Below are 57,671 nucleotides of genomic sequence, written 5' to 3' on the forward strand. Positions count from 1 at the left end.
AAGCTGTTCGCGGATCAGGCCACGATGGAACTGGTCCGGCACTCGGTGGCGGAGGAGGCGTACCTCTACCCGGCGGTCCGCGAGCACATCCCGAACGGTGATGCGCTCGCCGACAAGGAGTTGTCGGACCACGCCGCCGCCGAACGCATCATGAAGGACCTGGAAGGGTGCGCGGCGGACGACCCCGACTTCGATCGGCTGATGAGCAAGCTCATGACGGAGATCAGGGAGCACATCACGGACGAGGAGGGCAACCTCTTCCTCCGGCTGCGCGAGTCCTGTTCCGCGGACGTGCTGAACGAGCTGGGTGACAAGGTTCGGCAGGCCAAGAAGACGGCACCGACCCGTCCCCACCCGTCCGCCCCCGACAAGCCCCCCGCCAACAAGCTTCTCGCTCCCGGGGTCGGGCTCGTCGATCGGATGCGCGACGCGCTGTCCGGCCGCGGCAAGGAGAGCTGAGACCGTTCAGACGGCGCCGACCGCCGATTCAGGGGAGCCCCCGGCCTGGCGAAACGGTGGCGCCTCCGTGATCCGCCGGCTCGGTCGGCACCCGCCACTCCACCCGATCAAGGAGCAACACGACAACCCGACGCTGCCTCTTCGCAGCGGAGGCTCTGCTTCTCCCAGCGGCACGAGAGGGGCGCCTGACCTCGGCCACGCAGGTCAGGCGCCCCTTCTCGGTACAGCGGTGCAGGACGCGGTGAGCCGCTCTAGGCCGCGCAGGCCCGGACGAACGCGTCGGCCAGTTCGGCGGGACGGGTGAAGAGGGCCTCGTGGCTGCCCGGGGTCTCGATGACCAGCGGGCTCTTGAGCCGTGGCAGAAAGCGGTCGGCCCAGGCCCACTCCCCGGGAAGGGCGAGGTCCTCGGTGCACAGGATGTAGGCGGTGGGGATGTCGAGCGCGGCGAACGCCGTCGTGTCCGCCTTCTCGGTGAAGGTGCCCAGGGGCTGCGGAACGAGCAGGGAGTGGATCAGGCGCTGCGTCTCCTCACTGGCGTCCTGCATGAACGCCTGCTGGAAGACCTCGAACGGGAACGTCACCGTGTCGTTGCCGGAGGCGGCCGCCACGCCGAGGAACATCTCGCCGTAGTGCGGCGGGCACGCGTCGATCAGGGACTCGCCGTCGTTCGGGACGAACGCGTTCCAGAACACCAGGCGCCGTATCCGGGCTTCGAGCTTCGGCGCCGCGCCGGTCAGGACGAAGCCGCCCCAGCTGTGGCCGAGCAGGGTGATGTCGGTCAGCCCGGCACGCTCGACGTAGTCCACGAGGCTGTTCACACAGTCGGTGAGGGTCACGCCGCGCGGGTCGTCGTCGGCGCCCAGCCCGGCCAGGGTGGGGGTGTGCACCTGGTGCCCGGCGGCTCTCAGCTCCGCCGCGACCGGGCGCCAGGCCCATCCGCCGTGACAGGCTCCGGTCACCAGGACGAAGGTCTCGCTCATGTCGATCTCCTTTGATCGATCAGCCACGCGAAGGCTCCAGCCAGCGTGGAATTTCAGGGAGTTCACCGGTGATGTGCAGTTCACCGGTATCGCTGCGGCCGGTGAGCCAGGCGGCCAGGGCGTACGGCGATCCGGTGACCGTGACGCCGGGGGCGGGCGTGCCCAGGAGGACGGGGTCGTGGCCGTCCGCCGACAGTTCGGCGCCGGCACCCGGGGCGATACGGGCCGACATCCAGCCGGCCACATCGCGTACGAGGGCCCAGGCGAAGTCGGGCGGCAGCGCGTCCATGCCGACGCCCACTCGGAGGTCGACCAGGTGGATCCACACTTCGCGAGCCCGCAGCCACGGCACCTCCGACGCCGGGATCTCGCGGCCCTGCGCGCTGACGACGGTGGCCGACCAGGCCTCGGGTGAGAGTGCCTCGGCGGCTTTCCGGAAGCGGGCGGCGGACTCCACCACGTCGGCCTGCTGTTCGGCCAGGGAACGTCCGGCGCCGGCCTCGATGTCCGTGACGCGCTGGTCCGGCGAGTCGTACATGGGTGTACGGATCCCCGTCCGGGCCCAGGTCAGCAGGTTGACCAGGGCGTCGGCGTTGCGGGCGAGGTGGGTGAGCAGGTGGCCGCGGGTCCAGCCGGGGAGGGCGGACGGCTCGGTCACCGCGTCGGCGGGCAGCGCGTCGGCCGCCTGCCGCAGCGCGAGCTGCCCCTCCTCCACCCAGTCCAGCCGGGTCACGGCTTGTCCTCGACGATGGTGTTCACGCACTCCCCGATCCCCTCGACCACGGTCCGTACGACCTGTCCGGGCTTCAGGAACACCTTGGGATCGCGGGCCGCGCCCACCCCGCCCGGCGTACCGGTGAGAACGAGGTCGCCAGGTTCCAGCGTCGTGAACGTGCTGAGGTACGCGGCGATGTCCGCCGGAGTGAAGAGCAGGTCGGACGTGCGCGAGCGCTGCATGACCTCGCCGTCCACCTCGAGACGGATCTCCAGATCGGCCGCGTCGTCGATCTCGTCGCCCGTGACCAGCCAGGGCCCGGCCGGGGTGCTGGCCTCCCACGCCTTGCCCTGCAGCCACTGCGGGGTACGCCACTGCCAGTCCCGCATGGAGATGTCATTGACGACCGTGTAGCCGGCGATCGCGGCCGCCGCCTCTTCCTTGGTGGCCCGGCGGCGCAGCCGGGAGCCGATGACGAAGCCGAGTTCGGCCTCCCAGTCCAGCTGCTCCGTCTCGCCCGGATGGACTACGTCGTCGCGGGCTCCGAGCAGGACGTTGGCGAACTTGCCGAAGAGAGCGGGGTACGACGGCATCTCGCGGCCCATCTCCGCGATGTGGGCACGGTAGTTGTGGCCCACGCAGAAGATCTTGGCCGGGGTCGTGACGACCGGGGCGAGGTCGAGGGCCGCCACGTCGTGCGTCGGACCGTCGGCGGCGGCCGCGTACGTACGCCAGTCGGGGCGGCGCAGCAGGGCGGCGACGTCGGGGGCACCGACCTCCACTGCCCGGTCGCCGTCGAGGCGGACGGCTGCCGTGCCTCCCCCAGCCTTCGGCCGGGGGGACCCCCAACTCACCTCGTTCGCGGTGCGGATGGTGGCGAGCTTCATGAGGTGGTGCTCCCGGTGTTCTGGGCCGTTTCGGGCTCGGTCGTTTCGGTGCGGGCGAGGTTGAGCGCCTCGTAGAGGGGCGCGTCGTTGAAGGTGAACAGGTCGAGCTGCGTGTGCGCGGCGATGGTCAGCGCGCACCAGGAGGGGACGGCGATCAGGTCACCGTCGGCCACCTCGATCACGCGGTCGTCGAGGGTGACCGCGCCGCTGCCGCGGAAGATCTGCCAGACGGAGGAACCGACCGTGCGTCGGGTGGCGGTCCGCGCGCCCGCCCGCATGCGGTGCATCTCCGTGCGCAGGCTGGCGAGGGCGTCGCGCCCTGTGGCGGGGTTGGTGAAGCGGATCCCGGCGTGGCCGGGCTCGATGACGCCCGGGTGTCCCTCGTCCGCCAGCTCCAGCTGGGCGGTGAGCGCGTTGTCCGTGTCGGCCCACCGGTAGGCCATGAGAGGGGAGTTGGGACTGTCCGGGGCCCCGATCGGCCGTAGCCCCGGGTGTCCCCACAGCCGCTCGTTCCGCGACCGCGACGGGGTCGACCGGTCCGACACCCCGTCCTCGCCGAACTCGAAGAAACCGGCGTCGAGGCGGTGCACGAGCGGGATGTCGAGGCCGTCCAGCCAGACCATCGGCTCGTCGCCGACGTGGTGGTGGCCGTGCCAGTGCATCGACGGGGTGAGCAGCAGGTCGCCGGGGCGCATCTCGACCGCGTCGCCGTTGACGACGGTCCACACGCCTTCGCCCTCCAGGATGAACCGGAACGCGCCCTGCGAGTGGCGGTGCGCGGGCGCCACCTCGCGCGGGCCCAGGTACTGAACCGCCGCCCACAGATTGGGAGTTGCATAGGGGCGGCCGGGTAGACCGGGGTTGGCGAGCGCGATCGCGCGGCGCTCACCGCCGCGCCCCACCGGCACCAGGTCGCCGGCCCGGCGGGCGAGCGGGAGCAGGGTTTCCCACGGCCAGACGTGCGGCACGGCCTCGGGCTGCGGGGTCATCGGCATGAGGTTGCCGATCTCGGTCCACAGCGGGATGAGTCCGGCCGTCGCGAAGCCGTCGTACAGCTTCCGGAGTTCGGGGTCCGTCTCCTCCGGGGCTATGACGGGCGCCCTGACGTCGGTGTCACTGGTCATCGGGGGTTCCTTCGGCGTCGAGTCGGCGCGTGATGTCGGCGCGCAGGGCTTTCTTGTCGATCTTTCCGACCTTGGTGGCGGCGAGTTCGGGTACGGTCACCAGCCGGTCCGGGAACTTGAAGCGGGCGACACCGGCGCGCTCCATGACCTGGTGGACGTCGTCGAGGGCCACCGTGTGCCCCGCTTCCGGTACGACGTAGAGGCAGACCCGCTCGCCGAGTCGGGGGTCGGGCATCGCCACGGCGGCGGCACGGGCGACGCCCGGGGCCTGGTAGGCGAAGTTCTCGATCTCCTCCGCGGAGATGTTCTCCCCGCCCCGGATGATCATGTCCTTGTCGCGGCCCTCGACGACGAGGTTGCCGTCGGGCAGCAGCCGCACGATGTCGCCGGTGCGGTACCAGCCGTCCTCGGTGAACGCGCGGGCGTTCTGTTCCTCGGCGCGGTAGTAGCCGCGGGGGGTGTAGGGGCCGCGGGTGAGCAGCACACCGGGTGTGCCGTCGGGGACCGGGGCGCCCAGCTCGTCGACGACGAGGAGTTCGTCGTCCTCGCACATGGGGCGCCCCTGCGTCGTACAGATGACGTCTTCCGGGTCGTCCAGGCGCGTGTAGTTGAGCAGCCCCTCGGCCATGCCGAACACCTGCTGGAGCGTGCAGCCCAGTTCCGGGCGTACCCGGCGGGCGACGTGGTCGGCCAGCCGGGATCCACCGACCTGGAGGACGCGCAGGGACCCGAGGTCGGTCCCCGGATTTTCCTGGTGGTGGTCCAGCCAGGCCTGGGCGATGGCGGGGACCAGGGCGCTCGCGGTGACGCCCTCGCGCTCGATGACCGGGAACGCCTTCTCCGGGTTGGGGGAGCCGAGGACCACCCGGCCGCCGTTCAGCAGCGTGCCCAGCAGGCCGGGGCAGGCGAGCGGGAAGTTGTGCCCGAGGGGCAGGGCGGCGAAGTACACCGTGTCCGCGCCGAATGCGCAGACCTCGGCGCTGCGGCGGGCGTTGTAGACGTAGTCGTCGTGCGTACGGGCGATGAGCTTCGGCAGTCCGGTGGTGCCGCCGGAGAGCAGGAAGACCGCGATCGAGCTGCTGTCGGGCCGGTACGCGTCCACGGCTGCCCGGTCTGCCGGAGTGCCCGGAGCGGAGCACGACTCCCGCAGATCCACGGCATCCTCACCGACCTTGTCGCCAAGGACCAGAACATGCCGGAGAGTTGGCGAGTCCTCGGCGATGTCGAAAGCCATCGCCTGGTGGTCGTGGCCCTTGAGGAAGTCGGGGACGGCCACGGCGACCGCCTCGCTGTGCTCGACCAGGTAACCGACCTCGTGTCTGCGGTGTCCGGGCAGCGCCATCACCGGGATGACGCCGAGGCGCAGACAGGCGTACGTGAGGATCGCGAACTCGGCGGTGTTGGGCAGCTGCACCACGAGCCGGTCGTCCGGGCGGAGCCCGAGCGCGGCGAGGCGCAGTGCGGTGGCGTCGGCGCGCTCGGCGAGTTGACGGTACGTCAGCCGCCGGTCGCCGTCGACGAGTGCGACCGCGTCGGGAGCGGCGTCAGCGGCGGCGTGCAGCCGGTCACCGATCGCGTGGCCCTCCCAGTAGCCCTTGTCGGCGTAGCGCCTGGCGTACTCCGCGGGCCAGGGCACAGCGCCTTTGCTGCTCGGCCTGGGCATGGTCGTTCTCCTTAGCGGTCCTGTGCGGGTGGAGCGGTGGGGACGATCACGGCGTCCAGTGCGATCAGCCCGTCGGCGGTGAGACGCAGCGGATTGATCTCTATCTCGGCGGTGTCCGGGCTCGCCGCCAGGGCGGCGGCGAGCGCGGCGGCGACCCGTCCGAACTCGGCGCGGTCCAGTACGGGCCCGCCGCGCCAGCCGTCGAGCAGTGCGCGGGCGGCCAGGTCGTCGGGCATCGAGGCGGCCTCGACGGCGGACAGCGGGGCGAGTCGTATCGCCACGTCGGCGAGCGCCTCGGCGGCCGTGCCGCCCAGCCCCGCGAGGACGACCGGCCCGAACACGGGGTCCCGTCGCACGCCGAGCACGAGGTCGACGCCCGCCGGGGCCATGGCCTCCACCAGGTAGCGTTGGTCGGGACCGATGGCGTCCAGCGCCGCGTCGAGTTCGTCGGCGGTGCGCACGCCGAGGTGGACCCCGCCGATCTCCGTCTTGTGCAGGATCGCCGCGTCGAGCACCTTGACCGCGACGGGCCCGCCCAGCAGGCGCAGGGCGTAGTGGGCGTGGCCGCGGGAGTCGCAGGCGACGCGGTCCGGGGTGTCGATGCCCAGCCCGGTGAGGAAGGTCTTGGCGGCGTCCTCGTCCAGCCGGCCGGAAGGCACGGAGGCGGCGGCTGTCTCCGGCGCGGGCGCGTCGGCGCCCACGGCCCGCTGTCGCGCATGCGTCACCAGTGCTCGTACGGCAGCCGCGGCAGAGGCCGGTCCGGTCAGCGCCGGAATTCCCGCCTTGTGCAGCCGCGCCCGCTGCTCGGCGACGTCCTCGGGCAGGCCCCCGACGACCACGACGGCCGGGGAGTCCGCTCCGAGTCCGGCGTCCTGGGCGGCCGAGGCGAGGTCGACGCTGTCGGGCTCGGTCAGGGCGTAGACGGCGAGCAGGTCCACCGCCTCGTCCGCGGCCGTGGCGGCGAGTACGCGGGCGAAGGTCTCGGCGGGCCGGCCGGTGTCGACCGGATTGCGCTGGTAGGTGAGCGGGGGCAGGAGCTCGCTCAGCGTGCCCTGTGTGGCCTCGGTCAGCTCCGGCATCCGGATGCCGTCGGCCCCCGCGCGGTCGGCGAGCAGCAGTCCCGGCCCGGCCTGAGCGGTCACGATGCCGAGGCCCGGGTCCCGGTGGGGGCGCAGCTGGACGCGGGAGAGCGCGGTGAGCGCGTCCACCATCTCCCGTTCGTCGTCCACGACCACCGCTCCGGCCTGCCGCAGCGCGGCCCGCGTGATGCGCCAGGAGGTGGCGAGCGCCCCGGTGTGCGAGCGGGCGAAGTCACCGACGTCACTGCGTCCGACGACCAGCGCGACGACCGGCTTGACAGCGGCCAGCAGGCGTACGGCGTTCACCAGCCGCGGCCCGTCCGGAACCGTCTCCAGATGCAGCGCCACGGCCGTCGTACGACCGTCCCACACGAGGTGTGCCAGAACGTCCGCGGCGGTCACGTCGAGGCCTGCCCCGATGCCGACGCCGAGGCTGATCCCGTTCCCGGCGGCGACCAGGTCGAAGGAGAGCGCGTGATTGACGCCGCCGCTGGCCGCGACCACCGCGATGTCACCGGCCGGAATCTGTCCCGCCGCGGGCACGAAGCTTGCCGTGAGTCCCAGGTGGGGGGCGAAGAAACCGGAGGTGTTGGGGCCGAGGATCCGGATCCCGGTCTCCTGGGCCACGCGGCGAACCGCGTCCGCGTGTTCCTCGCCCTCCGGGCCCGCCTCGCCGAAACCGCCGGCGCAGACCAGCGCGGCACGGCAGCCGGCGGCGGCCGCTTCGGCGAGCGCGTCCGCACTGCCGGCCGCGGGCACGCAGAGGACGGCCAGATCGAGCCGTCCGGCGGTGTGCGCGACCGCTTCGGCGACCGAGGCGTACACGCCCGCGTCGGGGTCGGGACGGCGCGAATTGACCAGGCCACGGGCGCCGGGGAAGGCGGCCAGGGACCGGGCCATGGCGGCGCCGAGCTTTCCGCTCTGCCGCGAGGCGCCGATGACGACCACGCCCTCGGGCGCGAACATCGGCGTCAGGTTCATGGTCGTGCCTGCTTTGGCCTTCATGGTCATGCCTGCTCCTGTCCCACCAGATCGGCGCGCCCGGACAGCAGCAGCGTCTCGGCCCGGTCGTCGTCCATCCCGTCCTCCACGACCAGCACGGGTACGCCGTGCACCAGCCGGGCCTGCTCCGCGAGCAGCGACCGGGTGAACGGGGTTCCGCCCTGCACGGCGACCAGGTCCGGCGGTGCGTCACTGTTCAAGGCGTCGGCCAACTCGTCATAGATGGGAGGTAGTTGGGCCTCCGCATCCGGTGCGGTGAGCCACAGGCACCCCTCGGTACGCAATGCCGCGAGCTCCGCCGCGGTAAGCCGCCGTCCGTCGAACTCCCTGAACGGCGTGTCCAGGGGATCGAGACCCGCGTGCGCCGCCCGCCAGTCCCGTACGACCTGCTCGACGAACTCCGGGTCGCGGCGCGCGATCCGTTCCTTGCCGATGCTGCGGGAGATGAAGTGGAAGGCGAACCGCGTCGGCTCGAACGCGTCGTGATAGCGCCCGAAGTGCTCCCACCAGGACAGGCTCGGCCGGGCGGAGCCCTGGATCTTCTCCACCGAGGGCCGCCGCGCCGCCTCGTACGTCTCCAGGGCGCTCGGCAGGTCGTCACGGTGGGCGAGGAGGCTGTCGGCGAGTGCGACGGCGTCCTCCATCGCCATCTTGGTTCCGGATCCGACGGAGAAGTGGGCGGTGTGCGCCGCGTCGCCGAGCAGCACGACGTTGCCGCTGTGCCAGCGGTGGGTGCGCAGGGTGCGGAAGTTGCCCCAGCGCGAGTTGTTGACCAGCAGTTCGTGGCCGTCGATCTGCTCGGCGAAGAGCTTCTCCAAGTACTGCTTGCTCTTGCCGTCGCTCGGGCCCGGCGGCTGCGCGGTGTCGAACTCGTCGAGGCCGGCCCGCCGCCAGGACTCCTCGTCCGTCTCCACGATGAAGGTGCTGACGCCGTCGCCGATCGGGTAGCCGTGCACGGCGAAGGTGCCGTGCGGGCCGTGCTCGTGGACGAAGGTCAGGCCGTCGAAGAGGTAGTCGGTACCGAACCAGATGAACTTCGCGGTCGCGACCTCCACCTCCGGCACGAGCACGTCGGCGAGCCGGTCACGGATCCGGGAGTTCGCCCCGTCGGCGGCCACGATCAGGTCGTAGTCGGCCAGCTGCGCCGGATCCGCGGGGACCTCGTGGCTGAAGCGGAGCTCGACGCCGACCTCCTCGGCCCGCCGGCGCAGCAACTGGAGGAGGGTCTTGCGGGTGATGGCGGCCATGCCGTTGCCCCCGCACCGGATCCGCTGTCCCTTCAGCCGCACCTCGATGTCGTCCCAGTGCCGGCCGTCCTGGGCGAGAGCCGTGCGCAGCACCGGATCCGCCGCATGGATCGCGGCCAGGGTCGCGTCCGAGAACACCACGCCGAAGCCGAAGGTGTCCTCCGCGCGGTTCCGCTCGAAGACCGTCACATGGACCGACGGATCGGCCTGCTTGATGAGCGCCGCGAAGAACAGCCCACCAGGGCCGCCTCCCACGCAAGCGATCCGAGAAACCATGGTTCCTGCCTCCACGTCGAGTACAGGCCCAGACTCAGCCCGCGAACGTCTTGTGTCAATGGATACACGGACGTCAATAATTTGTTGCGCGTTGATGGGGTCGTTTCTTGTGCAGAGGCACGGGTTTTCCCAACCGCATGACCCGTCTTCTCGACGGCCGTCCGTGTGACATAGTCGGTTTCGTGAAGCCTCGATCGATCGTCTTCGACCTGTTCGGCGACTACGTCCGCTACCGCGGCGGCACCGCCCGGCTGCGCACCCTCAGCACGCTGATGGGCTGCTTCGGGGTCGGCGAGAGCACGGTGCGGGTGGTCCTCGCGCGTCTGCGCAAGGAAGGCTGGTTCGACGTGCGGCGCGAGGGCAGGGAGACGCTCTACGCGCTCAACAAGCGCAGCCTCCAGCTCCTCGACGAGGGCCGCTCACGCATCTTCGACCGGGCGCCGTCCGACTGGGACCGGCACTGGTACATGGTCATCTACTCGGTCCCGGAGACCGAGCGCGGCATCCGCGACCGCATCCGCAAGGAACTGGCCTGGCTCGGCTTCGGCCCGCTCGCTCCGTCCACCTACGTATCCCCGCACGACCGGCTCCAGCAGGTCCGGGAGAAGTTCGCGGACGAGCCGGCCGTACGCCTGGACACCCTGCGCTGCCAGTCCGGCGGGCTGCCCGTCGACCGCGAGATGGCGGCGCGCAGCTGGGACCTAGCCGCCCTCAACGAGGACTACCGCGAGCTGCTGCGCACCTACCGCAGCCGGATGCCGTCCTACCGGAACGGGCATCTGAGCCCCGAGGAGGCGCTGGTCGAACGCATGCGGCTGACGTACGACTACCGCAAGTTCCCCTTCCGGGACCCGGACCTGCCGACCGAACTCCTCCCGGCGGGCTGGGTGGGCCACGAGGCGCACGAGATGTTCCTGGAGGCCCACGAGATCCTCGGCCCTTCGGCAGAGTCCTACTACGACGAGGTGGCCGGTCCGCGTCCCGTCGAGTAGGGCACTTACGACAGGTGCCCCAGCTCCTGCGACGCCGCGGTCACCGTGCTCCGCAGCTCGCCGGTCACCTCGGCGAGGTGCTCCGGCGTGGCGAGGCTTTCGGGCAGTACGACGGAGACGGCCAGCGGCAGCGGGTCGTTAGCCGCGAAGACGGGCGCGGCGACCGAGACGATGCCCGGGATGACCCCGCTGTGCGTCACGACATGCCCCTGTTCACGGACCTGTGCCCGGGTCGCCGCGAGGCGCTCGGCCGGCCACTCGGCCTCCTTGCCGCTCAGTTCCCCGCCCAGCACCTCGCCGGTGAGGCTCTCGGGCAGGTGGGCCAGGAAGACCTGGCCCACGGATGACGTGAGCAGAGGAAGCGTGGCACCGACGCGCACCGTCAGGGGCAGCGGGCGGGTGCCGTATGCCCAGCTCACCACGATGGGCCCGCGGTCCCCCCAGACCGCGAGGTTCACGGAGTGGCCCGTGCGGTCCCGCAACTGCATCGCGTGGCCGCTCGCCACCGCCACCTCGTTGGTGCGGCGCAGCGACTCGGCACCTAGGCGGCGCATCGCGGCCCCGAAGTCGTAGAGACCGGAGGCGGGATCCTGCGAGGTCAGGCCGATGCGGCCGAGGCTGACGAGGTAGCGGTGCACCTTGCTGGGCTGCATCCCGCTGGCCTGCGCGATCGCCGAAAGGCTCAGCGCGCCGCCGCCGGTCTCCAGCGCCAGCAGGACCCGCATCGCCATCTCGACGGACTGGATGCCCTGACGCTCCCCGTTCTCCCTGGGGTCAGTCGTGGTCACAGCGCAGCCTTCTCCCCTGCCGGTGCATGAAGCGTTCAGCCTATCGAGGCGGCCGACCCGGCCTCCTCGCAAACAGATCTTACATTCACTATTGCGGAACGCATTACGTTCTGGTGAACTGCGTCAGCGGTGGCGTTCACCTCCCCACGACCGCCCCGCCGCACCGACGGCCCGTTTCGCAGCCGTCCGAGCCGCCTGTCCGACGGCGCACACACCCGCGCATGTCATCCCCATCGGCCACTCACACCGAGCCGGGCACCGCACCCCGACTGCACACGCCACTTCGATCGCGTACGAGATCCCGAGATCTCGAGAGATCCACCGAGGAGAACTCCGCAATGAAGCTGATCGCCCTCGAAGAACACTTCGTGACCCCCGATCTGGTGGGCCATGGCGCGTCCACCGCGTCCATCGCCCAGCCGAGCGCCTGGGCCGAGGCCTCCCGGCGGCTCCTCGACCTCACCGAGGAACGCCTCGACGGCATGGACGCCGCCGGCCTGGACATGCAGGTGCTCTCCCTCAACTCCCCCGGCATCCAGGCGGAGAAGGACCCGGAGGACGCCGTACGCCAGGCGGTCACGGTCAACGACTTCCTCGCCGGCGTCATCGCCGAGCACCCGGACCGCTTCTCGGGCTTCGGCGCCCTGCCCCTGCAGGACCCCAAGGCCGCGGCCGACGAACTGGAACGCGCGGTCACCCAGCTCGGCCTGCGCGGCGCCCTGGTCAACGCGCACACCAACGGGATGTACCTGGACGATCCCGCCCTGCGCGTCGTCTGGGAGCGCGCCGAACACCTCGGCGTACCGCTCTATCTGCACCCGGCCAACGGCGTCGACACCGCGCACGTCCTCTCGGGCCACCCCGAGCTGGTCGGACCGATGTGGAGCTGGGGAGTCGACACCGCCACCCACGTCCTGCGCCTGATCTTCGGCGGCGTCTTCGACGACTTCCCGAACGCCAAGCTGCTCCTTGGCCACATGGGAGAGGGGCTGCCGTACGTGATGTGGCGCATGGACTCCCGCTGGGAGTTCCACGCCCACCACGGCATCGAGCTCAAGCGCGAGCGCCCCTCGGAGTACATCCGCAACAACCTCTACATCACGACCAGCGGCGTCTGCTCCCCCGCCCCGCTGCTCACCGCCCTGCTGTCGATGGGCGCCGACCACATACTCTTCGGCACCGACTACCCCTTCGAGGACATGGGGACGGCCACGGCGTTCCTGCGGAACGCGCCGATCAGCGACGCCGACCGGCTCAAGATCGGCCACCAGAACGCCGAGAAGCTCCTCGGCCTCGCCCCCGCGGCAGCGTCCGCGTACGCCGGTGTCTGAGCAGAAGGGGCAGAAGGGAACGCACATGTACGACGTCGCCGTCATCGGGTACGGGCCCGTGGGCATGGTCACCGCGGCGCTGCTCGGCGAGGCAGGCCACAGCGTGGTCGTGCTTGAGCGCTACCCCACCCTCTACAACCTGCCGCGCGCCGCCATCTTCGACGACGAGACGATGCGGACGTTCGACCGCCTCGGCATCTCCGGCGGCCTGCTGCCCACGCTGCACGTCCAGCGGAACTACGAGTGGCGCAACGGCGCGGGCGAGCTGCTCATCGAGCACGACTTCGCCGCCGTCGGCGGCCAGGGCTGGGCGGAGTGGTACATGATGTACCAGCCGTACCTGGAGGACGCCCTCGACGGCGTGGTCCGCCGTCTGGAGAACGTCGAGATCCGGATGGACGCCCAGGTCACCGGAGTGCGAAGCACGTACGACGGCGTGGACATCCAGGTCGACGGAGACGGTGGGGGTGCCCCCGCGCGAGCGAAGCCGAGCGTGGGGGAGGTCGTCTCGGCCCGGTACGTCGTGGCCTGCGACGGCGGAAACAGCTTCACCCGGGGCGCGCTCGGCATCGGGCAGGACGACTACGGGTTCTCCGAGCCGTGGATGGTCTGCGACTTCCATCTGACCGGTGCCGCGGACATCCCCAAGGCCCGTCAGGTCTGCGACCCCGGGCAGCCGATCTCGATCATCTCGCTGGGGCCCAGGCACCACCGGTTCAGCTTCATGCTCGACTCCGAGGCGGACTTCCCCGTGGAACGGGAGCCCGACCGGGTGTGGGCGCGGGTCGCCGCCTACGTCGACCGGGGGCAGGCGGAGCTCGTCCGCGTCGCCACGTACACGTTCCGCTCACTCGTCGCGGACCGCTGGCGCAGTGGCCGGATCCTGCTCGCCGGGGACGCGGCCCACCAGATGCCGCCCTTCCTCGGGCAGGGCATGTGCTCGGGCGTCCGCGACGCCCAGAACCTGGCGTTCAAACTCGACGCCGTGCTGCGGGGCGCCGACGACGCGCTGCTCGACACGTACCAGAGCGAACGCGAGCCGCATGTGCGGACCATCATCGCCAAGGGCATCGAGCTCGGCCGCGTACAGACCATGCGCGACCCGGTGGCCGCCGCCGAGCGCGACGCCCGCCTGATCGCCCAGCGCGAGGCGAACGGGCGCCCGGACAAGATGCGCTTCCCGGGCCTCGGCCCAGGGCTGCGCGACGAGTCCCCGCAGGCAGGGCACCTGATGCCGCAGGGCCGGGTCGAGTCGCACGGCTCCGAGGGCCTCTTCGACGAGGTGCTCGGCCGTGGCTTCGTCCTCCTCGTCGACGGCCGCGACGGCGCGTGGCTCGACGCCTCGGCCACCGAGCAGGCCACCGGGCTCGGCGTGGCCGTTCACCACCTCACGGACCGCCGTCTCACCACCGAGGGGATCACCGATGTCGGCGGCGTCTACGGACGCTGGTTCGACGAGACCGGCCGCGCCGCCGTTCTGTGGCGGCCCGACTTCTACATCCTCGGCACCGCGGGCGTCCCGTCCGACGTCCCCGCGCTGTTCAGCACACTTGCCATGGCAGTCGAGCCCGTACAGGCTCCTGCCACCGTCGGAGAAAGGATCCGGCCATGACCGCACCGACCGCGATACGCCCGCGCGTCCGCAGAGTGTCCGCCACCACGTTCATGCTGATCGCCGCCTGGGTCGTCGCGTCCCTGGAGGGCTACGACCTCGCCGTGTACGGCGTCACCGTCCCCGCCATGCTCGGCGACCCCTCGCTCGGGATCGACAAGGCCGAGGCCGGCACCATCGGCTCGCTCGTCGGCATCGGGATGCTGTTCGGCGCGGCCTTCGCCGGCGCCTTCGTCCACCGCACCGGTCCACGCCGGCTGCTGCTCGCCGGGACCGTCGTGTTCTCGCTGGGTATGGCGGTCTGCACGGTCGCCGGCGGTGTCGCGTCCTTCGGCGCCGGACGCCTGGTGGTCGGCCTCGGCCTGGGCGTCGTACTGCCGACGATCAACGCCTTCGTCGCCGACCTCAGCGAGCCGGCCCGCCGCAGCCGCAACGTCACCCTGATCATGAGCGGCTACGCGGCCGGGGCCCTGCTCTCCCCGCTGCTCGGCACCGCGATGCTCCCCGACGTCTCGTACCGCTGGATGTACGTCATCGGCGTAGTCCCGGTGTTCCTGGCCATACCGCTCGTCCTCCGGCTCCCGGAGAGCCCGTTCCATCTCAGCCGTACGGGCCGGACGGCCGAGGCGAGGGTGGTGGAGGAGCGGCTCGGCCTCGCTCCGTCGGACGCCTCCCCGACGTCGGACCCGGGTCGCTGGCTCGGTCTGCGGCCGCTGCTGACGGAGGGGCTCGCGGTGTCGACCGTGCTGTTCTGGGCGATGTCCTTCTGCGGTCTCCTGCTCGTCTTCGGCATCAGCGCCTGGCTGCCCAGCATCATGCAGGCCGCGGGCTTCTCGCTGGGCTCGGCGCTGATGCAGACGGCGGCCATGTGGCTGGGCGTCGGAGTCGGTGCCATCGTCGGCGGCCGCGTCGCCGACGCGCTGGGCGCCAAGCGCGTGGTGGTCGTCGCGTTCCTGGTCGGCACCCTGAGCCTGGTCGCCATGAGCACCCGCCCGCCGACACCCGTCATGTTCGTGCTCATGTTCATCAGCGGATTCGGCTTCATCGGCTCGCAGATCCTGGGCAACGCGTTCATCGTGACGCGCTATCCGGACGCCCTGCGGGGCAACGGCCTCGCGTGGGCCCTGTCGGTGGGGCGGTTCGGGGCGATCGCGGGTCCGTCGCTGGGCGCGTTCGTCCTCAGCTCGGGTGCCGGCGTCGAGTGGGCCTTCTACGCCTTCGCCGTACCGGCGCTCATCGGGGCGTTCGCGGCGGGCGCCGTACCCCGGATGCGAGCGGCGACGGCGTGACGCGAGTCGTCTACGAGTCCTGGGGCCAGCGGGTCGTCTTCGGCTCCGGTACCGCCCGCCAGGACGTGGCGGCCGAGGTCACCGGACTCGGCGCGCGCCGGGTCCTGGTGATCGCGGCCGAGGGGGAACAGGCCCTGGCCGAGGACATCTGCGAGGACGTCCCGGTCGTGGCGGTCTTCGGCGGTGTCAGGCCGCACGTTCCGGTCGACGTGGCACAGGCCGTGCGGGCGGCCGCCCGCGAGCACTCGGCCGACCTGCTGCTGAGCGTCGGCGGGGGGTCGACGACGGGCACCGCGAAGGCGGCGGCGCTCACCACCGGGCTGCCGGTCCTCGCCGTCCCCACGACGTACGCCGGCTCCGAGGCGACCCCCGTCTGGGGCCTCACCGAGGACGGCCACAAACGCACCGGCGTCGACCCGAAGGTGCTCCCCCGCGTCGTGGTCTACGACGCCACGCTGATGCTGTCGCTGCCGACCAGGCTGTCGGTGACGTCGGGGCTCAACGCGCTCGCCCACTGCGTCGACGCGTGGTGGGCGCCGCGGCACAACCCCATCAGCTCCGCGCTGGCCGTCGAGGGTGTCCGGTCGCTGGCGTCGTCGCTGCCGCGCATCGTCGCCGACGGCCAGGACGTCGAGGCGCGCCGCGAGATCCTCTTCGGCACCTACCTCGGGGCGGTCGCCTTCGCCGGGGCCGGTTCCGGACTGCACCACAAGGTGTGCCACGTCCTCGGCGGCGCGTACGACCTCGAACACGCAGCCCTGCATTCCGTGGTCCTGCCGCACGTGGTCGGCCTCAACCTGCCCGCCGCACCCGACGCGGCCCGGCACCTCGGAGCAGCGCTCGACGAACGCACCGACCCCTTCGGTGCGCTGCTCGCCCTCTACGCGCGACTCGAACCCCCGCGCGCCCTGGGCGGGTTGGGACTCGCGGAAGCGGAACTCGACCGGGCCACCGACCTGGTCATGGCTCAGGTGCCGGACTCCAACCCGCGCCAGGTGACCCGCGACGAGATGCGCGGGCTGCTGGGGCGCGCATGCCGCGGCGACACACCGGTGAGGGTCCCTCTGACCGCCCTTCGCACGGAGGAGCACCCCCAATGACCGAACTGACCGCATCGACCGCATCGACTGAACAGGAGGTGACCGACAAGGTCGTCGCGAGCTTCGACACCGCGAAGGACCAACGGTTCCGGGAGGTGATGCAATCGCTCGTGAGGCACGCGCACGCGTTCGTGCGCGAGACCAGGCTCACCGACGCCGAATGGGGCGCGGCGATCGAGTTCCTCACCGCGGCCGGTCACATCACGACCGACACCCGCCAGGAGTTCGTCCTGCTCTCGGACGTCCTCGGCGTCTCCATGCTGACCGTCGCCATCAACGAACCGGACCTCAACAAGTCGACGGAGTCCACGGTCCTCGGCCCGTTCTTCGTCCAGGACTCGCCCGAGATCGAGCTCGGCGGGGACATCTCGGGCGGCGCGAGCGGTGAGCCGTCGTGGGTCAGCGGCCGGGTCACGGACACGGACGGCACCCCGGTCGCCGGGGCCCGCGTCGAGGTGTGGGAGGCCGACGACGACGGCATGTACGACGTCCAGTACGACGACGGGGCCCTCGCCGGGCGCGCGCACCTGTTCACCGACACCGAGGGCCGCTACCGGTTCTGGGGGCTCACCCCCACGCCGTACCCGATCCCCGACGACGGCCCCGTCGGCCGGCTCCTGGGCCACGCCGGCCGCTCACCGATGCGCGCGCCACACCTGCACTTCATGGTGACGGCACCGGGCTTCCGGCGTCTGATCACCCATATCTTCGTCGCGGGCGACCCCTGCCTCGACGCCGACTCCGTCTTCGGCGTCAAGCAGTCCCTCATCCGCCCCTTCGACCGTCACGAGGCCGGAACGCCGACGCCGGACGGGCGAAAGCTGGAGGGCCCGTGGACGGCCACGACCTTCGACATCGTCCTCAGGAAGGAGTAGGACCTGCCTCCGGAAGGAGCTGTCGCGCGCGGATCGGCGCCCTGATGCGGGTTCCGCGCGGCTTCCCCGAGTCCCACGCTTCCCGGGGCGTGGACGGTGCATGCCGCGAACTCGCCGCCGATTTGATCGATTGATCGCTACCATGGACCCATCGCGCGAAACCCGATCGTGCGAGCCGTCGTGCGGTCGAGCCCGGGCGGCGCGGCCGACGTGGGTGAGAGCGGTGGGGACATGCGGGAGTCGGCGGAGAAGCGGCAGAGCCGGATCGCGGAGGTGGTGCGGGGCCGGGGCGTCGCGCGCATCACCGATCTCGCCGACGAACTCGGCGTCTCCGTCGTGACGGTGCGCCGGGACGTCGAGGACCTGGCCCGGCGCGGGGAGGTGCGCCGCGGGCACGGGGTGGCGCGTTCACTGCGGCCGGTGCCCGAGGAGGTCACCGCCGGGGGCGACGCCGTCGCCATGGTCGTCCCCGAGAGCAACACCTATCTCACCGAGGCCGTGCAGGGCGCTCGGGAGGCCGCGGAGAAGGCCGGTCTGCGGCTGGCGCTGCACATCTCCGCCGGTGACAGCGGGTCGGAGCGCGAAGCGGTGCGCCAGGCAGTGGACGCCGGGGCACGCGGGCTGCTGCTGTCGCCGCACTGGCGCACACGGGCGGAGGCGGAAGAGGACCACTCGTGGCTGACCGCCCTGGACGTCCCCACGGTGCTGGTGGAGCGGCGCCCCGCACGGGCCGGCGGGATCTACTCGCTGGACAGCGTGCGCTCGGACCACGCGTACGGCGTGCACCTGGCACTCGGGCACCTGGTCGGCCTCGGGCACCGGCGGATCGTGCTGGCCGCGCGTGACGACAGCCCCACCGCACGGGTCATCCGCGCGGAGTTCGCCGAGCAGACCGCCGCCCGGGGACTCGCCGAGGGGTGCTCCACGATTCTCAGCTCGAGCACCGCGGGTCCCGACCCGCGCGTCGCCGACCCGCGGGCGGTCGACCTGGCCGAGGTGGTCGGGGAGGGCGGCGCGACGGCCGTGCTGATCCACAGTGACATGGACGCGCTGATGCTGGTGCAACGGCTGCAGACAGCGGGCATCGACGTGCCGGGACGCTGTTCGGTGGTCGCGTACAACGACGTGGTCGCCGACATGGGACCGGTCCCGCTGACCGCGGTCGCCCCGCCCAAGGCGGAACTCGGCCGGACCGGGGTCGAGTTGCTGCTGCGCCGGCTCGACATGGCCCGCGGCGGGCTTCGGCCCGGTGCCACCCGCCATCTGGAACTGCTGCCGACCCTGGTGGTCAGGGAGTCCACGGCTCCGCCGGCGGCCTGATCCCGTCCGGGGGCCACCCGACATTCCGGCGCCTGCACATGTGACGTCTGTTCGTTTGACCGCTTTAGTTTCTTCTGTTCGATGTATTGACGCCTTTTTCGTCTGCCGCTCAGGATGCCCGTAACCCAGCAACGACGCGGGAGGGCCCATGCCTGGTCGACGCCCAGCAGCCAGACGCGCACGTGCGGCCGTGACAGCGCTGCTCACGATCTTCGCCATGCTGCTGGCGGCGGGCTGCTCCGGCGGCGGGAAGGGGGACGGTGCCGGAGACGGGCCGGTGCATGTCACCTTCTGGTCGGCGCTCCGTGGCAGCCAGGAGGTCGTGGACGAGTACAACCGCACCCACACCAGGATCAAGGTCGACTTCGAGCAGGTTCCCTCGGGCGATCAGGGCGGCTGGGCCAAGCTCAGCAATGCCGCACGGGCGGGCAACGCCCCTGATGTCGCCACCATCGAGTACCCCCAGTTGCCCAGTTACGCCATCGACGGTGTGCCCCGCGACATCACCAAGTTGTTGCCCGACTCGGTGCGCCGCAAGATCCTGCCGCAGGCGATGGACCTGACCACGTTCGAGGGGCGCACCTACGCCCTGCCGGTCGACATCGAACCCATGGTCTTCCTCTACCGCAAGGACCTGTTCACCAAGTACGGCATTCCTGTCCCCAAGACCTGGGCGGAATTCGAGAGTTCGGCCCGCAAGCTGAAGAAGGCCCGGCCCAGCTCCCGTATCGCCAGTCTCTTCACCACCGGCGGCACGCTCGCCATGGCCGGCCTCGCCTGGCAGGCCGGCGCGCAGTGGTACGACACCTCCGCCACGTCCTGGAACGTCTCCATGGACGACGCCCCCACCCGCAAGGTCGCGACGTACTGGCAGCGCATGGTGGACGACGACCTGGTGCGTGTCGAGCCCGCGTCCAGCCAGCAGTGGCGGGCGCATCTGCAGAGCGGCGAGACGGCCGGCTGGCTGGCGGGCGCCTGGGCCGCGGGCTCGATGATGGCGTCCACACCGGGCGGCAAGGGCAAATGGGCCATCGCACCCTCCCCGCAGTGGGACCCGAGCAAGCCGTCGCTGGGCACTCAGGGCGGCTCGACCTTCATGGTCACCAAGGACAGCAAGTACCCCAAGGAAGCTCTGGAGTTCATCACCTGGATGGTCACCAGCCCGGACGCGCTGCGCGCCAAGCTCTCCAGCGGGGTCAGCAGCGCGTATCCGACCGTGCCCGACCTGGTTCCGGTCGCCCGCAAGGAGATGGACACCAGCTACTACTCGGGCCAGGACATCTTCGGTCTCTTCCAGAAGCAGGCCGAGCTGATCTCCACCCGATGGAAGTGGGGGCCGCGCATGGTCTCGACGATCAGCTCCGGCGACGACGGGCTCGCGCGGGCCGGCGCCGGCAGCGGCACCATCCTGGAGGCCCTCCGCGAAGCGCAGAGCAAAACCCTGCCCGACCTGAAGAGCCTCGGTCTGTCCGTCACCACCCGCTGACCGGCCGCCGCGTCACACCACGCCGCACGCCACCCCCTTAGCACCCCCTTAGCACCCCTCAAGAGCCACACATCAGGTTGGATCCGAGGTGCATCCGTGAGCACAGTGATGACTTCCACCAAACGGACGGGGACCACACCGCCACCCGCGGACCCCGCCCGCACCCGCAGAGCCGGACGCCGACAGCAGACGCTCGCCTACGTCACGCTCCTCGCCCCGTTCACGGCCTTGCTCGTCGCCGTGTTCCTCGTCCCCGTCGGCTATGCCGTCTACCTCAGCTTCTTCTCCGAGGACCACGACGGCCTCGGCTTCGGCGGCGGTCGCACCATCTTCACCGGACTGCGCAGTTACCTCGCCGTGCTGGAGGACCCGAGCTTCATCTCCGGGTTCGGCTCCATCGCCCTGTACTGCGTGATCTTCGTCCCGCTCGTGGCCGCCGGCGCCCTCGGCCTCGCCCTGCTTCTCGACTCCGGGCTGATCCGGCTGCGGCGCACCGCGCAGATGCTGCTCTATCTGCCGCACGCCGTGCCCGGCATCATCGCGGCGGTCATCTGGCTGTACCTCTACACACCGGGGCTCAGCCCAGTCATCAAGCTCTTCGCCCAGGCCGACATCACCATCGACTTCCTGGGCCTGCACACCGTGCTCCCGTCGATCGTCAACATCGCCCTGTGGAGCGGCCTCGGCTACAACATGGTGATCTTCTACGCCGCACTCCAGGCGCTGCCGCGCGAGGTGCTGGAAGCGGCCCGGATCGACGGGGCGGGAGGCGTGCGCACCGCGCTTCAGGTCAAGGTCCCCATCATCAGGGGATCCGTCCTCATGGTGTGCATGTTCTCCCTCATCGGCGCGCTGCAGTTGTTCACCGAGCCCATGCTGATGAACCAGGCGACGCCGATGGTCAACTCCCGCTTCACACCGAACATGTACATCTACGACGCGGCCTTCCGCCGCAACAACTACGGACTCGCCTCCGCGGCCTCCGTCATCCTCCTCGTCGTCACCTGCGCCCTGTCGTTCGCGGTGACCCGATGGGCCGGCCGCCGGGAACGGAGCGCGACATGACCACGACGACTTCCCCGACCCCCGCCACCACATCCGGCGGGCCGCCGACCAAGCCGCTCGGCCGCCCCTTCGGCAAGTCCGCGCTGACCAGCCGCGGCTTCGCCAACGCCGTCGTGCTGATCGCCGCCCTCTACACCATGTTGCCCGCCCTGTGGCTGCTGTTCGCGTCCACCAAGAACGCCGACGCCCTCTTCGGCAGCGACATCTTCTCCCTCGGCGACTTCTCCCTCTCCCGCAACCTCTCCGACCTCTTCGCCATGGACGGCGGCCTCTACGGCGAGTGGTACCTCAACAGCCTGCTGTACGCGGTCGTCGGCGCACTGGTCGGTTCCCTCATCAGCGTGTCCGCCGGGTACGCCTTCGACAAGTACGAGTTCCGGCACAAGGAGAAGCTGTTCGGCCTCGTCCTCACCGGCGTCATGGTCCCGCAGACCGTGCTGGCTCTCCCGCTCTACCTCGTGGCCTCCGAGATCGGCCTGGTCAACACCTTCTGGGCGGTCTTCATCCCCGTCCTGTTCAACCCCTTCGGCGTCTACCTCGCCCGCCTGCTCAGCAGCGGCTACGTACCCAACGAGGTGCTGGAGGCGTCCCGCGTGGACGGAGCGGGCGAACTGCAGACGTACGTGCGCGTCAGCCTGCGCATGCTGGGCCCCGGCTTCGTCACCGTCTTCCTCTTCCAGCTCACCGCCATCTGGAACAACTTCTTCCTGCCCATGGTCATGCTCTCCGACCAGCACCTGTATCCGCTGAGCCTCGGGCTGTACACCTGGAACAGCTCCGCCACCGTCTCGCCCGAGTACTACCCGCTCGTCGTCATCGGCTCGCTGCTCGCCGTCGTGCCACTGATCGTCGCGTTCGTCGCTCTGCAGCGCTACTGGAAGTCCGGCCTGACCGCCGGAAGCGTCAAGTGATCCGCAAGGAGCCCCAGTTGACCCGTAGGAGCGTCACGTGACCCACCCCGACCTCCGGCCCCGTCCACGCCCGCGCGCCGTGCTCGCCATGGCGCACAGGACCGCGCGACAGGTCCTCGACACGGACGTACGGGCCCGGCTGGCCGCCCTCACCGACATCGACCCGCAGCTCGTTTTGGACGACCTCACCACCCCCGCCGCACACCACGCGCTCGCCGACGCCGAGTTGCTCGTCACCGGCTGGGGCTGCCCGCCCATCGACGCGGCGGTACTGAACGCCGCGCCCCGGCTGCGCGCCGTCGTGCACACCGCCGGGACCGTACGCCATCACATCACCGCCGCGTGCTGGGAGCGCGGCCTCACGGTGTCCTCCGCCGCCGCGGCCAATGCCGTGCCGGTCGCCGAGTACACCCTCGCCATGATCCTGCTCGCCAACAAACGCGTCCTCGACACCGCCCGCGTCTACCGCACCGAGCGCCGCCGCATCGACTGGAACGAACACCACCCCGACGCGGGCAACTACCGCAGAACCGTGGGCATCCTGAGCGCCTCGGCCATCGGACGCCGCGTCATCGACCTGCTCCGCCCGCACGACCTGACCGTGCTGCTCCACGACCCCTACGTCACCGACGCCGAGGCACGCGAACTCGGGGCACACCCGGTCTCCCTGCCCGAGCTGTTCGCGGTCAGCGACACCGTCAGCGTGCACACACCGCTGCTGCCCGAGACCCGCGGTCTGGTCAGCCGCGAGCTCCTGGCGCGGCTGCGCACCGGCGGAACGCTGATCAACACCGCGCGCGGCGCCGTCGTCGACCAGGACGCCCTCACCGACGAGGCGGTGTCCGGGCGGCTCCACGCGATCCTGGACGTCACCGAGCCGGAGGTGCTGCCCGCCGACTCACCGCTGTGGGACTGCCCGGGCGTCCTCATCACCCCGCACATCGCCGGCTCGAAGGGCGGAGAGCTGCGCCGCCTCGCCGACCTGGCGCTGGCCGAGGTCGAGTCGTACACCCTTGGCCGCCCCTTCGCCCACCCCGTACGGCCCGAACACCTGGCCCGCCTCGCCTGACCCCCGCAGCAACCTGAAGGACACCGCCCCAACCCAACAGGAGACGTGGCCCCTCCCATGACCGAACACTCTTCGCCCACGCCCCCCGAGGAAGACCGCACCCTCAGCCCCCACACCGGCTACACCCGGGCCCACTGGGAAGCCGCCGCGGACCGGCTGCTGGCCGCCGCACTCCGCTACGCCACCCCCGGGCACGCCCTGATCGACCTGCCCGGCCCGCCCTCGAAGTCGGGGGTGCGCTCCGACGGTCTGGAAGGGTTCGCCCGTACGTTCCTGCTCGCCGCGTTCCGCACCGCCGGAGCGTCCGGCAAGGACCCGCACGGCTTCCTGGAGCGCTACACCGCCGGCCTCGCGCGCGGCACCCGTACCCCGGGCCAGGTCGACGCCGAGTCGTGGCCGGAGATCGACCACCACGGCATCAACGGCCAGCCCATGGTGGAGTCCGCCTCCGTGGCGCTCGCCCTGCGGCTGACCGCGCCCTGGACCTGGGACACGCTTCCGGCCGCCGACCAGGACCGCGTCGAGCAGTGGCTGCGCGGCGCGCTGAGGCACATGCCCGCCCCCAACAACTGGTACCTCTTCCCCCTGACGGTCGCGGGTTTCCTGGAGTCGGTCGGGCGCGGCGACACCGAGACCCGCGGCGCGATCGAGCGCGGGCTCGGCCTGCTGGACGGCTGGTACCAGGGCCAGGGCTGGTACTCCGACGGCGACGGCCGGTCCTTCGACCACTACAACGGCTGGGCACTCCACTTCTACCCGCTGCTGCACGCCCACCTCGCGGGCGACCAGACGTTGCTCGACCAACTCGGCCCACGGCTACGGGAGTTCCTGGACGGCTTCGCGCTGCTCTTCGACGCGAACGGTGCCCCCATCCACCATGGACGCTCCCTGACGTACCGCTTCGCCGCCGGCACCGCCGTGGCACTCGGCGCCCTCACCGGTGAGACACCCCTCTCCCCCGGCGCCACCCGCCGCGTCCTCAGCGGGGCGCTGCGCCACTTCCTCGACCGCGGTGCGCTGACCACGGACGGTGTCCTGAGCCTCGGCTGGTACGGCCCGCACGAGGCGACCCTCCAGCGCTACTCCGGGCCCGGCTCCCCGTACTGGGCCTCCAAGGGTTTCCTCTCGCTGCTGATCCCGCCCGAGGACGCGGTGTGGACGGCCACCGAGGAGAACGCGCCCTCCGAGGGTCGCGACCGCGTCCTCGCCCTGCCCGCTCCCGGACTGCTCATCCAGACCACGGGCGGGGACGGCCTGGCGCGCCTGCACAACCACGGCAGTTACAAGCTCGACTCCCGGGAGCCGGAGCGCGCCCCCGCCAACCCGCTCTACGCCCGGCTCGCGTACTCCACGCGCACCGGCCCGACCAGCGCCGCCAACGCCCCCGACAACCACATCGCGCTGACGGCCCGCGGCACGCGCAGCGCCCGTGTACGCATCCACCCGCTCGCCGCCGGACCCGACTGGCTCGCCTCATGGCACCGGCCGGTCTTCCCCGAGGGCGGGCCCGTCCTTCCCTCGGCCCGGATCGAGAGCCTGACACTGGCCCGTGGCAGGCTCGAACTGCGCGTGCACCGTACGGTCGGCGTACCGGTGGGGACGCCGGTCCACCACAGCGGCTGGGCCGTCGCCCTGTCGCCGGGTACCGCGCCCGAGGTCGAACAGGCCGCGGAGGTACGGCTCCACGGGCCGGAGGTGACAAGTCAACTGCTCGGTCTGCACGGCTGGGAGACGCGGCGCACCGTCCGCGCACCGCAGGGCACGGCGTACGGACCCTGGGCGCTCCTTCCGGAACTCACCGGCACCGTAGGGGCGGCTGCGGCGCAGACGGTGTTCGTCGCGTTGGCCTCCCTCACCGGGGAACCCGGCGCGGCCCCGCTCGCCGGGCAGGCCACCGTCGAGGTGAACGGCCTCGCCGTCACCGTCCGCTGGGCCGACGGGGCGCGTACGGTCGTCGACTTCGGTGCGGGCGGTACGGACGGTACGGACGGCCCCTCGGTCATCGAGGAGCCGTCGTGACAAGCGGGACAGGCGTTACTGAGGGCGACTGAGGCGACTGTGGTGACGCCGCCGCTGGGGCTGGGTTCCGTCACCCTGCGGCACCTCGACGTGGCCGGATCGAGAATCGCCAGAAGCACCTGCCGTTGCCGTCATACCTGCACTTGACGGCACCGCGAACTGGGCGAAAGATGTACGTATACAACGTAAATATGGCTTCTCGCCAAATGTAGCCCATGCGGATACCCCGTACGCAGCCGACCAGGCTGAGCGCCGCGATGGCCGACCGATAAAGGCCTCCGGCCCCGCTGATTCGTCACGCCTGGCCTCCCGGGGCGGATCGCCCATCGCGCGGCGTCCACCTATTGCCCCTCTAAGCACCTATGGGCAATAGGGGCAAATGCGAAGCAAATATACATTGTAAGGATACGTCTGGTCGCTCTCCAGGTCGGGTAGGGCCCCACCCCTCCCGATCTTGAGCACCGGAACCAGGCTTCCCCCTCCGCACTTCCGTCCACGGAGCACCGATGACCGTCCTTCCTGTCCGGCAGCGCGCCCAGCAGATCCTTGCCGGCGCCCATGAGTACGAGTCCGCGCAAGTCGACCATGCCGCGTCAGCCGTCGCTGTCATCGGCCTCGGATACGTCGGCCTGCCCACGAGCCTGGCCCTGCTCGCAGCGGACAACGAGGTCATCGGCATCGACGTCAGCGAGAGCCGGCTGGATGCCATCCGCCGCCGCGAGGTGGACCTGACACCCACCGACCACCAGCGCCTTGCCACGTACGTGGACGACCCGCGCTTCACCGTCACGTCGGACCCCGCCGCGACAGTCCGGGCGCGCACCGTCGTGATCTGTGTGCCGACCCCGATCGACCGCCACTTCGTGCCCGACCTTCGCGCACTCTCCGCGGCCTGCGCCTCGGTGGTCGAGCACGCCGTGCCCGGCCAGCTGCTGATGCTCACCTCCACGACCTACGTGGGCGCCACCCGCGATCTGCTGGTGGAGCCGCTGACCAAGCGCGGATTCCGGGTCGGCAGCGATGTGTTCGTGGCCTTCTCGCCGGAGCGCATCGACCCGGGACTTGTCAATGACCACCCGCATGTCTCCCATGACGGCACGCCGCGCGTGGTCGGCGGCACGGGTGAGCTGAGCACCGGCCTGGCCGCGGCCGTTCTGCGACGGACCGCGCCCGCCGTACACATGGTCTCCTCGGCCGAGGAGGCCGAGATGGCCAAACTGTGGGAGAACACGTACCGGGCCGTCAACCTCGCGCTGGCCAACGAGTTCGCCGAGGACTGCCGGGCGCTCGGCCTGCAACCACTGCCGATCATCGAGGCTTGCGCGACCAAGCCCTACGGGTTCGTGGCGCACTATCCCGGACCCGGCGTGGGCGGCCACTGCATCCCCTGCGATCCGCACTACCTGCTCTGGCAGTTGCGGGCGCTGCGCGTCACCTCTCCGCTCGTCGAAACGGCCATGTCCGCGATCGCGGCCCGGCCCCGGCACGTGGTGCGGCGAGTGCACGACATCCTCGCCGACCGGGGCACCGGCACCTCGGGCGCCCGGATCCTGGTGGTGGGCGTCTCGTACAAGCCGGGCGTCGCTGACCTGCGCGAGTCACCTGCCCTGGAGATCCTCGGGGAACTGGCCGAGGAAGGCGCCGAGGTGCACTTCACGGACCCGCTGATCCACACACTCGAGCTCGGCACCAAGACGCTCGCCGGCGTCGCCGAGCCGGAGGCGGAGAAGTGGGATCTGGTCGTGGTGCACACGGTGCAGCCGGGCGCCGAACTGGAATGGCTCGCCGATCAGCCGGCCGTGCTGGACGCCACCTACCGACTCGGCCCGCTGGGAACCAAGGCGGTCCCGTGAGTGCCCCGAGTCAACCTATGTGCCGCCGGGGTCGCCTCAGCGGTCGTGTTGACCTTGCTGTCGGCTTGGGGCGTGGCCGGGTCGTAGCAGGCTCCGTCGCGCCGGCAGGCCCAGACCACGCGCAGCTTCTCGCGGGCCTGGGCCTCGGTGCAGATCCAGAAAAGAGGGCCGTGGAAGGGATGATCCCCCCATGAGCGCCGCGTACGTCGGCCGCAAGCATCCCGGTGCGGGGGCCGCGTCGGCCCCGCAGCGGCTGGGGGCAGACACGTTGCAGCCCCCAGGCCCGCTGCCGGAGCGGACCGCTCCGGGCCAGGGGGGCGTCCTCACCCAGCCGAAGCCAACGCCGACGCCGACGCCGAAACCGAAGCCGAAGCCGCCGCCACTGCCACCGCTTCGCTCGGCGCGGCCGCAGCGGCACGGGGTGGTACGCCGCTGGCTGGACCGGATGGACCCGGACGTCCGCTACGACGCGCGGCGTGTGCTGACCCTGATCTGCCTGCTGCCGCTGCTGCTGATCCTGGCTCGGGGGGGTTACGCACTGCTGCGGGATCCGCTGCTGCTGAGCTACGGCTTCACCGTCCTGCTCGGCACCATCACCATGTTCTATCTCGCCTACACCCGCTACGACGACCCGTCGGAACGCCCTTTGCGCAAGCGGTCGAAGGATCGCGAGAGCTTTCCCGCACTGCCCGCCACACCGAAGGTGAGCTTCCTGCTCGCGGTCAAGGACGAGGTGGAGTGCATCGAGAACTGTGTGCGCTCCATGGCCACCAGCGATTACCCGGACCTCCAGGTCATCGTGGTCGACGACCTGTCCGAGGACGGCACCCAGGACGTGCTGCGGCGGCTGGAGGCGGAGCTCGAGATCAAGGTGATCTATCTGACGAAGAACCTCGGCAAGAAGGGCGCCCTGGTCCGCGCCTGCGAGGAGGCCGACGGCGACATCATCGCCATGACCGACTCCGACTGCTTCCTGGCCCCGGACGCCCTCGGCCGCTGCGTACGAGCACTCGTCACCCACCGGGAGATGGGTGCGGTGAGCGGCCACGCCCGCGCGCTCAACGCGGACTTCAGTTTCTGGACGAAGGCGCAGGATGTCTGGTTCGAGGGCCAGTTCCGGGTGGCGAAGGCGACCGAGGCCACCTTCGGGACCGTTACCTGCGTATCCGGCCCCTTGGCGGTGTTCCGGCGCGATGCCATCTTCAACTACCTTCCCGCCTGGGCCAACGACCACTTCATGGGCGCGCCCTTCCGTTTCTCCACCGACCGCCAGCTCACCGGTTACGTGCTCGGCCAGATTTGGAAGGGCCCCTCGCTCAAGGCCCAGTACGCGGACTCGCCGTTCGTCACCGAGCGGGACTACCCAGAGCGCAGGTGGCGGGTCGGCTACGTCTACTCGGCCAAGGTGTGGACCAACGCCCCGCCCCGCTTCCGGCCCCTCATGAAGCAGCAGATCCGCTGGAAGAAGAGCTTCATCCGCAACCTGTGCTTCACCGGCACCTTCATGTGGCACATGGGCCTGGGGCCGGCCACCCTCTACTACGGCCACGTCCTGTGGGTGACCGCCGCACCTCTCATGGCGTTCCGGCACATGATCTGGGCGCCGGTGCACGGGGCGGGCTTCCTCACCTTGCTCTATCTGTGCGGAATCATCCTCAAGGGCTGCGCCTACGGCCTCGCCTTCCTGATCGACAACCCTGGCGACACCCGCTGGATCTACCGGCCGGTGATGGGCCTGCTCTCGACCTTGCTGCTGGCCTGGATGCTGCCGTACTCCTTCGCCACCATCCGGCGAGGGGTCTGGTCGAGGAGTGCTACCTGATGAACAAACCACACATGGTCGACCTGCGCGCGGTCCGACGCCTGCTCGGCCTCTTGCTGGCACTCGCCGTGGTGGGCTTCCTGTACGCGATGGTGCTCACCCGAGGAGGCATTCTGCCGTGACCTCGACCGCACCCCCGTCGAAGCGGAAACCCCTGCTCGACGACCTCCGGAGCCGGACACGGCGAAGCGTCCGCGTTCTCACCCACTGGTGGCTCCGCGGCGGCCTGATCCTGCTTGCTCTGGTCGTACTCATGGTGCCGTTCTACACGGCCACGGAGTACTACCTGGACCAGAAGTACATGAGCAAGCAGAAGGAACCGCCTGCGACCGAGGTCGACGCCACCACCGCCGCGGCAGCGGAGCGAACGGCCAAGGAGCTGCCGGCCGCCACGGCCCCCGTCGTGCTGACCTACCACGACATCGATGACGACAGCACCAGCGAGTACGCGGTCACCCCCGCCGCCTTCGATGCCCAGTTGGCCGCGCTGGAGAAGGCGGGATACCGCAGCCTGACCAGCGAAGAGTTCGCCAACTACCTCAAGGGCGGCCCCGCCCCGCCGCGGTCGGTCTTCCTCACCTTCGACGACGGGCCGAAGGGCCTGTGGGTCAACGCCGACCACATCCTGGCCCGCCATCGCATGCACGGCGCCGTCTTCCTGATCACCTCCAGGGTGGACGACCGCCCCTACTACCTCTCCTGGAGGGAGGTCGAGCGGATGGCCGGCTCCGGTCGGTGGGACTTCCAGGCCCACACCCACGACTTGCACAGGCGCAAGCAGACGGACGCCGCCGGACACCGCGCCTCCGCCCTCTCCCACCGCCTGTGGCTGCGGGACCGGAACCGGCTGGAGACCCGGCCGGAGTACCACGCACGCGTGACCGCCGACATCAAGTCGAACCTCGACGCGTTCAAGCGCCACGACCTGCCGAAGCCCCAGCTCTTCGGCTACCCCTACGGCGAGGCCACGGAGCACGGCGACCTGCCTCGCGGCATGACGCTGCAGGAGCTGCTGCACAAGGAGTACCTGGCCACCGTGGCCAACGAGACCCCCGACCCGCTGAAGCCGCCGGTCGCCGCCAGCCGCCGGGCCGCGGCGGAGCGCACGGTCCAGCGGCTCGAGGTGGTCCGCTCGACCACCGCCGAACAGCTGCTCGCCGACATCGCCCAGTGGACCCAGGCGCCACCCGTCGCCTCCGACCCCCTGACCGAACCCGCTCTCTGGACGAGCTCGGACGGCAGCGCCCAGCGCGGCATCGACGTCTTCACCGAGCACAGGCCCTTCCCCGGCAAGGACCAGCGACACGCCGCCGCGGACTATCGCGCCCTCGGGAGCGTGGACTGGACCGACTACCGGGTGGACGCCACCATCACCGGGCTCGGGAACCGGACCAACCAGGCCGCCGTCGCGGTGCGCAACCGCAGTAAGGACCCGGTTGTGATCAACGTCGGCCAGCGCGCGGTCACACTGAACCACGGCGGACACCAGGCGGTCGTCCGCAAACTGGCGCCGAAGAGTTCGCACACTCTGAGCGTCACCGTGCGCGGCGCCACCACCACGGCCCGGGTGGACGGCAGCACCGAACTCAGCTGGACCGCCAAGGGCATCGCCGCCGACGGCCTCACTGGGGGCTTCGGCATCCGGGTCGGCAGCGACGGGCCGGGGATCGCACCACCGGCCTTCAGCGCGCTGCATCTCTCCAGGCTGCCCCAGAAGACCCCTGCGGCCGCCGGTGTCCGGCAGGCCGTGGCCGAATCGGCGCCGCTGGCCGTCGACGCCTACTGGGCGAGCACCCCCGGGGTGCGGGCGCCGTTCGAGATCAAGGACGGTGTGATCACGCCGCTGACTCGTGGCGCCCGGTCCGTCTATGGGGCGTATCAGCCCGCCCGGACGCAGCACTGGACCGGCTACACGGTGAGCGGCAAGATCTCCAAGCTATACGATCCAAGGATGAAAGGTGCAATTCAGGTCAAGGTGGGCAGTCCACAAACGATCACCGTGCAGGTCTCCCACAGCCGGCTGGAGGTGCTCTCCGGGAACGCCGACAGCCAGATCCTGGTCGGCGCACACACTCTGAAGACAGCCGACTCGCACGAGGTGTCGGCCACGGTGACCGGCGGATCCACGGCGATCAGCGTGGACGGCAAGGTCCGGATGACGCTGCCGGCCAAGGGAGAGACCGGAGGGGTGGCCTACGCCGCGTACCGGGACACCAACCGGAGCTCCTGGCCGCGCCTGGCCGACCTCAAGGTCGCACCGGTGGCGGACCCCAAGGTCGTACCGCAGGCGGGCGAATGAACGACGAGCCCACGCGCGGGGAAACGCCCAAGCGCCGGAGGATCTACCGGCGGACACTCGTCTACGGCCTGCTGCTGGTCACCGCGGCGGTCATCGGGACCGGCACCGCCTTGTTCGTCAAGATGAACGAGGCGGAATCGCCGGAGCCGGCGACCGCGTTCGAGCCGCGCTTCGCCAAGGACGGTCTTGTCACCAACGCGTTCGCCTTCCTCCACCCGGGTAACCGCCACTCGAAGCACTCCCGTGACTGGATCACCACCAGCGGCTCCCTCTTCGCCAAGGACGGCGCGGGCTGGACGGGCGTGCCCGACGCCGAGAAAACCGGCCCCGACTCCGCACATCACACCGACTCGGCCGTCTTCCGTCTGGCCACGCGCCGGCGCGACTTCGGGCCCGTGACAGTGACGACGCGGGTTCGGCTGGAGCCGCCCATCACCACGCGGCGCACCCCCGCCCGCGACTGGGACGGCGCACACATCTGGCTGCGGTACCACAGCCCGCAGGAGCTGTACGGGATCAGCTTCCGCCGCCGCGACGGAGTGGTGGTGATCAAACGCAAGATTCCGGGCTTCGACACCGAGGACGAGGACAACGGGGGCTACGCGACCCTGGCCGAGGGCAAACACGCCATCTCCTACGGCACCTGGCACGAGGTGACGGCAAGCGCTGTCAACCTGCCCTCGGGATCAGTGCTGCTCCGACTGGACATCGACGGGAAGACAGTCCTCACGGGCAGGGACCGCGACCCTGGGCCGCTGCGCCGGCCGGGCGGAGTAGGACTGAGGGCGGACAACACCGAGGTGCTCTTCCGGGATTTCCGTGCCGCGCCGGTGCGCCCCACACCGTCGCCCTGACGACGGTGGCCCCACACCGTCATCGTCCTGATGACGGTGTGGGGCGGGCCTGCCTGTCCTGTCTCGCCTCTCGTCCTACTTCCTTCTCCTATTTCGCGTTGTCCGCAGCCAGTGAAGCGCTGATCCGACGGGCGGTGAATCCCGTGCCGCACACGAATCGCAGCAGCGGCCCGAAGGTGGGAGCGGCAGCCAGCCCCGCGAAGTACAGGCCCGGCACCGATGCCTGGAAGTCGGCGGACAGCTGAGGCGCACCGGCCAGCTGAGGCGGATCAGGGGCGCTCTTGCGCACCGCCCGGCGCAGCTCTGCGCCCAGCAGCTCCACCCTGGCGATGTCGACGAGGTATCCGGTCCCCGCGATGACATGGTCGGCGTACAGGGTCTCCACGTCTCCGCCGGGATTCCGCACGTTCAGCCGCACCCCGCCGTTCTCGCGCGCCGCCGAGTGGAGGCTACGGCCGGACAGCACCGGGACACGGCCCTGCACGCGTTCCCGGAGCCACCATGCGCCGGACGGTCCCAGGACCGTACGCAGGAGGTGGGCACGGACGCGGGCCGGCATCCGCCGGATGGCCGTGGGCCCGCGGCTGCAGACCACCAGCGGCCATCCGGTGCCCATCACGGCCTCCGGCCACAGCAGTCGAGCGTGGAGCGGACGATCCTGAGCCCAGTCGGCCTCGGGGGGAGGACCGAAGGACGGACGGGTGCGGGCGACCACGGTGGGCTGCGCTCCGGCCTCGTTCAGCAGAGCAGAGGTCTCCAGGGCCGACTGGCCGCTTCCCACCACGACGACGCGCCCGCCCGCGAACCCGGACAGGTCCGTGTGGTCCCCCGTGTGGGAGACGAGGCCGTCTTCGCGCAGTCCGGTCAACTCGCGCGGTACGTACGCGAAGGGGCTGACGCCCGTGGCGACAACGACAGTGGGAACGGTGAACTCCTCCCCGGAGTCCAACGTGACCCGGAACCGGTCGCCATGGGGGCGGTCGACGCGGCGTACCGCGGTCCGCTCCAGCTCTGGGACACAGTTCTGCTGAAACCAGAGCCCGTAGCGCACGAATTCGGACAGCGGCACCGGTTCCCGCTCGCGGCCCGGGTGGCTTCCCTCCTGGGTCCGGAATTCCCCGAGCCCGTACCCCGGAGTGGGGGCGGAGATCGACGAGGAGAACGGGGACGACTTGAGGTACATCTCGCGCGGCATGTGCGAGCGCCAGCCCTCCATGGGCTCCCCGAAGATCCGGAACGGCAGTCGACGGGCCCGTAGGTGTGCGGCGATGGAGAGCCCATAGGGGCCTGCTCCTATCACGGCGACTTTGGCATCTCCTGAAGGCTTCATGGTGTCTGGGGGACCTTCCCGGCGAAGCGGCTTCTTGACTATTGGCCCATATCGGGCGTATGTATACATACAACGTAAACGTACACGATAGGACAATCAAGAGCGGGCCAAGAGGTGAGGTAACAAGCCGTGGCCGTCGTAGAGGAAACGACCAGAGCCGGACTGGCGAAGACCGCGGGAAGGATGCGCGAGCGCCGTCGCCGCGGTTCTTCGGTCCCCGCCCTGCTCGCGGTCGACGCGCTTGCCGCGACCGTCGCCGCGGGCGGGGTGTATCTGCTCTTCCATCGCTGGTTCGTCCCCGCCGTGCTCATCCCGCTGTGGCTCCTGCCTCTGGCGTCACAACGGGTGTACGGGCCCGATGCGGACGCGGAGTGTTTCCGCCGGGTTCTGCGGGCGGCCTGCCTGGCCGCCGCCGCGGCCGGCGCCGCATGGTGGTTCGCACCGCACGACGAGCTGCTGCACGACGCGCTGATGGCGCTCGCGCTCGCCGCCGGGCTGACGCTCGGTCTGCGCCGGTACCAGCGGGCGAGAATGCGCGTCCGCGGAGACCGGGGCGGGAGCATCGACCGGGTGCTCGTGCTCGGACCCGCCGAGTCCGCCGCCGAGTTGATCGCGGCGCTGCACAGGGGGCACGAGCCCGGGCCGCAGGTCGTCGGCGTCTGCCGCACCGACCCGGCAGACGCCGACGGCCGGGCCGGCACGGGTGCCGAGGTGTCCTGCGGTGCCGTGGACCTGCTCAAGGCGGTACGGCGGACGGACTGCGACACGGTCATCGCGCTGCCGGGCCCCGAGCTGGGCGCCAAAAGACTGCGGCAGCTGTCCTGGGAGCTGCAGGCGGCGGGCGTCGGCCTGATGCTCGCGCCGGTCCTCGCCGACGTCACCGCCGGGAGACTGGCCGTGCGTCCGGTCGCGGGAGTGCCCCTGGTGCAGCTGCGCGCTCCCAGGCTTTCGGCGCTGCACCGCATCCCCAAAGAGCTGACTGACCGTCTGCTGGCCTTGCTGGGAATACTGGTGCTGGCTCCGCTGATGGTGGCCATCGCCGTATGGGTACGGCTCGACAGCTCAGGGCCCGCGTTCTTCCGGGAGCGGAGAATCGGGCGCGACGGCCGTGAATTCACTCTTCTGAAATTCCGGACGATGCACCGTGGTGCGGATCGGCGCAAGGCCGAACTCGCCCACCTCAACCGCTACGGCTGCGACCGGTTCTTCAAGCTCGCCGACGACCCGCGCGTCACCGGAGCGGGGTCGTTCCTGCGCTCGTACTCACTGGACGAGCTGCCGCAGCTGTTCAATGTGATGGCAGGCCATATGTCCCTCGTCGGCCCGAGGCCGCTGGTGAAGGACGAGGTCGCCGCCCTGAGTGAAGACGCGAGTCACCGGCTTGTGGTGAAGCCGGGTATGAGCGGGTTGTGGCAGGTCAGTGGCCGCTCCTGCCTGCCGGCCGATGAGCGGGACCGGCTCGACATGAGCTACGTCGAGAACTGGTCCCCAGCCCTGGACCTGTCCATCCTGCTGCGGACGCCGTCCGCGGTCGTGCGCCGGACCGGCGCATGCTGACGCGTGTCGCAGGCGTGACCCCGAGTCGACGACGTCGCACCGAAGGAGTCTCCATGAGCGGCCAAGTACCGGCACTGCTCGTCAAGGTCGGGCGTTTCCCCCAGCTTCACGGCGGGCTCGGGGTGGTGCGCACCCTGGGACGTATGGGGGTCCCTGCGTACGCCATGGTCGAGGACCGTTTCACCCCGGTCGCCCTCTCACGCCATCTTGCCGGCCGTTTCGTCCGCCCGACGACCGGCGGGGAGGACACCTCGGAACTGGTCTCGGCCCTCCTGCGGATCGGCCGGGAGATCGGGCGCCCCACCGTTGCCGTGGCGGAGGGCGACGAGGCCGCCGTGCTGCTGGCGGAGAACGCCGATCGCCTGGCCGAATGGTTTGTGCTGCCCCCCGTGCCGCCCGCGCTGCCCCGCAGGGTGGCCAGCAAGGAGGGACTGCACCGGATCTGCCAGGAGCACGGGGTGCCCACTCCCCGGACCCGATCGCCGGTCGACCGCGCCGAACTGGTCGCGGTGAGTCGCGAATGGGGCTTTCCGGTGGTTCTGAAGGACAAGGAGCCGTTCACCAAGTTGAACGACTCCGCCATGGGGCACACCACAGTCGTTCACGACGAGGCTGAGCTGCTCGCCCGGTGCGGGGTGGCCGAGTCTCCCTCCGTCATCGTGCAGGAGTACATCCCTCTCGAACTTGCCGAGGAATGGTTCACTCACCTCTACTGCAGCGCGGGAGGCATACCCCGGCTCGTCTTCACGGGGCACAAGCTCCGCTCCTGGCCACCCGGGACAGGCCTCACCACCCGGGCGCGGGCCCGTACCAACACCACCCTCACGGCGCTGGCCGCCGAGTTGTGCCGTGCGATCGGCTACTGCGGGATCGCCGACCTCGACTGGCGGTTCGACCGGCGCGACGGCCGCTACAAGCTGGTGGACTTCAACCCTCGGTTCGGACAGCAGTTCCGTCTCTTCAGCACCGCGCGGGAACTGGACGTGGTCCGCGCGATGTACCTGGACCTGACAGGTCAGCAGATTCCGGACGGTTCACAGGTCCACGGCCGGGGCTTCATCGTGGGCAATCTGGACGCGGTGTCGGCCACTGTGACCGCCTGGCGTGAACGCCGGCTCCCGGCGGCGCTGCCGCGGCGGAACCTCGAACGGGCCTGGCTGAGCCGGGACGATCTCGTGCCCGCGGTTGCCGAGGCGGTGCGCTTCAGCGGCATCGTGGCACGGCGACTCACGAAACCGGTGCGCGCCATGGTCGGTTCGGACAAGGGCGGTCCGGACGAGGGGGTTCCGGACGAGGGCGTTCCGGACACGGGCGTTCCAGACGAGGGTGCGCTGCCGCACGACACCGTCTCGGCTCCCGGAGGTCCACTTCTGTCGCAGAAGGGCACAGCGCCGTGAGGCGGACCGTCCTGCACATCGCGCAGTCGAGCGAGGCAGGCGTCGCCCGAGTGGTCACGGACCTGGCCGCCGGACAGTGCGCGAAAGGCGACCGGGTGATCGTGGCGTGTCCGATCGCCGGCACCCTGTCGTGGACAGCCGCGCGGCGCGGGGCCCAAGTAGTGCGGTGGGACGCCGTACGCTCTCCCGGCCCGGCGCTCCCGCGTGAGGTTGCCGGCGTGCGGCGCATTGTGGACATGGTGCGTCCGGATATGGTGCACCTGCACAGTGCGAAGGCGGGACTGGCAGGCCGTCTGGCGATACGCGGGCGCCTTCCCACCGTCTATCAGCCGCACGCATGGTCGTTCGATGCCGTGTCCGCAGCCCTGCGGACTGCCGCCGTGCAGTGGGAGAGGGCGGGAGCGCGATGGGCGCACCAGGTGGTGTGCGTCAGCGAGGGCGAGCGTGCCCGCGGGGTGGCCGCCGGCATCCGGTCCCGGTACACCGTTGTACGCAACGGGGTGGACCTCGACTGCTTCAACCCACCGGAAGCCTCTTCGCGTGAAGCCGCGCGGTACCGGCTCGGCGTCTGCGTCACCGGACCACTGGCCGTGTGCGTGGGGCGTCTTTGCCGTCAGAAGGGCCAGGACGTACTGCTCTACGCCTGGGCAGAGATCGAGGACCGGATACCGGAGGCGCGGCTGGTCCTGGTCGGGGGCGGGCCGGACCGTTCGGTCCTGGCAGCAGGGGCATCCCCGAGCGTCAGGTTCACCGGAGCCGTCGTCGACCCTCGCGACTGGTATCTCGCGGCTGATCTCGTGGTTCTGGCCTCTCGCTGGGAAGCGGGAATGGCGCTCGCCCCTATGGAAGCCATGGCCTGCTCCCGCCCCGTCGTCGTCACCGACGTGCCGGGAGTGCGGGAATTCCTCCCGCCCCGTCATGTGCCGTTCGCCGTCGTGCCGCTGGAGGAACCGGGTGTGCTCGCAGCCGCGGTGGCACGCCTGCTGGCCGATCCGGCGACCAGCCGTGCACTCGGCGAGGAGGCGCAGGCACACATCCGCCGCCACTACGACGTGCGGCAGGTCGTCGAGCGCATGTACACCGTGTACGACGATGCCCGCCGGGTCTGGGCCGCGAACCTTCACGGCGTGGACCGTACGACGGCCGACGCGCGGGTTCCCTGAACGTGGTCACGGCCGGTGGGCGCGGCCGATCAGTGAGTGGACGGCGGGGCGCAGCGACGGCACTGCCCCGGACAGCCGGCGGATGACGGGATAGCCCCGCCAGGTCTTCAGCCGGAAGGTCGCGTCGTTCTCGGTGGCGTTGATGTCGACGCGCGGGATGGCGTAACGCCCGGCACGGTCGTGCACGCTGAACGCGAGCTCGAATCCGGCTTCGGCCACTGCTCTGCGTGCGGCGGCGTCGTGCGTTCCATAGGGGTAGGCGAACGCGCGGGCACGCTTGCCGGTGATGTCGGCCAACACCGCTGCGGCGTCCAAGAGATTGCGGGCGAGGGTCCCGGCGTCGGCGTTCACCAGGTCACTGTGGTCCCATCCGTGGCATTCGACGTCCAGCCCCGCATCAGCCAGTGCGCGCACGCCTTCAGCGTCGAGCAGCGGCTCATCAGGCATTTCGGCCATCCACGTGGAGGTGCCGCCGAGTACACCGCTGAGCACAAAGGCGGTAGCGGGAAACCCCAGATCGCGCAGGACCGGCAGCCCCTCGTCCAACATGGCCTGGTAGCCGTCGTCGAACGTCACCAGAACGCTGCGCCTGGGGAAGTCACCGCGCAGGTACCGGCCGAGCGTCAGGGGTGTCCAGCCCCGGTCGAGGAGCCCTCGCAGTTGTCTGTGAAGAGTGTCCGGTGGGACGAACAAGCAGAACGGGTCCTGGTGGGCGGGGCGCCTGCCGACGCCGTGGTACATCAACACCAGCGGTTGCCTGACCGTGCTGGCGTGACTCATCGGGGACCGTCCGCATCCGGACCATCCGCGGCGGCCCCGTCCGATCTCATCCGACAGACCAGTCCCCGCCCGGCCCCGGCCGCCTTGGCGAGGTCGCGCACCACCGCGGCGACGGGGACGAGGGGCAGCGCCGCCCAGTGGCGTCGGCGGACGGCCCTGGTGAGCGGCAGTGACACATACGCCGCGAAGGCGGTGGTCGCGACGGACCGGGCGCGTGGGCCCGTCACCACCGCGGTGAGGGCGGTGCCGTAAGCCAACACTCTGGCCATGTCCCGGCCCACCAGGCGCGGGTTCGCCGACCGTCCGCCGCCCTCGCCGTAACGGAAGTACATCGCCGCTGCCTGACGCAGCGTCGGCCGCTGCTCCCAGCGGACCTCGGCGGAGGAGGCCAGGACCGCGCGGTGGCCGGCCCCGACCACCGCGCGGCCGAAGAGCACGTCCTCAGAGGTCCGCAGATGTTCGGGGAAGCCCCCGGCGTCCTGCCAGGCGGCGCGGGAGAAGGCCACCGAACGCCCGGTGGGCATGGTCGCGTCGAGTCCTCGGCCGAAGAGCCGGCAGTACACGCGTGTCCACGGGCCGGGATGACGGGCCTCCTCGGGGACCGGATAGCCCACCGCCGACATGGCTCCGGCCAGCGCTCCGTGGCCGTCCACCCGATAGACGCCGGTGATCAGGTCGGCCGGGACGGGCTCTGCCGCCGCCGCGCGCAGCCGGTCCAGCCAGTCAGGATCGGGGTAACAGCCCGCGTCGGTGCAGGCGATCAGCGAGTTGCCCGCCGCTTGCACACCGGCGTTGCGGCCGGCCGAGATGCCCGAGCCGGGGAGCCGCAGCAGGCGGATCCGGGCATCCTTCGAGGTCCACGCCTCGACCCGGTCGGCCGTGCCGTCGGTCGAGCCACCGTCGACGACGACGATCTCGTCCCCGTCCGCGACCAGTTGGGGAACCAACGGGCCGAGCAGCCCGTCGATCACGTCGGCCGCGTTGAGCACGGTGGTCACCACAGAGACCGGCGCGGTCCCGGTCAGCCCCGCACCGGGCAGCCGAGCGGCCTCGGACAAGACCTGCACCAGCCGTCCGGCGCACTCCGCCGGGCCCGGATGAGAAGCCGTCAGACGGTGTCCCACCGAGCCCATGGCGACGCGGGTGTCACGGTCCGTCAAGCGCCCCAGCGCCAGGCCCACCTCGGTGGAGTCCCCGGGCGGCACGGCGATCCCGGCTTGCGCCGCACCCGGTTCCGCCACTCGGTCGGCGACGGGACCCGGTGTGGTGATCACCGGTACTGCGGAGCGCATCGCCTCCAGTGCGACCGCGCCGAACCCCTCCGGATAGGGCTCTGCCGGGGTGGGCTTGGTCAGCACCGCGACCGCGTCGGCCCCGGGGATGATCCGCCAGGCATCCTGAATCCAACCCGTGAAGTCGACGCGGTTGACCACTCCGAGGTCGGCAGCCAACTTCGAGAGCCGGCTCTGCTCGCCCGGTTCGGTCGGCGCTTCACCCCCGACCACGGCCAGTCGCCAGCGCTCGCCCCCGGGCTTCGCCAAGGCCTCGATAGCGTCGTCCACGCCCTTGTTGGAGACCAGACGGCTGACGGTGAGCAACAGGCGCTCGTCGTGGCCGTCTCGGAGCCGCACGCCGCGTCGTACCAGATCCTCTCGGGCGGCCTCGCGGGACAATGCGGTGCCCTCCGGCGCGGGGAAGGGTACGAGGACGGCCCGGGGATGTCGCGAGGCGAGGGCCAGTCCCTCCGCAGTCGCCACGCAGTTGTCGGTGAGCGTGGCCAGGAACTTCATCAGACGGGGGTGGGAGTAGTCGTGCTTGGCCCACACGCATCGCACCCCGGTGAGCCACGCGGCCGGGGCGCACACACACGCCGCTTTGATCCCGTTGGCGAGGACCACATCCGGCGGGCTCGCCCGCAACCGGCGCGCGAGTGAGACCGCGGAGGCTGCTACCGCCGCTGCGGTCCGGCCCGTGGCACGCGTGACGCAGGGCACGCCTCTGCGGCGGAACTGCTCGTCCAGCGGTCCTTCCCCCAGCATCACCGCGTCCACGTCCAGCCGGTCGGTGGCATCGAGCAGCGAAAGCAGCCAGAGTTCCGCACCGCCGAGGATTCCGGCGGTCGTGACCACCGTGACACGCAGTGGACGGTTCATCTGGCCCTCCTCCGTGAGGACGCCCTGCGGAGGAGCTGACCGGCGGACGCCACATGGGCAGGCAGCCGGAGCCGGATCCGCAAGCTGAAGGCTGCTGTGGTCGTTCGAGCGAAGACGGCTCATCACGGAGCAGCTCTGGCTTGCCCGCCTATGCCGACCACATCGCAGCAAAGTTCATGACAACTACCCATACTTTACCAAAAGGGGCATACGGTCAAGGCGAGGTCCCGAAAGGGGACGAGGGCGCACTGCAGGGCGCTTCGCGCGGCATGCCGCACGCGACGCGCTCAAGGCCATCGGCTGACCCGACAGCTCCCATTAGGCGGAGAAGAATCTCACGCGCACCCATTCGGTTACGTGCACCGTCGCCGGGCCGGCGCCATGCCCCCTGGTCCGGGATCCGCCACGGGCTGCCGGTGCGGTCGGGTGCATGCGAGGTTCGAACGTCAAGATCAGGGGGCGGTGGTGGGGTCCCAACCGGTGACGAGGTTTTCGTCGAGGGCGTCGAGGGTTTCCATCTCGGTGTCTGTGAGGGTGAAGTCGAAGACGTCGGCGTTGTCGGCGATACGGTCGGCGTGGGTGGACTTGGCAAGGACGACCAGGTCGTGCTGAAGGGCCCAGCGGATCAGTACTTGTGCCGTGGAACGCTGGTGGGTGGCGGCGATCCGGACGAGCGGCGGGTCGTCGAGTTTGCGGCCCTTGGTGAGCGGGCTGTAGGCCTCCACCAGGATGCCGTTCTTCCGGCTGAGGTCGATGACGTCCGCGCGGGAACGGTAGTTGTAGGGGCTGAGCTCGATCTGGTTGACCGAGGGGAGGTGCCGTGCGTGGTCGAGGAGTTCTTCCAGGTGGTGCGCCATGTAGTTGCTGACACCGATGGCGCGGGCCGCGCCCGTGTCCAGGAGGTGCTCCATGGCTCGCCAGGTTTCCAGGCGGATGCCGGGCACGGGCCAGTGGATGAGGTAGAGGTCGATGTGGTCGACGCTGAGCTGGCGGCGGCTGCGCTCGAAGGCGTCGAGGGTCGACTGGTAGCCGTGATCGGCCTTCCACAATTTGGTGGTGATGAACACCTGGTCACGGTCAAGACCGCTGTCGCGCAGCCCGTGGCCCACGTCTGCCTCGTTGCCGTAAATGGCGGCGGTGTCGATGTGCCGGTAACCGACGTCCAGCGCGGCGGTGACGGCCTGCTGGGTGACGCGGCCGGCGGGGCTGCGGAAGACGCCCAGACCGAGGACCGGGATGTGCATCCCGTTGCGCAGTGGCAGGGTGTCGGAGGGACCGGTCGGGGCGCGGTGGGGTTCTGGGCTTGTGCTCATGACCTTGAGCCCTTTCTGTGCGGGTGCTGGGCTGAAGACTTGGGTCAGTCGGAACATGGACCGGTCAGAGAACCAGGTTCTTCGATCCGAGGATTCGGCCGCCGATGCCCGTCAATCGAGATGCAGGTCTCCGACGACTGGGTGACGCAGGTGCTTGGTTCCGATGCGCCGGTCGCCACGGAGTGGGCGGCCCACCGCTGCTGGAACTGATGACACGCGGGGTTGTGTCCCGTGTCGTCGAGCACCCGTCGTAGCCGCGGCTGGACCCTGGGCCGGGTGGAGCGGCGGGGTGGGCGGTATTCGTCCTTGACCGCGAGCTCGTACAAGTAGGCGCACTGGTCATCGTCCAGGCGCAGCACCTTGGCCAGGGAAGCCAGTACAGTCGGCGTTGCTGGATGCGACCCTGTTCGAGTCGGTAGGGGTAGTCGGTGCTGACTGCGGCCGGCACGGCGTCCGCCTCACGGCGCAGACCCGCGACGCGCCGCGGTCCGTCGGGCAGGCCAACGGCTACCGGGGTGAACTCAACGCGGCACGCATTGAGGAATTCCCCCAGGTCGTTGCGGTGGGGATCAAGGATCACGCCAATAGCGTTGCACCCGACTTCAGTGTTCGCCGTCGTCGACGGGTCCAGCTACACCCCTGCCGACGAGACTCCACCCGATCAGTTCCGCTCCGTCGACAAGTTCACCGCCATAGGCATGTGGGTGCAGGAACGGAACGCACCTCCCTGCCTCTGTGGTGGCCGAGTACTACGCCGAGCCGGGAGCTGACGTGACCGCGACCGCCGGAGCGAGTCGCATCGCAAGGCCGTACAGGCGGCCGGAATGGCCGACATGGTCAGGGGCGGTGCCACCACAGGCTTCTCCTCGAACCCGCAGAAACGCGGAGGACGATGCTACGGCTGCCTGTAGCGCAGCACCGAGCTCACCGACAGGAGCGGCGGCGCCCCGCTGCCCATGCTTGACCTCGTGCGTACATCGGGGTCTCGACGCCGGTACGCGCCCAGGTCAGCAGGTTGACGAGCGCATCGGCGTTGCGGGCGACGTGGGCGACCACGTGTGCCCTGCTCCAGCCCGGGAGGTACGAGGCCTGGTGAGTCCCGAGTCGGTCAGCCACTGCGCGGCGGCCTCGAAGGCGGCCATGCCTTTGGCTGCCCACTCCAGCATCGCGCCCGGGCGTGCGCTCACCGCGTCTCCCGACGGCAGGTGTTGCGGCACTCGCCGATCCCCTCGATCCGGGTGACGAGGGCCGAGCCGTCCTGCAGATAGCGGGCGGGCTTGCGCGCATGGCCGACCCCGCCCGGAGTCCCGGTGGCGATGACGTCGCCGGGCACCAGCGTGATGATCTCGGACAGGTACGCGACCAGCGTGGCCGGATCGAAGACGAGGTCACCGGTGTCGGCCTTCTGCACCGTGTCGCCGTCGACCTCACAGGTCAGGTTCAGGCCCTGGGCGGCGACCGCGGGGTCGTCGGCGGTCACCAGCCACGGCCCGATGGGGGTGGTGGCCTCGAAGGTCTTGCCCTGGTCCCACTGGGTGGTGCGGTACTGCCAGTCGCGGGCGGTGACGTCGTTCAGCACGGTGTACCCGGCGATCGCGGCCCGCGCCTGCTCCGGGTCGGCGTGCCGGACCTCGGCCCCGATGACGACGCCGAGTTCGGCCTCCCAGTCCATCTGCGCGGACGCGGCGGGCAGGGTCACGTCGTCGTACGCGCCGACCAGCGCCCGCGCGTACTTGTTGAACAGCGTGGGATGCGAGGGGAGTTCGCGGCCCATCTCCAGAATGTGGGTGCGGTAGTTGAGGCCGACGCACACGACCTTCTCCGGGGCGACGACCACCGGGGCGTAGTCCAGGGCGCCTTCGTACGTCTCGCCGTCGGCGTCGGCGGCCCGCGCCGCCCAGTCGGCGTGGCGCAGGAAGGCCACCAGGTCGCTCTCGCCCAGGTCCACGGCCTTGTCCTCGTCGAGGCGGACGGCGCGCGTGGTGCCGTTGACCCGGATGGTGGCGAGCTTCACTTGTGTTCTCCTCGGGAGGTACGGGCGAGGCCCAGGGCCTCGTAGACGGGCTCGTCGCTGAAGCGGAAAAGGTCGACCTGGGTGCGGGCAGACAGCGAGACCTCGCACCAGGACGGGACGACGAACAGGTCGCCCTTGGCGATCTCGAAGACCTGGTCGCCGACGTGGGCGACCGCCTCGCCGTCGAACACCTGCCAGACCGCGGAGCCGACCGTGCGCACCGGGACGGTCTGGGTGCCGGCCCGCAGTCGGCGCATCTCGGTGCGCATCGTGACCAGGGCGTCCTTGCCGGTGGTGGGGTTGGAAAAGCGCACTCCGGCGTGCCCGGGCTCCAGCACGCCGGGTACGCCTTCGCTCTCCAGCTCCAGCTGGGCGGTGAGGGCGGCGTCGGTGTGTTCCCAGCGGTAGGCGCCCAGCGGGGAGTTGGGCTGGTCGGGCAGGCCGATCGGGCGTAGTCCGGGTTGGCCCCACAGTCGCTCGCCGCGCGAACGCTCGGGGGTTTCGCGGGTGGAGAGTTCGTCGGGGCCGAACTCGAAGAAGCCGGCGTCCAGTTGGGAGACGAGCGGGATGTCGAGGCCGTCGAGCCAGGCCATCGGCTCGTCGGTGACGTTCTGGTGCTCGTGGAAGGCCCAGCTCGGCGTGAGCAGCAGGTCACCGCGCCGCATCGCCACCGCGTCCCCGTCGACGTTGGTCCACACCCCCTCGCCTTCGACCACGAACCGGAAGGCTCCCTGGCTGTGCCGGTGTGAGGGGGCGACCTCGCGCGGTCCCAGGTACTGGATCGCGGTCCACAGGGTCGCGGTGGCGTAAGGACGGCCCGGCAGGCCGGGGTTGGACAGGGCCATGGCGCGGCGCTCGCCGCCACGCCCCACCGGTACGAGCTCTCCGGAGCGCTGTGCGATGGGCAGCAGCTCCGCCCACCGCCACAGGTGCGGGACCGCGGCGGGCTGCGGCGACATCGGCATGAGGTCGTCGACCTGGGTCCACAGCGGGATCAGGCCCGCGTTCTCGAAGTCCGTGTAGAGCTCGTCGAGCAGCTCGCGCTCGGTCTGTTCACTGGTGGTGTCGGTCACGGAAACCTCCACGTCGTGTGTGCGGCGACCCGGGAAGAAGCGCCCAACTCTTGGCGCTGATTCAAGACGTTACGCCGATGTTTCCCCTCACCGGAATCCTTTGCGTCTAGGATTCCGCTATGGAGAATTCAGCGGACCGTTCGCCCAGTCCCTCGTATCCAGTGAGTGCCGCCGGCAACGCCCTGCGCGTGGTCCGGCTGCTGCACGAGCTCGACGAGCTTCGGGTGATGGACGTCGCGGACCGGCTCGGTGTCGCGCGCTCGACCGCTCACCGGGTCCTCGCGATGCTCGTCTTCGAGGGCTTCGCGACGCAGGACCGCCACAAGGTGTACCGGCCGGGACCGGCTCTCCAGGCGATCAGGGGAAGCCGGGCGGCCCCTCCCCCGGACCTGATCACCATCGCCCACCCCCACCTGCGACGGCTGGCGGACGCAGTCCGCGAGACGACCCATCTGATGGTGCTCGACGGCAATGGCATCCGCTTCCTGGACGGCGTGGAGGGCCCCCAGGCGCTGCGCGTCAGCTACCGCACCGGCACCTTCCTGCCCGCACACACGACCTCGGGCGGCAAGGCCCTGCTCGCGACACTCCCGGCCGACCGGCTCCGGGCCCTCTACCCCAACGGGCTCCCCGAGGACCGGGCCAGGACTCCCAAGAACTTCGAGAGCCTGATGAACGAGCTGGTGACCGTCCGCCGCCACGGCTACGCCATCAATCTCCAGGAGAGCGAACGCGGAGTGCACGCCGTCGGCGCCTGTGTACGCGACCGCACGGGCACCGCCGTGGCCGCCGTGGCCGTGGCGGCTCCGTCGGTCCGGTGCACCCGCGCGAGCCTGGCGGAGTTGTCCCGGCCCTTGCTGGCAGCCGTGCAGGACATCGGTCAGCGTCTGTGAACGGCGGCGGCGTGCGACGCCGTCCCACCCATGGGTGCCGCACGCCGTGTCTTCGAGGCGGTCACACCGACTCGAAGACCGGGTTGTTCACTTCCCGTGTCCCGTCACGTCGAGGGACGGCGCCCAGCGCGGGACCTCGCCCCTCCCGGAGACCAGGCGGATGTTCTTGCTGTAGCCGTACTCGCGCAGGGTTTCCGCCGCGGTCTCCCGGCCGAAGCCGCTCGCACCGACACCGCCGAACGGCACGCCCGTGAAATTCCGGTTGTAGTTGTTCACGAAGACGAACCCGGTGTGCAGGGCGCGGCTGACCCGCAACGCGCGCTCGGAATCCGGCGTGAACACCGCGGCGACCAGGCCGAAGTCGGTGCCGTTGGCGATCCTGACAGCCTCGGCCTCGTCGCGGAACGGGATCATCGAGATGACCGGGCCGAAGATCTCCTCCCGCGCGATGCGCATGTCCGGGCGAACGCCGGTGAACAGCGTCGGCGCGACATAGAAGCCGCCTGCCAGCTCCGGGTCCTCGGGGAGCGGCGCCTGCACCGCGATCGTGGCACCCTCCTGGACGCCGATGTCGATGTAGTCCAGCACCCGCTCGCGCTGGGCGGCGGACACCATCGGTCCGATGTGCGTGCCGGGGTCGGCGCCGTTGCCGACGCGCAGCCGCTTCAGCGCGTCGCCGTAGCGGCGCGCGACCTCGTCGTAGATGTCGGCGTGTACCAGGACGCGGGACGCCGAGGTGCACGCCTCGCCCTGGTTGAAGAGGCCGCCCTCGATCGCCCACGGCAGCGCCTCGTCGAGGTCCGCGTCCTCGAAGATGATGAACGGGTCCTTGCCGCCGAGCTCCATCAGGGTCGGCGTCAGGTTGTCGGCCGCGGTCTTGATGACCGAGACGCCGGTGGCGGGCGACCCGGTGAAGGAAACCTTGCCGACGAGCGGGTGCCCGGCGAGCTGCGACCCGATCGAGCCGGTGCCGGGAATGATGTGCACCACGTCGTCGGGCAGGACGGACTGGACGATCTCCACCATGCGCAGGGCCGACAGCGGGGCCTGCTCCGGCGGCTTGATCACCACCGCGTTGCCGACGGCCAGCGCGGGGGCCAGCTTGCTGGCGGTGTGGATCGGCGGCCAGTTGAACGGCACGATCGCGCCGATGACGCCGTAGGGCTCGAGCACCGTGATGTCCAGCAGGCTTCCGCCGTCGTTGACCTGGCCGGGCATGGAGTCGCACTGGCTCGCGAAGAACTCGAAGATCCCGATCGCCGCGTTCAGGTCCATATGGCGCGCCTGGGTCAGGGGCTTGCCGTTGTCGCTGCACTCCAGGGCCGCGATCTCGTCGGCGTGCTCGCGCACCGCCTGGGCGATCTTCCGCAGCCAGCTGCCGCGCTCGCGGGCGGTACGGGCCTTCCAGGAGAAGTGCGCGTCGTAGGCCGACTGGACGGCCTGGTCGACTTCCTTGTCACCGGCGCCCTGCACGACGGCCAGCGTCGCGCCGGTCGCGGGGTTGTCGACGGTGAACTGATCGGCGGCGTCCTCGGACGACCACCGGGTGCGGATCGCACCCTCGGGTTGTGACGACATGGCCATGGTCCTGCTCCGCTCAGGGGGTTGTTTCGGTGTGACGACCCGCTCGCCCATGCGGCGGCCGCCGGTGTGTGACGGCCCCTCAGGGCCTGAGAACGATCTTGCCGTTCGTGTGCCGGCGCTCCAGTTCCCGGAAGGCGTCGCGCACTTCGTCGAGTGGGTAGACGCGGGCGACGGGGATCTCCAGATCACCGTCGGCGATCAGCGTGGCAAGTTCCCGCAGTACGTCGGCGCTTGCCGCCGCCGCGGTGCCCTCGGCTTTGGTCCCGTGCTTCGCCGCGCCCGGGAAGTCGATGATCGTGTTGATCCGTTCAGCGGGTACGCCGAGTTCCAGCGCCAGTTCGATGTAGGGAGCGCCGAAGGTGTCGATGAAGGCGTCGACCGTGCCGTCGGCCGCGGCGCGGACGCGCTCGCCGACGCCCTCTCCGTAGGTCACCGGGATCGCGCCGTGCCGGGTGAGCCAGGCGTGGTGGGGCTCGCTCGCCAGACCGATGACGGTGGCCCCGGCCTGCCGGGCGAGTTGCACGACGAGAGAGCCCACCCCGCCGGCGGCCCCGGAGACGACGACGGTCTCGCCACGCCCGACCTTGACGGCGTGCACCGCCGCGTACGCCGTGGTGCCGGCGACGAAGAGCGCGCCGGCCTGCTCCCATGGGACGCCCGGCGGTCGGGGGGTGAGGTGGTCCTCCGCCACGATCACGTACTCGGCGTGGCTGGCCCGGTCGTCGGTGAAGCCGATCACCTCGGCACCGACGGCGAATCCGGTGACTCCCGCGCCGAGTTCCTCGACGATCCCGGCGAGGTCGCTGCCCTGGCCCGACGGGAACGTCGCCGGAAACCTGTCGTGGAAGAACCCCTGCCGGATCACGGCCTCGCCCGGGTTGATCCCGGCGGCCACCACCTTGACGAGCACCTGCCGTTCACCGGGCGTGGGACGGGGGGCGTCGACCACGTTCAGTACGTCGATGCCCCCGTACTCCGCGAATCGCACTGCTTTCGGCATCGTGGCTCCTCTCATCGCGCTGCGGGGAACAGAAGGGGGAACAGAGAGTGGGGACTACCCGGGCTGTCGGTCGTTCACAGCCCCACAATGCGTTCGGCGTTGCCGTGCGCGATGCGCGCGAGGTCGGCCGGCGCGTGCGGTGCGGAACGCAGGAACCCCACCGCCTCGGCGCTGGACTCGAAGGGGTAGTCGATGGCGAACAGCACCCGGTCGGCACCGACGGCATGGACGGCTCCCAGCAGTGCGGCATGCGACATGACTCCGCTGGTGGTCACGTACACGTTCTTCCGCAGGTAGTACGAGGGCAGGTGCTTCACCCTCCGCTCAGCCGGCACCTGGGAGTAGCGGCTGTCGAGCCGGGCCATCTGGAACGGCAGCAGTTCGCCCATGTGTCCCAACATCAGCGACGCGCCCGGGAACTGGTCGAACACGCCGCCGTAGATCAGGCGGAGCGCATGGGCGCCCACCATCGCGGTCCAGCCCCAGGACGGCCCCACCAGCGCGGGATACCCGTTGAACACACGCCAGTTGTCGGCCGGAATCGCAGCCGGATGCAGATACAGCGGCACGCCCAGGCGCTCCAGCTCGGCCCATACCGGCCTGAACTGCGGCTCGTCCAGATAGTGCCCCTGCACATGGTCGTTGAACAGCACGCCCTTGAGCCCGAGTTCCTTCACCGCCCGGCGCAGCTCCACGACCGCGGCCGTGGGGTCCTGCAGCGGCAGGACCGCGAAGCCCGCGAACCGTTTCGGATGATCGGCGACCACCTTGGCCAGATAGTCGTTGACCCGCCGCGCGACGGCCACGGCCTCCGCCGGATCCTCGATCACTTCCAGACCCGGCGTGGCATACGAGAGGACCTGCATGTCGACGCCGTTGGCGTCCATGTCCGCCAACCGCAGCTCGGTCCTGTCGTCCAAGCGCCGGTACCACTCCCGCTTGATCGCCTCCGGCACGTCCGTGCGCTCACGGATCGCCGCCTCCTGCCGGATGGCTCCAGGGATGGCGAACGCCTCTTCCACGGCCACGATGCGCATCTTCTTCTCCTTCTTGGCGTTCCGGTCGCCCTTCGAGCCGCCGGGCACCGCGTCGGCGGCGAGCGCGGGTTGTCCCGCGGCCAGCCCGCCGGCCACGGCGGCTCCTCCGGCAGCGGCGGTCGCGGCGATGAATCTGCGCCGAGTGGCCGCGGTCGGGGGCTCGGCCGGCGGAGTCACGGCTTGGACGGGACGTTCGTTGGACATGTCCGCTCTCCCTCATTGGTGGCGCGGTGATTGTCTGGACGTGCCGATCGTTGTCGCGCTCCGCGAAGGTGCGCATCGTTCCCCCAGGAGTGGTCCGACGGCCCGGGGTCAGTTCGTCAGTCGGTCTTCTCGCCGCTCTCGGCCAGGATCCTGTCGCGCACGCCGGCGAGGGCTCCCGCCATCGCGCCCGCGGGCCTGCCGAAGGTGGTGGCCGAGAACTGGGCGGGCTCGGTCTTGGCGGTGAAGGAGTGCGGGTAGGCGAACTCCCGGAGTCCTTCCTCGCCCTGCTTGCGCCCGTATCCGCTGTCGCCGCGACCGCCGAAGGGCACGGCGGGGTTGATGGAGAAGACCAGGGCGTCGTTGATGCTGGTCATGCCGACGCGCAGCTGACGGGCGATGTCCTCGCCGCGGTCGCGGCTGAAGACGGCGCTGCCCAGTCCGTACCGGCTGGCGTTGATGTGCGCGATGGCCTCTTCGGTGTCGGTGACCTTGACGATCGCGAGTGTCGGTCCGAACGTCTCCTCCGTCGCCGCCAGGGCGTCGGGGCTCACGCCGACGAGGATGGTGGGAGAGACATAGCGCTCTCCCACTGCCTCGATGCCACCGACAGTGGCTGTCGCACCGCGGTCGAGAGCATCCTGGATGTGCTCCCGGATGATCGGGATCTGGGTGGGCAGGGGAACCGGCCCGATCTCCGCGTCCTCGTCGCTGCCGACGCGTACCTGCTTGGCGAGGTCGCTGATCTTCTCGACTAACGCGTCGTGCACCGACTCGACGACGTAGGCCACTTCGAGGCTGATGCAGCCGTGTCCGGTGTTCTGTATGGCGCCCCAGACGATGTGCTTGGCGGCTTCGTCCAGGTCGGCGTCCTCGGCCACGATGACGCCGTCCTTTCCGCCGAGTTCCAGCAGAACGGGGGTCAGGGTCTGCGCGCACTGGGCGGCCACCGCCTTGCCCGTGTTGACACTGCCGGTGAACGCGAGCTTGTTCAGGCCGGACTCGATGAGTGCCTGGCCCGTGGGCCCGAACCCGTTGAGGCACTGGAGGACGTCCGGGAAGTCGGGGACCGCGCGCTGCCAGGCCCGGACGAGCCACTCCCCGATGCCGGGCGTGATCTGGCTGGGCTTGAGGATGGCGGCGTTTCCGGCCGCGATCGCCTCGACCAGGATGGCCCCCGGCGTGAGCAGGGGGAAGTTCCATGGGCCGATGACACCGACGACGCCGTAGGGCTGGTATTCGACCCACGCACGCTGGTTGGGCACGGTGCGGCTGCCGGGGACCTCCCGGCGTCCCAGCACGCGCTCGGCGTTCTCGACGGCGTACTGCACGTGCTCCAGAATCCCGAGCACCTCCACGCGGGCTTCGTCGAGCGGCTTGCCGTTCTCGGCGTGGATGAGAGCGACTCCCTCCTCGCCGCTGATGGCCATCTCCCGCCGCCATGCGCGCAGTTGCTCGGCACGGCCCTCGAATCCGAGGTCCCACCAGGGCCCGGAGACCGAGCGGGCGGCAGCGACGGCCGCGGCCGCCTCCTCCTTGCCGGCCACGGGGTACCGGGCGAACTCCGCCCCGGTGGCCGGATCGACGGTGACCACCTCGCTCCCGTCCTGTCCGATGACTCCGTCACGGGTGATCGTTGAAGTGTTGTCGGTCACGGGTCTCTCCCACTTTCTGACGACCGCCTGCGCCCGAGCAGCACCCCGAGGTGATGGGCAGATGGCGGACGCCGTGTTCGGCGCGATGAAGGGCCGCCGTGTGACGGCGGGCGCGCGCCGAGGCGAATGACTTGAGCGATGGCTCGAAGGCCTTGGCAAGTACCAGATTATCAACCTACTGACTAGTGTCAAGCGCTTGATAGTTAGTAAAACACTTGGGACTCAGTCGGTCAGGTCGAGGGCGGCGCGGACGATGCTGTCCGCGTCGAGCCCGTGCTCGCGGTAGACGTCCTCCAGCGATCCGGACTGCCCGAACCGCGTCACGCCGAGGGAGGAGACAGGCACACGGTTGACGGTGGCCAGGAAGGCCAGGGTGTGCGGATGGCCGTCGAGGACCGTGACCAGAGGGGTAGCGCGCTCGGCCGGGAATACCTGGTCCAGCACCCAGGAATCGGCCTGCTCGTGGCCCTGCCTGGCACGCACCGCCCGGTACAGGAGATCGGGACTGGTGACACACACCACCTCCGCCGGGACTCCGACCTGCGCCAGACGATCAGCGGCCGCCAGCGCCTCCGGCACCACCGCGCCCATCGCGGCGATGGTGACCTTGGCGTCGTCGGTGCGCAGCAGGGGATACGCCCCGGCGACGACCTGGCGCCGGCGACGCTCGCGTGCGGCGGGGTCGCCCGGCACGCGGGCCAGGGTCTGGTCGATGGGCCGCGTCGACAGCCGTACGTACGCGGAACTGCCGTCCGGTCTGCCGAGCCGGGCCAGGCCGGCGAGCAGCGTCCATTCGGCGTCGAGGGCGAACGCCGGTTCGTAGGTGACGCAGCCGGGCTGCTCCAGGCCGATGGACGGGGTCTTGACCGACTGGTGCGCACCGCCTTCCGGGGCCAGCGAGACCCCGGAGGGTGTACCGACCAGAAGGGACTGTCCGCCGGCGTAGATGCCGAACGACCAGGGTTCGAGGGCGCGTTCGACGAAGGGGTCGTACAGCACGCCGATCGGCAGGAGCGGCTGTCCCCACTTGCTCCAGCAGGCACCCAGTTCGCCGATCAGGCCGACGAGGTTCGTCTCGGCGATGCCCAGTTCGATGTGCTGCCCGGACGGCTTCTCCCGCCAGTGCAGGATGGTCTCGGCGTCATCGGAGAACCAGTCGCGCCGTTCGGTGGACGACCACACTCCGACCTTGTTCACCCACCCGCCCAGGTTCGTGCTGGAGCTGACATCGGGGCTGACGGTGACAACCCGTGCGGCCACTTCCGGGGCAGCCCTGGTCAGATCCAGCAGAAGCCGGCCCAGCGCGGCCTGCGTGGTCGCGGTCCCGGTCGGTGTCCGCCCGATGTCGACGGGCACGGCCGGCGGCGCGTGGTGCGCCGGCTCGGTCCTGCGCAGCCGCCCAGCGGTCCGTCGGCACAGCTCATGAGCCGCGCTGTCCTCGTCGAAGGCGCGCCAAGGATCCGCCGGGTCGGCGCCGAGCCGCTCGGCGAGCTCTCGCATCTGCTCCTCGGTCAGCAGCGCCGAGTGGTTCTGCGGATGCCCCTGGCTGGCCAGCGAGTGGCCCTTGATGGTGTAGGCGAAGATCACCGTGGGGCGGCTGTCGTCGATCGCCGAGAAGGCATCGTCCAGCGCGGCCAGGTCGTGGCCGCCCAGGTTGGCCATCGCGGCCACCAGCGCCGAGTCCTCGACCTGGTCGAGCAGTGCGCGGATCCGGTCGGCGCCGGGGCCTTCGGGCAGCCGCAGACGCAGTTGCCCGGCATCGCACCGCAGGAGCCGCTGGTATTCCGGGTTGGTCATCGTGTCGATCCGCTGCCGCAGCTCCTCGCCGCCCGGCCGGGCGAACAGTTCCTCCAGCCGCCGCCCGTACTTGAGTGTGATCACCTGCCAGCCGGCCGCGGTGAACATGCCCCGCAGCTTCTCGGCGGCGATGTCGGGCACGACCCGGTCCAGCGACTGCCGGTTCAGGTCGACGATCCAGACGACCTCCCCCAGCTCACCCACGGCGGGATCCAGCACGGCCTCCCACACCGCGCCCTCGTCCAGCTCGGCATCACCCACCAACGAGAACTGCCGCCCGGTACCCACGTCGCCGACGGTGGCGTTGACATAGCGCCGAGAGAGAGCGCCCCAGATCGGAGCGGTCGCGCCTATGCCGACGGACCCGGTCGAGTAGTCGACCGGGTCCGGATCCTTGGACCGGCTCGGATAGCTCTGCAGGCCGCCGAACTCGCGCAGCCTCGGCAGATAGGACGGGTCCAGCTCGCCCAGCAGGTAGCTGATCGCGTGCAGCACGGGCGATGCGTGCGGTTTCACCGACACCCGGTCCTGCGGCCGCAGATGCCGGAACCAGAGCGCCGTCATGATCGACACCATCGACGCCGACGACGCCTGGTGCCCGCCCACCTTGAGTCCCGAGGGATTCGCACGTACGCGGTTCGCGTGGTGGATGATCGCCGACGACAGCCAGAGCACCCTGCTTTCCACCTCGCGCAGAACGACGAAGTCGTCCTGGGTGTCGGGCGGCGTGGTTACTGGGCTGCTCATGACTGACCAACTCCTGCGGTCGGCGGCGACTCCGGAGAGGCCATCCGACCATCAGCGCGTGAGCGGTCCACTCAGCCGCTCTTGAACTGGAGCCAAGTTAGTTATGAGGCATCGATCCAGTCAACACTAAGGACACAGGCATGGGATCTCACATGTAATTCTCATGACTCAGCGCCAAGAGTTGAGATAGTCTCGCCGGACGGGCAGGCAGTCATCACCTGCCCGCCAGCCATGACTGCCCTAAGCGCGCGGAACCGCGTAACGAGCCGCGAGTGCCGGCTGGTTGCCACCCGAGACGAAAGCGGTCTCCGCGGCGAGCAAGGCATCCAGGGCGGAGTCCTGACCCTCCAGACCGGGGGCACAGACGGTCTCACCCAGGCGCAGCCCGGCCAGACTGGCCGACGCCACGTCCTCGGGCGTCATCGCCCAGGGGATGTTGTGGCCGGCACCGCTGTTCCACTCCGTCGCCACCACGCCGGGGCACACCACCTGGACGCGGACCGGGGTGTCGGCGAGTTCACCGGCGAGGGTACGAGTGAAGCCCAAGGTGGCAGCCTTGGCGGCGACGTACAGGGTGCGCCGGGGCGCTCGCGGGTCCGTGAAACCCGCGCTGAAGGCGAGAAGCGAGGCGACGGTGACGATGGCACCTTCGCCTGCCGCGAGCATTCCGGGAAGTGCGGCGTGCACCAGCCGGACGGGAGCGACGGCGTTGAGGGTGAGCAGGCGGTCGATGTCGGCCGACTCGACATCGATGAGCGGGGCGTAGCCGCCGGCGCCGGCGTTGCTGATCAGCGTGCGTACGTCCCCGGCGGCCAGGCGGTCGGTGACAGCGGTGATGCCGTCGTGGGTCATGAGGTCGGCGGGCAGCACCTCGACGACTGCCCCACGGGCGCGGAGATCCTCGGCGAGGTCGGCGAGCCGGTCGGCGCGTCGCGCCACCAGGATCAGGTCGTGGTCATCGGCCAGGAGCCGGGCGTAGGCGGCGCCGATGCCGGAGGAGGCGCCAGTGATCAGAGCGAGAGTACGAGTCATGGGGACAGTGTTATTCAATAACTAGATCAGAGTCAAACGCTTGATACTCATGAAGTGTCGTATCCTTCTTCCGTGATACGAAACGATGAGGAGCCCGTCGAGCCCAGCGCTCTTGACCGGGTGACCTGGGCGTTGCGCCGCGCGGAACTGGCGGTACTGGCACTCAAGGAGCAGCGGCTGCGCCCGCTGGGACTGGCGGCCTCGCACTACACCCTCCTGATGTCGGTGCACTCCGACCCGGGACTGACCGGCGCCGAACTGGCCCGCCGCCTCAACGTGACCCCGCAGGCCATCGCGTCACTGGTGGCACGGCTGGAGAGCCGCGGGCAGCTGGAGAGACGCGAGCACCCGCGCCACCGGCATGTGCAGGAGCTGCACCTCACCGACGCCGGGCGCGAGGTCCTGCGCGCGGCCGACAAAGTGATCGCCGCCATCGAGCTGCAGATCACCGGTGGTCTCGGCCCGGAGGAGACAGTGCAGTTGCGGGGGCTGCTCGACCGGGTGGCCGAGACAGTTCGCGAGGACTGAGCCGCGGCAGGCCCTCAAGAAGGACCAGTGGTCAGGTAGTTGGCCGTGATCAGGTGTTTGACATATGCCCAGGTGTCGTATTCTCACGGCGTGAGACACGATGATGACGGGCTGATCGCTGCCGACGCACTGGACCGGGTGACCTGGGCGATGCGGCGGGCGGAGTGGGCTGCCCAGGCCTGGAAGGATCAGCGGCTGCGACCGCTGGGTCTCGCGGCCGCGCAGTACACCCTGTTGATCAACGTCCATTCCGATCCCGGTCTGACCGGCGCGGAACTGGCCCGCCGCCTGAACGTCACCCCGCAGGCAGTGGCCTCCCAGGTGGCCCGCCTGGAGGAGCGTGGCCACCTGGAACGCCGACCGCACCCGCGCCACCGCCACGTGCAGGAGCTGCACCTCACCGACGCCGGCCGCGAGGTCCTGCACGCGGCCGATGCCGTGATCGTGGAGATTGAACAGCAGATCGCCGAGAAGCTCGGCCCCGAGAAGACCTCGCAGCTGAGGGCACTCCTCGATGAGGTGGCTGACGCGGTCCGGGCGCCTTGACCGATCCCGTTCCAGACGGGAAGCGGGCCCGTGCCCGGCCGCGCCGAGCGCGCTGATCACCGCCCGTGCTGTTCCACGCTTCCAGCGGCGCGTTCCACCCCCGCCCGAAGGAGAACCGATGGGTCATCCCACACTCGATCCCCTCGATCTCCAGGTACTGCAAGCGCTGCAGCTCGACGGGCGTGCCCCGTTCAGCCGCATCGCCGCCGTCCTCGGGGTCTCCGACCAGACCGTCGCCCGGCGGTACCGGCGGCTGCACGACTCCGTCAACGTGCGCGTGCTCGGCATGACGGACGAGAACCGCCTCGGTCGGCAGAGCTGGATGGTACGACTGCACTGCACTCCGGACGTGGCGGAACAGCTCGCGGACGCACTCGCCAAACGCCCCGACACGCTCTACGTGAATCTCATCTCCGGTGGCACCGAGGTCGTCTGCGGCATGAAACCACGCAGCCGAAAGGAACGGGACGAGCTGCTCTTCGACCGGCTCCAACGCACCCCGCAGATCGTCACGGTGACCGCCCACTGCCTGCTGCACTCCTTCTACGGCGGCCCACTCGGTGGGCTGAACAAGTCCAACGCGCTCACCCCCGACCAGGAGGCTGCTCTGCGACTGCCGACTCCGGTGTCGCTCGATGCCCCCGTCACTCCGGACGAGGCCGACAAGGCGCTGCTCGCGATGCTCCGCCGCGACGGCCGGGCCACCCTCACCGACCTGCAGAAGGCCACCGGCCAGTCGGAGTCGGCGGTCACACGGCGGCTCGAGAACCTGCGCTCCACCGGCGTGCTGTACTTCGACGTGCAGTACGACCACGGGCCTCTCGGGCAGGACGTCGGCGCCATGCTCTGGCTCACCGTGGCGCCCCGCGCGCTCGCCGACGTCGGCCGCAGCCTCGCCACACACCCGGAGGTGCATTTCGCGTCCGCCACCACCGGCCAGGCCAACATCGTCGTCTCCGTGCACTTCCGGAGCCCCGACGAGTTGTACACCTACCTGAGCGAGAAGATCGGTGCCCTCGACGGCATCCAAGCGGTGGAGTCGGCTCTCATCCTGCGCCAGGTCAAGCAACTCAACTACGAACCGACCCGCTGACCGCGGTACGCGATCGCGTCGAGGTCGGCACGTCGCGGCCCGGGACCCGAGGGGATGTGGGTCCCGGACCACGCGCGGGCGCCTTCCCGTCCCCACGGACGCGCCCCATACCGGTACCGGCCGCTCCATGCCCTGGTGCGACCCAGGCCGGTACGTTCTGCTGCCCTGCCTCTCAGAAGGGCCCCTTGATCAGGTGGGTGCTCAGCTCTCCGGGTGAGCCAGTTCCACGTCGAGCTCACGTCCCGGCCCGTCCACGGCCACCGGCGCGGCAACCGGCGGATAACCGCCGGCGATCACCGAGTAGTCGCCCGCGTCCAGGTCGGTGAAGGCATAGCCGCCGTCCGGCCCGGTGGTCGCCGTGCCGATGACGTTGCCCGCCTTGTCCACGAGCGTGACCCGCGCGTCGGTCAGTGGCCGGCGATCGGCGCCCGCCCGCACGGTGCCCCGAAGTACCGCCCCCGGCCACAACGCCACGTCCAGACGGGCGAGTCGGGGGCCGAACACCCGCACCGGGAGAGCGGCGGGCCGGAATCCCGCCGCGTTCACGATCACCGTGACCTCACCTTGCGGCAGCTCTCCGAACGCGAACGCGCCTGCTGCGTCGGTCGTTTCAGCGGCCAGTGCCTCTCCCCGCGCGTCTGTCACCGCCACCGTCGCGCCC

46 protein-coding genes and 1 pseudogene (2 of these 47 only partly in view) are annotated in these 57,671 nt (G+C 70.3%); 25 read left to right on the forward strand and 22 right to left on the reverse strand.

The features are described from left to right. Positions 1–459: the 3' portion of a hemerythrin domain-containing protein gene (locus ACTWQR_RS05390; protein WP_443225725.1), read on the forward strand. 105 nt of this gene lie to the left of the window's left edge; the window shows 459 of its 564 coding nt (coding positions 106–564); its start codon lies beyond the left edge, outside the window; its stop codon occupies positions 457–459. Positions 460–710: 251 nt separating this feature from the next. Here ACTWQR_RS05390 and ACTWQR_RS05395 read toward each other — a convergent pair whose 3' ends face one another. Genes ACTWQR_RS05395 through ACTWQR_RS05425 form a run of 7 tightly spaced genes read right to left on the reverse strand, consistent with a single transcriptional unit; the run spans position 711 to position 9,432 of the window. Continuing rightward, entirely contained in the window at positions 711–1,439 is a 729-nt protein-coding gene (locus ACTWQR_RS05395; RefSeq protein ID WP_443225726.1) for an alpha/beta fold hydrolase, read from the reverse strand. Positions 1,440–1,458: 19 nt separating this feature from the next. After that, entirely contained in the window at positions 1,459–2,172 is a 714-nt protein-coding gene (locus ACTWQR_RS05400; RefSeq protein ID WP_443225727.1) for a maleylpyruvate isomerase family mycothiol-dependent enzyme, read from the reverse strand. Continuing rightward, positions 2,169–3,041, reverse strand: coding sequence for a fumarylacetoacetate hydrolase family protein (locus tag ACTWQR_RS05405; RefSeq protein ID WP_443225728.1), 873 nt, complete (start codon positions 3,039–3,041; stop codon positions 2,169–2,171). The genes ACTWQR_RS05400 and ACTWQR_RS05405 overlap by 4 nt, the downstream gene beginning before the upstream one ends. Further along, a complete protein-coding gene (locus ACTWQR_RS05410; RefSeq protein ID WP_443225729.1) occupies positions 3,038–4,165 on the reverse strand; it encodes a cupin domain-containing protein in 1,128 nt (375 codons plus the stop codon). The genes ACTWQR_RS05405 and ACTWQR_RS05410 overlap by 4 nt, the downstream gene beginning before the upstream one ends. Then, the gene (locus tag ACTWQR_RS05415) at positions 4,155–5,828 is read right to left on the reverse strand and encodes a (2,3-dihydroxybenzoyl)adenylate synthase (protein WP_443225730.1); all 1,674 of its coding nucleotides are present in this window, start codon (positions 5,826–5,828) and stop codon (positions 4,155–4,157) included. The genes ACTWQR_RS05410 and ACTWQR_RS05415 overlap by 11 nt, the downstream gene beginning before the upstream one ends. Positions 5,829–5,839: 11 nt before the next feature. Next, complete coding sequence (locus tag ACTWQR_RS05420; protein WP_443225731.1) at positions 5,840–7,918, reverse strand: acetate--CoA ligase family protein; 2,079 nt, start codon at positions 7,916–7,918, stop codon at positions 5,840–5,842. Continuing rightward, positions 7,915–9,432, reverse strand: a complete 1,518-nt coding sequence (locus ACTWQR_RS05425) for an FAD-dependent monooxygenase (RefSeq protein ID WP_443225732.1) — start codon at positions 9,430–9,432, stop codon at positions 7,915–7,917. The genes ACTWQR_RS05420 and ACTWQR_RS05425 overlap by 4 nt, the downstream gene beginning before the upstream one ends. A gap of 182 nt (positions 9,433–9,614) precedes the next feature. Between ACTWQR_RS05425 and ACTWQR_RS05430 the strand changes: the two genes are divergently transcribed. Further along, the gene (locus ACTWQR_RS05430) at positions 9,615–10,424 is read left to right on the forward strand and encodes a PaaX family transcriptional regulator (protein ID WP_443225733.1); all 810 of its coding nucleotides are present in this window, start codon (positions 9,615–9,617) and stop codon (positions 10,422–10,424) included. A gap of 5 nt (positions 10,425–10,429) precedes the next feature. Here the strand turns inward: ACTWQR_RS05430 and ACTWQR_RS05435 are convergent, their stop codons facing one another. After that, a complete protein-coding gene (locus ACTWQR_RS05435; RefSeq protein ID WP_443225734.1) occupies positions 10,430–11,212 on the reverse strand; it encodes an IclR family transcriptional regulator in 783 nt (260 codons plus the stop codon). A 338-nt stretch (positions 11,213–11,550) separates the two neighbouring features. Here ACTWQR_RS05435 and ACTWQR_RS05440 point away from each other — a divergent pair, with 338 nt between their 5' ends. The 16 genes from ACTWQR_RS05440 to ACTWQR_RS05515 all read left to right on the forward strand — a co-directional run bounded on the left by ACTWQR_RS05440 (position 11,551) and on the right by ACTWQR_RS05515 (position 32,117). Then, positions 11,551–12,543, forward strand: a complete 993-nt coding sequence (locus ACTWQR_RS05440) for an amidohydrolase family protein (RefSeq protein ID WP_443225735.1) — start codon at positions 11,551–11,553, stop codon at positions 12,541–12,543. Further along, a complete protein-coding gene (locus tag ACTWQR_RS05445; protein WP_443225736.1) occupies positions 12,536–14,155 on the forward strand; it encodes a bifunctional 3-(3-hydroxy-phenyl)propionate/3-hydroxycinnamic acid hydroxylase in 1,620 nt (539 codons plus the stop codon). Before ACTWQR_RS05440 ends, ACTWQR_RS05445 begins: the two co-directional genes overlap by 8 nt. Further along, the gene (locus tag ACTWQR_RS05450; RefSeq protein ID WP_443225737.1) at positions 14,152–15,444 is read left to right on the forward strand and encodes an MFS transporter; all 1,293 of its coding nucleotides are present in this window, start codon (positions 14,152–14,154) and stop codon (positions 15,442–15,444) included. Before ACTWQR_RS05445 ends, ACTWQR_RS05450 begins: the two co-directional genes overlap by 4 nt. Beyond that, entirely contained in the window at positions 15,441–16,544 is a 1,104-nt protein-coding gene (locus ACTWQR_RS05455) for a maleylacetate reductase (protein ID WP_443225738.1), read from the forward strand. Before ACTWQR_RS05450 ends, ACTWQR_RS05455 begins: the two co-directional genes overlap by 4 nt. Continuing rightward, positions 16,541–17,419 (forward strand): dioxygenase family protein, encoded by an 879-nt coding sequence (locus ACTWQR_RS05460; RefSeq protein ID WP_443225739.1) that lies wholly within the window; start codon positions 16,541–16,543, stop codon positions 17,417–17,419. The genes ACTWQR_RS05455 and ACTWQR_RS05460 overlap by 4 nt, the downstream gene beginning before the upstream one ends. Positions 17,420–17,650: 231 nt before the next feature. Then, positions 17,651–18,739, forward strand: a complete 1,089-nt coding sequence (locus ACTWQR_RS05465; RefSeq protein WP_443225858.1) for a LacI family DNA-binding transcriptional regulator — start codon at positions 17,651–17,653, stop codon at positions 18,737–18,739. A 148-nt stretch (positions 18,740–18,887) separates the two neighbouring features. Beyond that, complete coding sequence (locus ACTWQR_RS05470; RefSeq protein ID WP_443225740.1) at positions 18,888–20,225, forward strand: ABC transporter substrate-binding protein; 1,338 nt, start codon at positions 18,888–18,890, stop codon at positions 20,223–20,225. A gap of 108 nt (positions 20,226–20,333) precedes the next feature. Further along, on the forward strand, positions 20,334–21,290 hold the full coding sequence (locus ACTWQR_RS05475; protein ID WP_443225859.1) for a carbohydrate ABC transporter permease: 957 nt from the start codon (positions 20,334–20,336) through the stop codon (positions 21,288–21,290). Further along, positions 21,287–22,201, forward strand: a complete 915-nt coding sequence (locus ACTWQR_RS05480) for a carbohydrate ABC transporter permease (protein ID WP_443225741.1) — start codon at positions 21,287–21,289, stop codon at positions 22,199–22,201. The genes ACTWQR_RS05475 and ACTWQR_RS05480 overlap by 4 nt, the downstream gene beginning before the upstream one ends. Positions 22,202–22,289: 88 nt before the next feature. Then, on the forward strand, positions 22,290–23,270 hold the full coding sequence (locus tag ACTWQR_RS05485) for a hydroxyacid dehydrogenase (protein ID WP_443225860.1): 981 nt from the start codon (positions 22,290–22,292) through the stop codon (positions 23,268–23,270). A gap of 57 nt (positions 23,271–23,327) precedes the next feature. Continuing rightward, positions 23,328–25,289, forward strand: a complete 1,962-nt coding sequence (locus tag ACTWQR_RS05490) for a DUF2264 domain-containing protein (protein WP_443225742.1) — start codon at positions 23,328–23,330, stop codon at positions 25,287–25,289. A gap of 506 nt (positions 25,290–25,795) precedes the next feature. Next, positions 25,796–27,142, forward strand: coding sequence for a nucleotide sugar dehydrogenase (locus ACTWQR_RS05495; protein WP_443225743.1), 1,347 nt, complete (start codon positions 25,796–25,798; stop codon positions 27,140–27,142). 190 nt (positions 27,143–27,332) lie between these two features. Then, positions 27,333–28,964, forward strand: a complete 1,632-nt coding sequence (locus ACTWQR_RS05500) for a glycosyltransferase family 2 protein (protein ID WP_443225744.1) — start codon at positions 27,333–27,335, stop codon at positions 28,962–28,964. Further along, positions 28,964–29,086, forward strand: a complete 123-nt coding sequence (locus ACTWQR_RS05505) for a hypothetical protein (RefSeq protein ID WP_443225745.1) — start codon at positions 28,964–28,966, stop codon at positions 29,084–29,086. Before ACTWQR_RS05500 ends, ACTWQR_RS05505 begins: the two co-directional genes overlap by 1 nt. Next, a complete protein-coding gene (locus tag ACTWQR_RS05510) occupies positions 29,083–31,263 on the forward strand; it encodes a polysaccharide deacetylase family protein (protein WP_443225746.1) in 2,181 nt (726 codons plus the stop codon). Before ACTWQR_RS05505 ends, ACTWQR_RS05510 begins: the two co-directional genes overlap by 4 nt. Then, positions 31,260–32,117, forward strand: coding sequence for a hypothetical protein (locus ACTWQR_RS05515; protein WP_443225747.1), 858 nt, complete (start codon positions 31,260–31,262; stop codon positions 32,115–32,117). The genes ACTWQR_RS05510 and ACTWQR_RS05515 overlap by 4 nt, the downstream gene beginning before the upstream one ends. Positions 32,118–32,205: 88 nt before the next feature. Here the strand turns inward: ACTWQR_RS05515 and ACTWQR_RS05520 are convergent, their stop codons facing one another. Beyond that, the gene (locus ACTWQR_RS05520; protein WP_443225748.1) at positions 32,206–33,447 is read right to left on the reverse strand and encodes an FAD-dependent oxidoreductase; all 1,242 of its coding nucleotides are present in this window, start codon (positions 33,445–33,447) and stop codon (positions 32,206–32,208) included. 129 nt (positions 33,448–33,576) lie between these two features. On the opposite strand from ACTWQR_RS05520, the gene ACTWQR_RS05525 reads away from it, so the two are divergent. Genes ACTWQR_RS05525 through ACTWQR_RS05535 form a run of 3 tightly spaced genes read left to right on the forward strand, consistent with a single transcriptional unit; the run spans position 33,577 to position 37,564 of the window. Next, a complete protein-coding gene (locus ACTWQR_RS05525) occupies positions 33,577–35,004 on the forward strand; it encodes a sugar transferase (RefSeq protein ID WP_443225749.1) in 1,428 nt (475 codons plus the stop codon). Positions 35,005–35,057: 53 nt separating this feature from the next. After that, positions 35,058–36,401, forward strand: a complete 1,344-nt coding sequence (locus ACTWQR_RS05530; RefSeq protein WP_443225750.1) for a carboxylate--amine ligase — start codon at positions 35,058–35,060, stop codon at positions 36,399–36,401. Continuing rightward, on the forward strand, positions 36,398–37,564 hold the full coding sequence (locus tag ACTWQR_RS05535; protein WP_443225751.1) for a glycosyltransferase: 1,167 nt from the start codon (positions 36,398–36,400) through the stop codon (positions 37,562–37,564). The genes ACTWQR_RS05530 and ACTWQR_RS05535 overlap by 4 nt, the downstream gene beginning before the upstream one ends. A gap of 6 nt (positions 37,565–37,570) precedes the next feature. Here the strand turns inward: ACTWQR_RS05535 and ACTWQR_RS05540 are convergent, their stop codons facing one another. The 6 genes and pseudogenes from ACTWQR_RS05540 to ACTWQR_RS05565 form a co-directional block, all read right to left on the reverse strand. Further along, positions 37,571–38,344 carry a polysaccharide deacetylase family protein gene (locus ACTWQR_RS05540; protein ID WP_443225752.1) on the reverse strand — a complete coding sequence of 258 codons (774 nt, stop codon included), beginning with the start codon at positions 38,342–38,344 and terminating at the stop codon, positions 37,571–37,573. Next, positions 38,341–40,497, reverse strand: coding sequence for a glycosyltransferase (locus tag ACTWQR_RS05545; protein WP_443225753.1), 2,157 nt, complete (start codon positions 40,495–40,497; stop codon positions 38,341–38,343). Before ACTWQR_RS05545 ends, ACTWQR_RS05540 begins: the two co-directional genes overlap by 4 nt. A 452-nt stretch (positions 40,498–40,949) precedes the next feature. Further along, positions 40,950–41,810, reverse strand: coding sequence for an aldo/keto reductase (locus ACTWQR_RS05550; RefSeq protein ID WP_443225754.1), 861 nt, complete (start codon positions 41,808–41,810; stop codon positions 40,950–40,952). 969 nt (positions 41,811–42,779) lie between these two features. After that, positions 42,780–42,896 (reverse strand): annotated as a pseudogene (locus ACTWQR_RS05555) (maleylpyruvate isomerase N-terminal domain-containing protein); the annotation flags it as partial. 97 nt (positions 42,897–42,993) lie between these two features. Further along, complete coding sequence (locus ACTWQR_RS05560; protein WP_443225755.1) at positions 42,994–43,824, reverse strand: fumarylacetoacetate hydrolase family protein; 831 nt, start codon at positions 43,822–43,824, stop codon at positions 42,994–42,996. Further along, on the reverse strand, positions 43,821–44,897 hold the full coding sequence (locus ACTWQR_RS05565) for a cupin domain-containing protein (RefSeq protein ID WP_443225756.1): 1,077 nt from the start codon (positions 44,895–44,897) through the stop codon (positions 43,821–43,823). The genes ACTWQR_RS05560 and ACTWQR_RS05565 overlap by 4 nt, the downstream gene beginning before the upstream one ends. A gap of 119 nt (positions 44,898–45,016) precedes the next feature. Here ACTWQR_RS05565 and ACTWQR_RS05570 point away from each other — a divergent pair, with 119 nt between their 5' ends. After that, entirely contained in the window at positions 45,017–45,790 is a 774-nt protein-coding gene (locus ACTWQR_RS05570) for an IclR family transcriptional regulator (RefSeq protein WP_443225757.1), read from the forward strand. A gap of 87 nt (positions 45,791–45,877) precedes the next feature. Here ACTWQR_RS05570 and ACTWQR_RS05575 read toward each other — a convergent pair whose 3' ends face one another. The 6 genes from ACTWQR_RS05575 to ACTWQR_RS05600 form a co-directional block, all read right to left on the reverse strand. Then, a complete protein-coding gene (locus tag ACTWQR_RS05575) occupies positions 45,878–47,368 on the reverse strand; it encodes an aldehyde dehydrogenase family protein (RefSeq protein WP_443225758.1) in 1,491 nt (496 codons plus the stop codon). Between the two features lie 85 nt (positions 47,369–47,453). Continuing rightward, positions 47,454–48,374 (reverse strand): NADP-dependent oxidoreductase, encoded by a 921-nt coding sequence (locus tag ACTWQR_RS05580; RefSeq protein ID WP_443225759.1) that lies wholly within the window; start codon positions 48,372–48,374, stop codon positions 47,454–47,456. A gap of 74 nt (positions 48,375–48,448) precedes the next feature. After that, on the reverse strand, positions 48,449–49,615 hold the full coding sequence (locus ACTWQR_RS05585) for an amidohydrolase family protein (RefSeq protein WP_443225760.1): 1,167 nt from the start codon (positions 49,613–49,615) through the stop codon (positions 48,449–48,451). Positions 49,616–49,731: 116 nt separating this feature from the next. Then, positions 49,732–51,267, reverse strand: coding sequence for an aldehyde dehydrogenase family protein (locus tag ACTWQR_RS05590; RefSeq protein WP_443225761.1), 1,536 nt, complete (start codon positions 51,265–51,267; stop codon positions 49,732–49,734). A gap of 222 nt (positions 51,268–51,489) precedes the next feature. After that, positions 51,490–53,811 carry a transketolase-like TK C-terminal-containing protein gene (locus ACTWQR_RS05595; RefSeq protein WP_443225762.1) on the reverse strand — a complete coding sequence of 774 codons (2,322 nt, stop codon included), beginning with the start codon at positions 53,809–53,811 and terminating at the stop codon, positions 51,490–51,492. A 240-nt stretch (positions 53,812–54,051) separates the two neighbouring features. Continuing rightward, positions 54,052–54,843 carry an SDR family NAD(P)-dependent oxidoreductase gene (locus ACTWQR_RS05600; RefSeq protein WP_443225763.1) on the reverse strand — a complete coding sequence of 264 codons (792 nt, stop codon included), beginning with the start codon at positions 54,841–54,843 and terminating at the stop codon, positions 54,052–54,054. A gap of 72 nt (positions 54,844–54,915) precedes the next feature. On the opposite strand from ACTWQR_RS05600, the gene ACTWQR_RS05605 reads away from it, so the two are divergent. The 3 genes from ACTWQR_RS05605 (at position 54,916) to ACTWQR_RS05615 (ending at position 57,010) form a co-directional block, all read left to right on the forward strand. After that, positions 54,916–55,371 carry a MarR family winged helix-turn-helix transcriptional regulator gene (locus ACTWQR_RS05605; RefSeq protein ID WP_443225764.1) on the forward strand — a complete coding sequence of 152 codons (456 nt, stop codon included), beginning with the start codon at positions 54,916–54,918 and terminating at the stop codon, positions 55,369–55,371. A 90-nt stretch (positions 55,372–55,461) separates the two neighbouring features. Then, positions 55,462–55,917 (forward strand): MarR family winged helix-turn-helix transcriptional regulator, encoded by a 456-nt coding sequence (locus tag ACTWQR_RS05610; RefSeq protein ID WP_443225765.1) that lies wholly within the window; start codon positions 55,462–55,464, stop codon positions 55,915–55,917. Positions 55,918–56,035: 118 nt separating this feature from the next. Beyond that, positions 56,036–57,010, forward strand: coding sequence for an Lrp/AsnC family transcriptional regulator (locus ACTWQR_RS05615; RefSeq protein WP_443225766.1), 975 nt, complete (start codon positions 56,036–56,038; stop codon positions 57,008–57,010). Between the two features lie 201 nt (positions 57,011–57,211). Here ACTWQR_RS05615 and ACTWQR_RS05620 read toward each other — a convergent pair whose 3' ends face one another. Further along, positions 57,212–57,671: the final stretch of an MFS transporter gene (locus ACTWQR_RS05620; protein WP_443225767.1), read on the reverse strand. Its footprint extends 2,021 nt past the window's final position; 460 of the gene's 2,481 nt are visible here — the last part of the coding sequence; its start codon lies off the right edge, out of view; it ends in the stop codon at positions 57,212–57,214.

The organism is Streptomyces sp. 2A115 (genome assembly GCF_052245575.1).
GTDB lineage: Bacteria > Actinomycetota > Actinomycetes > Streptomycetales > Streptomycetaceae > Streptomyces.

Bases quoted from the DNA above. Each gene is read 5' to 3' on its own strand.
- ACTWQR_RS05395 (WP_443225726.1), bottom strand. From the start codon at position 1,439: ATGAGCGAGACCTTCGTCCTGGTGACCGGAGCCTGTCACGGCGGATGG.
- ACTWQR_RS05405 (WP_443225728.1), bottom strand. From the start codon at position 3,041: ATGAAGCTCGCCACCATCCGCACCGCGAACGAGGTGAGTTGGGGGTCC.
- ACTWQR_RS05410 (WP_443225729.1), bottom strand. From the start codon at position 4,165: ATGACCAGTGACACCGACGTCAGGGCGCCCGTCATAGCCCCGGAGGAG.
- ACTWQR_RS05415 (WP_443225730.1), bottom strand. From the start codon at position 5,828: ATGCCCAGGCCGAGCAGCAAAGGCGCTGTGCCCTGGCCCGCGGAGTAC.
- ACTWQR_RS05420 (WP_443225731.1), bottom strand. From the start codon at position 7,918: ATGACCATGAAGGCCAAAGCAGGCACGACCATGAACCTGACGCCGATG.
- ACTWQR_RS05425 (WP_443225732.1), bottom strand. From the start codon at position 9,432: ATGGTTTCTCGGATCGCTTGCGTGGGAGGCGGCCCTGGTGGGCTGTTC.
- ACTWQR_RS05440 (WP_443225735.1), top strand. From the start codon at position 11,551: ATGAAGCTGATCGCCCTCGAAGAACACTTCGTGACCCCCGATCTGGTG.
- ACTWQR_RS05450 (WP_443225737.1), top strand. From the start codon at position 14,152: ATGACCGCACCGACCGCGATACGCCCGCGCGTCCGCAGAGTGTCCGCC.
- ACTWQR_RS05460 (WP_443225739.1), top strand. From the start codon at position 16,541: ATGACCGAACTGACCGCATCGACCGCATCGACTGAACAGGAGGTGACC.
- ACTWQR_RS05465 (WP_443225858.1), top strand. From the start codon at position 17,651: ATGCGGGAGTCGGCGGAGAAGCGGCAGAGCCGGATCGCGGAGGTGGTG.
- ACTWQR_RS05470 (WP_443225740.1), top strand. From the start codon at position 18,888: ATGCCTGGTCGACGCCCAGCAGCCAGACGCGCACGTGCGGCCGTGACA.
- ACTWQR_RS05475 (WP_443225859.1), top strand. From the start codon at position 20,334: ATGACTTCCACCAAACGGACGGGGACCACACCGCCACCCGCGGACCCC.
- ACTWQR_RS05480 (WP_443225741.1), top strand. From the start codon at position 21,287: ATGACCACGACGACTTCCCCGACCCCCGCCACCACATCCGGCGGGCCG.
- ACTWQR_RS05485 (WP_443225860.1), top strand. From the start codon at position 22,290: ATGGCGCACAGGACCGCGCGACAGGTCCTCGACACGGACGTACGGGCC.
- ACTWQR_RS05490 (WP_443225742.1), top strand. From the start codon at position 23,328: ATGACCGAACACTCTTCGCCCACGCCCCCCGAGGAAGACCGCACCCTC.
- ACTWQR_RS05495 (WP_443225743.1), top strand. From the start codon at position 25,796: ATGACCGTCCTTCCTGTCCGGCAGCGCGCCCAGCAGATCCTTGCCGGC.
- ACTWQR_RS05500 (WP_443225744.1), top strand. From the start codon at position 27,333: ATGAGCGCCGCGTACGTCGGCCGCAAGCATCCCGGTGCGGGGGCCGCG.
- ACTWQR_RS05505 (WP_443225745.1), top strand. From the start codon at position 28,964: ATGAACAAACCACACATGGTCGACCTGCGCGCGGTCCGACGCCTGCTC.
- ACTWQR_RS05515 (WP_443225747.1), top strand. From the start codon at position 31,260: ATGAACGACGAGCCCACGCGCGGGGAAACGCCCAAGCGCCGGAGGATC.
- ACTWQR_RS05520 (WP_443225748.1), bottom strand. From the start codon at position 33,447: ATGAAGCCTTCAGGAGATGCCAAAGTCGCCGTGATAGGAGCAGGCCCC.
- ACTWQR_RS05530 (WP_443225750.1), top strand. From the start codon at position 35,058: ATGAGCGGCCAAGTACCGGCACTGCTCGTCAAGGTCGGGCGTTTCCCC.
- ACTWQR_RS05540 (WP_443225752.1), bottom strand. From the start codon at position 38,344: ATGAGTCACGCCAGCACGGTCAGGCAACCGCTGGTGTTGATGTACCAC.
- ACTWQR_RS05545 (WP_443225753.1), bottom strand. From the start codon at position 40,497: ATGAACCGTCCACTGCGTGTCACGGTGGTCACGACCGCCGGAATCCTC.
- ACTWQR_RS05550 (WP_443225754.1), bottom strand. From the start codon at position 41,810: ATGAGCACAAGCCCAGAACCCCACCGCGCCCCGACCGGTCCCTCCGAC.
- ACTWQR_RS05570 (WP_443225757.1), top strand. From the start codon at position 45,017: ATGGAGAATTCAGCGGACCGTTCGCCCAGTCCCTCGTATCCAGTGAGT.
- ACTWQR_RS05575 (WP_443225758.1), bottom strand. From the start codon at position 47,368: ATGTCGTCACAACCCGAGGGTGCGATCCGCACCCGGTGGTCGTCCGAG.
- ACTWQR_RS05580 (WP_443225759.1), bottom strand. From the start codon at position 48,374: ATGCCGAAAGCAGTGCGATTCGCGGAGTACGGGGGCATCGACGTACTG.
- ACTWQR_RS05585 (WP_443225760.1), bottom strand. From the start codon at position 49,615: ATGTCCAACGAACGTCCCGTCCAAGCCGTGACTCCGCCGGCCGAGCCC.
- ACTWQR_RS05595 (WP_443225762.1), bottom strand. From the start codon at position 53,811: ATGAGCAGCCCAGTAACCACGCCGCCCGACACCCAGGACGACTTCGTC.
- ACTWQR_RS05600 (WP_443225763.1), bottom strand. From the start codon at position 54,843: ATGACTCGTACTCTCGCTCTGATCACTGGCGCCTCCTCCGGCATCGGC.
- ACTWQR_RS05615 (WP_443225766.1), top strand. From the start codon at position 56,036: ATGGGTCATCCCACACTCGATCCCCTCGATCTCCAGGTACTGCAAGCG.